This window comes from Citrobacter sp. Cpo037 (genome assembly GCF_030332945.1).
Lineage (GTDB): Bacteria > Pseudomonadota > Gammaproteobacteria > Enterobacterales > Enterobacteriaceae > Citrobacter > Citrobacter portucalensis.
This window is the reverse complement of the sequence record NZ_JAOWGW010000076.1, coordinates 1-57671: the sequence shown is the minus strand read 5'-3', so window position 1 is coordinate 57671 and position 57671 is coordinate 1. Positions and strand designations below refer to the sequence as shown.

Genomic DNA, 57671 nt, shown 5'->3' with positions numbered 1-57671 from the left:
TTGCGGGCGTGAATGATAAACATCTCACATTCGCCTTTGCCAGATACCGTGTTGATGAAATCGCAGAGGAATTCGTAGCTATCCTGGTCATCAATACCGATACGAGTTTTCACCGTTACCGGAATCGACACCACGTCGCGCATTGCTTTGACGCAATCGGCGACCAGTTGCGCATTCCCCATCAGGCAGGCGCCAAACATGCCATTCTGTACGCGGTCGGAAGGACAACCCACGTTGAGGTTAATTTCGTCGTAGCCCCGCTGTTCAGCGAGCTTTGCGCACTGCGCCAGCGCCGCAGGATCGCTCCCGCCCAGTTGTAATGCGACCGGATGTTCTTCTTCGCTATACGCCAGATAATCGCCTTTACCATGAATGATTGCGCCAGTGGTTACCATCTCCGTATAGAGCAGCGTCTGGCTGGACAGTAAACGTAAAAAGTAGCGGCAGTGTCTGTCCGTCCAGTCGAGCATCGGCGCGATAGAAAAACGATGAGCGGGAAAAGCGGTAGACTGAGATTCAGGCAGCATGGCGAATATTCAAGCATCCGGTTAAAAAAGGGGCGCTACTATAGCATAGACCGTTACGATAGTGAGCCACATCCTCGCGGCTCACTCCCCCTGACCCTAAACAAAAGCTATTTACACCCCGGTTTTCCGTCGTGAGATCCAAAAAACTGCGGCGGATGGTCGACCCAGCGATCCTCACGTGTAGCGGCATAGACCGGGTTAAGCGGATAATAAATGCGGTTGTATTTTTTGTTCGCCTCACCCACGACTAACAGGCGCACCTCTTCACTAGTGTTATTGATAAAGGTATGGCACACGCCTGTACCTGCAGGGAAACCGACGCTGTCGCCCGGTTCCAGCTTCCATAAATACCCGTTAATCCAGACCTCAGGATAACCTTCCAGCACGTAGATAAATTCTTCTTCATCGCTTTCAGCGTGCGGGTACGACGTGCGCCGACCCGGCGGCAGGCGTTCATGATGAATGCCGAGTCGTCCTAACCCCAACTTGCGGGCAAGCGGCGCGCCAATAGCAAATAGCTCATCGCTGTCAGGATAAGTGGAGTCATCAGCCCCCTCAACCTCACGCCAGTGGCGAATACAATCGGGTCTTTTCATGGTTATTTTCCAGTATTGCGATGCGTCAGGTATAGCACACCACGGTGGATCTCGGTGTTTTAAGCAGAACATGTTAAAGTAAGGGATTAACCTTCCACGCAAATCGAGGCGCCAAATGGACAAAACCACTACGCAAGAGTTATTGGCTCAAGCTGAAAAACTCTGCGCGCAACGCAACGTGCGGCTTACGCCACAACGCCTCGAAGTACTGCGCCTGATGAGCCTGCAGGAAGGTGCGATCAGCGCCTATGACCTGCTCGACCTGCTGCGGGAAACCGAGCCGCAGGCTAAACCACCTACCGTATATCGTGCGCTCGATTTTCTGCTGGAACAAGGTTTCGTGCACAAGGTGGAATCCACCAACAGCTATGTGCTTTGTCATCTGTTCGATCAGCCAACCCACAGTTCTGCAATGTTCATTTGCGACCGCTGCGGCGTGGTAAAAGAAGAGTGTGCGGAAGGCGTGGAAGACATTATGCATACGCTAGCGGCAAAAATGGGCTTTGCACTGCGGCATAACGTTATTGAAGCCCACGGGCTGTGTCCGGCCTGTGTGGAAGTTGAATCTTGCCGCCATCCTGGCGAGTGCCAGCATGACCATACGATTCAGGTGAAGAAGAAGGTTGGGCGCTAGGTAAGCGGGAGAGCGTACATCCTTGTACTCTCAGGAGGGAAGGGTTAATTACCAGCGGTAATCATTACGTTTTTCCCAATCGTTAACTTCTTTCTCCGCCTGATCTTTCGCGTAACCGTAACGCTCCTGGACTTTACCGACCAGTTGGTCACGTTTACCTTCAATGACCGTCATATCATCATCGGTCAGTTTGCCCCATTGCTCTTTCACTTTACCTTTAAACTGCTTCCAGTTGCCGCCGACTTCGTCTTTATTCATCATCAAGTCCTCATCGTTAGGTTGTGAATAGCGAGAGTGCCATGTCCAGACACATGCTGTTTTTGCTGGACGTGAGAATAAGTGTAGTCAGTGATTCTGGGTTTTATTTACTATTCGGAATTTTTAACCATTCCGCTCAGGCAAACCAGGTTCCATTACGCCAGTGGCGCCGCCAGATAAAGGCCAGTGAAAGCCCGCGCAACGCCAGGAAAACGGTTAACGCCAACCACAAACCATGGTTTCCCAGCCACGGCAAAGTCAGCAGCGTTAATGCGAATCCTGTGGCAGCAACGGCCATACTGTTGCGCATTTCTGCCGCGCGCGTCGCGCCAATAAACATTCCGTCGAGCAGATAACACCAGACACCCACCAGCGGTAACACCACCTGCCAGAAAAGATAGCGATCGGCCAGCAGTTGGATTTGCGGCAGCGAGGTCAGTAGCACAACAATCTGCTCGCCAAACAGGGCATAAACCAACGAGAACAAAATAGCCACAATACCGGACTGTCGGCAGGCCGCCCGCCAGACGTCCAGCAACTGGCTACCATCTCGCGCCCCATAGGCCTGGCCCGAATGCGCTTCCACGGCATAGGCAAATCCATCCAGCGCGTAGGCGGTAAAGGTTAGCAGGGTCATCAGAACGGCATTAACCGCAATGATATCGCCTCCCAGACGCGCACCCAGCACTGTGATAGCGCCAAAACAGAGCTGCAGCAGAAGCGAGCGCAACATGATGTCACGGTTAAGTGCCAACAAACGGCGGAAGTTGCCACGCCACGCCTGCTTCAGCATTGCCAGCGAAATTCCGCGCATATGCAGGACTTTGCGCACCATCATCAGGCCGATCAGCAAGGTGGCATATTCAGCAATCACCGTTGCCAGTGCCGCACCCTGCACGTTCATATGCAGGCCCATCACCAGCCATATATCAAGCACAATGTTGAGAATATTGCCGACAATCAACAAGATAACCGGCGCACGCGCATACTGAACGCCAAGCAGCCAGCCGAGCAGCACCAGATTCGCCAGCGAGGCGGGTGCGCTTAACCAGCGAATTTCAAGGAAACGTCGGGCCTGCTCCAGTACCGCTTCACTTCCGCCAACAATGTGCAGAGCCAGATCGATAATTGGCGTACGAAACAGTGCGATAAGCAACCCCGCTCCCAGCGCCAGCATGAGCGGCTGCACCAGTGCACGCGCCAGCGCCTGCGGATTTTTCGCACCAAATGCCTGTGCGGTCAGACCGGTGGTGCTCATGCGCAAAAAAAGCAGCAGCATAAAAAGAAAACTGGTTGCCGTGGCACCAACCGCAACACCGCCAAGATAGACCGGACTATCCAGATGACCAATCACCGCAGTATCCACCAGTCCCAGCAGGGGAACGGTGATATTGGAGAAGATCATCGGTAAGGCGAGGTGCCAGAGTGCTTTATCAGAAGAGGTAAAGAAAGGCATACAGGAGGGCCTGAGAAGAAGTTAGACGTACTGGACAATGTGATGCAGGCCCGGCAAGCGCAGCGCTACCGGGCACGTTGCCGGATGGCGACGTCATCGTCTTATCCGGCCTACAGGGATTCAACAGAAAATTACAGCCATTCACCGTTACGAATGACGCCTACTGCCAGCCCTTCAATAGTGAAGTTTTGTTCGCGCAGGTCGACAACGATAGGTTTAAATTCACTGTTTTCTGGCAAGAGTTCAACCTTGTTGCCCTGCTTTTTCAGACGCTTAACCGTAACTTCGTCATCAATACGGGCAACAACAACCTGGCCGTTACGCACGTCCTGGGTTTTATGCACAGCAAGTAAATCACCGTCCATAATCCCAATATCTTTCATCGACATACCGCTAACGCGCAGCAGAAAATCGGCGTTCGGTTTGAACAGTGAAGGATCGACCTGATAGTGGCCTTCAATGTGCTGCTGCGCCAAAAGTGGCTCACCGGCTGCCACGCGCCCCACAAGCGGTAACCCTTCTTCTTCTTCCTGCAACAGTCGAATACCGCGCGATGCGCCGGATACAATTTCCAGCACACCTTTACGCGCCAGCGCTTTCAGGTGTTCTTCAGCTGCGTTTGGGGAACGGAACCCCAAACGCTGCGCGATCTCCGCACGCGTCGGTGGCATACCTGTCTGGCTGATGTGATCTCTAATGAGATCAAACACCTCTTGTTGCCTGGCCGTTAACGCTTTCATTCCGCCCCCTGGGTGTATATACAGTTATGCTGTGAGTATATACAGCTAAAGGCGATTTTGGAACCGCAAACTGCACAAAAAACAGGAGATTTATGCAGTTGTGGAAGCCTTATCGCAAATGCGACCACAACAGAATGCCCCAGGTGATCAGCGCGACAAAAATAGACAGCAATACCGCAGCCGACCCCATATCTTTCGCCCGACCGGAAAGTTCGTGGTACTCAGAACCAATACGATCAACTACCGCTTCAATCGCACTGTTGAGGATTTCAACGATCATCACCAGCATCACAGAACCGATCAACAACACGCGGGTAATTGCATCAACATCCAGCCAGCAGGCGATGGCGACGCCCAGCAGGACGGCAACACTTTCCTGACGGAATGCCGCCTCATTAATCCATGCAGCGCGAAAACCTTTCCAGGAATAACCTGCTGCTTTGATAATTCGGGTGAATCCAGTGGTATTATTGGCCATCAAAAAGAACCTTTTTACATTATTAGCGTCAATGTCATTGTAACGTTACCCCGTTTGTTCAGGGTGTGGCAAAGCAGCGCGAAGTATGACCGGATACCACAGAAATTCACTAAACTTTCTGATATCCTTGCAGCGCATTTGCATTATTAACCAGAGGCTTTACATCGTTTATGTCCGGCTGGCCACGAATTTACTACAAATTACTGAATTTACCATTAAGCGTCCTGGTAAAAAGCAAGTCTATTCCAGCAGAACCTGCTCCGGAATTGGGACTCGATACTTCGCGTCCCATTATGTACGTCCTACCGTACAATTCGAAAGCAGACTTGCTGACGCTGCGTGCCCAATGTCTGGTGCACGACCTCCCCGATCCCCTGGAACCACTAGAGATAGACGGAACGCTGTTACCGCGCTACGTGTTTATTCACGGCGGTCCGCGTGTATTCACCTATTACACGCCGAAAGAAGAGTCTATCAAGCTGTTCCACAACTATCTCGACTTGCATCGCAGCAATCCAGATCTGGATGTGCAGATGGTGCCGGTTTCGGTGATGTTTGGCCGTGCGCCGGGGCGTGAAAAAGGCGAGGTCAATCCGCCGTTACGTATGCTAAACGGCGTACAGAAATTCTTTGCGGTGTCCTGGCTGGGTCGCGACAGTTTTGTCCGTTTCTCCCCGTCGGTCTCTCTGCGCCGTATGGCGGATGAACACGGTACGGATAAGATCATCGCCCAGAAGCTGGCACGCGTGGCGCGTATGCACTTTGCTCGCCAGCGCCTGGCCGCTGTCGGCCCGCGCCTCCCTGCCCGCCAGGATCTGTTTAATAAACTGTTAGCTTCAAAAGCGATCGCTCGTGCGGTAGAAGATGAAGCGCGCAGTAAAAAAATCTCCCACGAAAAAGCGCAGCAAAATGCCATTGCGCTGATGGAAGAGATTGCCGCCAACTTCTCCTACGAAATGATTCGTCTGACGGACCGTATTTTGGGCTTTACCTGGAATCGTCTGTATCAGGGGATTAACGTTCATAATGCTGAACGTGTACGCCAGTTGGCGCACGATGGGCATGAAATCGTGTACGTTCCGTGCCACCGCAGCCATATGGACTATATGCTGCTGTCGTACGTTCTGTACCATCAGGGTTTGGTGCCGCCGCACATCGCAGCCGGTATCAACCTGAACTTCTGGCCAGCGGGTCCGATTTTCCGCCGTCTGGGCGCGTTCTTTATTCGTCGTACCTTCAAGGGCAACAAGCTCTATTCCACCGTATTTCGCGAATACCTGGGCGAGCTGTTCAGCCGCGGCTACTCGGTTGAGTACTTTGTCGAAGGGGGCCGTTCACGTACCGGTCGTCTGCTCGACCCGAAAACCGGCACGCTGTCGATGACTATTCAGGCGATGCTGCGCGGCGGTACGCGCCCTATTACCCTCGTACCTATTTACATCGGCTATGAGCACGTAATGGAAGTGGGCACCTACGCGAAAGAGCTGCGTGGCGCGACGAAAGAGAAAGAAAGTCTGCCGCAAATGCTGCGTGGCTTAAGCAAGCTGCGTAACCTGGGTCAGGGCTACGTCAACTTTGGTGAACCAATGCCATTGATGACTTACCTCAACCAGCATGTGCCGGAGTGGCGTGAATCTATTGACCCTATCGAGTCGATCCGCCCGGCCTGGTTGACGCCGACGGTGAATAACATTGCCGCCGATTTGATGGTGCGCATTAACAACGCAGGCGCGGCCAACGCCATGAACCTGTGCTGTACCGCGTTACTGGCTTCCCGCCAGCGCTCTCTGACCCGTGAACAGCTGACCGAGCAGCTTGACTGCTACCTGAGCCTGCTGCGCAACGTGCCGTACGCGGCGGATGCTACTGTTCCTGCGCAGAGTGCCAGTGAACTTATCGACCACGCCTTGCAGATGAACAAGTTTGAGGTCGAGAAAGACACCATCGGTGACATCATTATTCTGCCGCGCGAGCAGGCGGTATTGATGACCTACTACCGCAATAATATTGCGCATATGCTGGTTCTGCCTTCGTTGATGGCAGCCATTGTGACTCAGCATCGTCGTATTTCACGCGCCGCATTGCAGCAGCATATTGATGCGCTGTACCCGATGCTGAAAGCGGAGCTGTTCTTACGCTGGGAGCGTGATGAGCTTGCCGGGGTAATTGACGAACTGGCCAGCGAAATGCAGCGCCAGGGACTCATCACCCTGACCGATGACGAACTGCATATCAATCCAGCCCGCTCCCGCACGCTACAGTTGCTGGCGGCAGGTGCTCGCGAGACGTTGCAGCGCTACGCCATTACCTTCTGGCTGCTGAGCGCGAACCCGTCCATCAACCGTGGCACGCTGGAAAAAGAGAGCCGCACCGTGGCGCAACGCCTCTCAGTGCTGCACGGCATTAACGCGCCGGAATTCTTCGATAAAGCCGTGTTCAGCTCTCTGGTGCTGACGCTGCGTGACGAGGGATTCATCAGCGATACCGGAGATGCCGAACCGGAAGAGACGATGAAGATCTATCAGATGCTGGCCGAACTGGTCACGTCAGATGTGCGTCTGACTATCGAGAGCGCCACTCAGGGCGAGTAAGCATAAAAAAACCGGTCGAAATGACCGGTTTTTTATTTTGCAGGCTAAGCCAAAATCAAAAATGCCAGTAGCTCATTGCCAGGCCTAAGAACAGCACCAGACCGACGTAGTTATTGTTCATAAACGCTTTAAAGCAGGCATCACGTTCACGGTTGACGATCAGTTTCTGCTGATAGACAAACAGCGCGCCCGCCACCAGCAGAGACCAGTAATAGCCCAGTCCCAACCCGTTTAACCAGCCCACCAGCGCCATCAGCACCAGCACGCCTACCTGCAAAATACCAATAATCAGCTTGTCGTTCTGACCGAACAGGATCGCGGTCGATTTAATGCCGATCTTCAGGTCATCATCCCGGTCAACCATGGCGTACTGCGTATCATAAGCCACCGCCCAGAGAATATTCGCAAGGAACATCAGCCAGCAGCTCAGCGGTACGGACTCACTCACGGCGGCGAACGCCATCGGGATCGACCAGCCAAACGCCGCCCCCAGCACCACCTGCGGCAGATGCGTATAGCGCTTCATAAACGGATAAACCCACGCTAATGCTAATGCCGCAACGGACAACAAAATAGTCATCGTGTTGAGGGTCAAAACCAGCAGGAAGGCCAGCAGCACCAGTACCACAAACAGCGTTCGGGCTTCTTTCTCGGTGACAGCCCCGCTCGGCAGCGGTCTATTCGCGGTGCGTTTGACGTGCCCGTCAAATTTCCTGTCGGCATAATCATTCACCACGCATCCGGCGGCGCGCATTAACCAAACGCCAGCGACAAAAACCGCCAGGATCCACAGTTGCGGCATACCTGGGGTCGCCACCCACAGTGCCCACAGCGTAGGCCAGAGCAGCAGTAAGGCGCCGATTGGCTTATCCGTACGCATCAAGCGGTGAAACGCCAGCAGCTTATTCTGCGTCAGACTCCACTCCATCTTTATCTTCCTCTCAGTACAACGGCGACGCAGGCAGAAAAAGCTCGGTAAGCATCAGTGGCTTACCGCTCAGCCGCAGGCGGGAACGACGCCCCCAAAGCGCTGCATCGCGGCCAATCTCAATAAAATCTCGGGTCAATGTCGATGACGTAAACAGGTAGCGTCCGAGCGGGGTTTTCCCAAGGTTCTGTAAGGCCAGTTCAGGGCCGCACAAGGTTGATTCAGGCACCACGGTCCGCCCGGCAAGCCAGGGTTCACCATCCGCGCATAACAGGATTTCACGTAACCAATAACGAGACTCTTTAGGCAGCAGCGTCAGTTCTTCAGCCACCTCATTTTGCCCAACGAATTCTTCGCGAATCAACGTTACGGTGACCTTTTTCCCCTGCTGCTCAAAACGTTTGGTCATGGAGTCTTCCAATAACAACCAGTCGAGCAGTTGGGCGTCCAACGCCGGGATCGCATCAAAATAACGCAGCGCACGCAGTTGCGTTAACGCAGGGTGTGGCATGCCTTACTCTCCGATTTATAACCTGAAGGCATTGTATCGCAGAAAAGGCATTACGGGGTGAGCAAACACGATTAAGTGATCGGTAGGGCAACATAAGTGTAACAATTAGCACCGAAGGATAAAAAAAGGTGCGCCAGGAGACGCACCAGTTGTTGCAAAATCAACAATGTGGGGAGATGTTTACCCCTTGCCTTTTACACTGCTGATAAAGGTGGATCGGGCAGATTTGGATCCCAGACGTTCCGCTTCATCAAGCAGCTTCAGCGCTTTATCAACATCGCCTTTTGCAACTGCATCCTTAATCGCCTGATTAAAATAGCTTTCCGTGTCGTTCAGCATTGGCTCGCTTTTCTTCACGGGTTGTGGTGCCGGAGCAGCAACGGCTGCCGCCGGAGCCGCGTAGGCCACTGCAGGCGCTGCGGTATTACCAACCGTAACAGGGTCAGGACCGGAAGAACCAAACAGCGGCCCGACCAGCACGCTGGAGGAGGAGCTGGTTTTAACTTTCAGATGCAGCAGACCGTCGGTGGTGTGGCGGGCAATCGGGTCCGGAATATCCGGAACAGCGTTACCTACCCCCTTGGCATAGGCTTTTGCCGGGTCAAGCAGGGTTGTGGTCTGCTGGAGATCTTTATCAGTAGTAAAGACCAGAACATACAGTTTTTGCTGTCCCAGCGCTGGCGTCAGGCGCATCACCCCTTCCAGACGATCGGCACTCATCACGCCGGGCTCCTGGTAGGTGAAATAGCTGCTGGGGAAGAACGCAGATGGTGTCATGTTCTGATCAAGAATTAAGACGTTTGGCGCAAATACGCTGGTTTGTTTGTTGACTTCACTGGACAGCGTCAGCGTCAACTCGCCAATATTCGCCGGTACGCTATAGGCCGCGACCGGGCCAGTAATACCAGCAACATCTAAACGCTGACCTGCATTGGCAAGTTGTGTGGACTGAGTTTTAGATTGATCAACTGGCGTCCAGGTTAACTGTTGCAGCACAGCAGTGGGAATAGCCGGGGCCGCGGTGGTGTTCTGCGGAACAATATTTACATCGGCCAGGCTGATGCCAGGCGCGCTGGAAAATAACCCTGCAGATAAACAAAGGGCAACGAGACTTTTCTTCATTTTCATTGTTATCACCTCAGATAGCATGGGTTCAGCGGTGGCCAGGCAATAGCGCGCTAAACCGTAATCAAGAGGGGCTTGCGCCCCTCTTTCGGTCTTTACGTCAGGTTAGTGCTGAATTACCACCAGATTTCCATCTGAGCACCGAAGGACCACTCATCGCTGTCGCCACGGCTGGTTGTGCTGATACCAGAGTTCGTTGCAGCTGCGTATTTAGATACGTTGTCACCATTTTTAACGTAGCCCCACTCTTCATCCCATTTTGCATAGGTTGCGAAGACACGGATTGCCGGGCGGGACCAGATGCTGTCGCCAGCCTGCCACTGTTGCGCGAGGGTGATTTTGTACTGGCTGTTGCGATCGCCAGTCTGCTGAGATTTGACGTTGTCGTAACCGACTTCCATCAGGGTGCTCATGATCGGCGTCCATTTGTACATCGGACGGATACCGACGGTGTACCATTCGGTCCCCAGGTCGTTATCCATATCGAGGTTTTGGTACATACCGACGTACATCAGGTCCCATTTGTCGCCAAGGGAAATTGCACCGTGGTCAAGCACGCGGAACAGGCTACCGTTGTTATTAATAAAGTTATGGGCGACTTTGTTACCGTTGTCATCAACACCGGTAGATGAGCCGTAAGACCCCTGGTTCAGGCCTTTGCCCTGAGTGGTCATGGAATCTGTCGCGTACTGAACCACAAACTTGTTGTAGCCCTTCAGCATGCTCTGGGTATGTTCAGCGGTGAACATCCAACCGTCTTTAGATGCGCCGTCTGCCAGGCTGTAGTCGTCGGTGGTGTTAGCACGACCGTAGTCGACGCCCAGCTCCAACATACCATCCGGGTTAGTAGCCATCTGCGCTAAACGTACGTCAAATACATCGTTCGCGGTGTCTTTGGTACGGTCATAGATATTCTGGCTGCTGAACGCGTATGAACCGCCCGCTTCCTGAGAACGGGTTGCTGCCAGAGACAGTTTACCGAAGCCCAGATCGATGTTTTCAATACCAGCACCAGGACCTGAAATATCCCAGTAGTAGAAGTCGATCATGTGGACGTCATGACGCTGATAGAAGCGCTTACCGGCCCAAATGGTGGAGCCTGGCAGCCATTCAATCAAGTTTTTACCCTGCACGTTGGCTTCACGGAAGGCCGGGTCAGTCCCTTCCCAGTCATTCTGCTGTGCAACGGAGTAGGCAACGTTGGTGTCGAAGTAGAAGCTCTTATCGCCCTCTTTCCACACTTCCTGACCTAATTTGATTTCCGCATAGGTTTCACATTCGTTACCAAGACGGTATTTACTTTGTGCACCTGTTGCCTGGAAACATTGTTGTTCGCCGCCGCTACCTGTCCAGCCAATGCCGGAACGAGCATAACCATGGAAATCCACAGCCATTGCCTGAACAGACATAATGCCTGCTGCTACAGCAACCGCCAGAGGGAGTTTGCGCAGAGTAATCATCGTTCTATCTCCTGAGATCATTGCTTTTCTTTAAACGCTGCCACCTTCTAAAACTGCGAATGGTTTTGCGTTTCGTTTTTTATGGGGACCTTAAACGCCCGGCTCTTTGTGCAACCGACGACATGCAGTGCCATCCTCACGGAACAGATGGCAACGCTCTGGCGGCAGGCCGATAGCGAATGTGACACCCTCTTCTACCAACACCACGTCGTTCTGGCGGTAAACCAGGTTTTGACGGATGGCGGGGATCTGGATATGAATTTGTGTTTCATGACCAAGCTGCTCGACCACCTGCACTTCACCTTCGAGGGTGACATCGGCGATATCGCTGGGCAGCAGATGTTCCGGGCGGATACCTAAAGACATGTTGGCGCCAACCTGTACCGCATGGCTGTCCACCGGGAGCCATATTTGCTGGCGGTTGGGCAGTTCAACCTGCACCTGATCAATCGCCGTTGCCGTGACTTTCACCGGCAGGAAGTTCATCTTCGGTGAACCAATGAAGCCCGCCACAAAGCGGTCAGCCGGGTAGTGATACAGTTCCAGAGGCTTACCAACCTGCGCTACGCGACCGGCATCCAGCACCACAATTTTGTCGGCCAGCGTCATCGCTTCGACCTGATCGTGGGTGACGTAAATCATCGTGCGGCCAAGACGTTTATGCAGGCGGGAGATTTCAATACGCATCTGCACGCGCAGAGCGGCGTCGAGGTTCGACAGTGGTTCGTCCAGCAGGAATACGCGCGGTTCGGCGACCAGCGTACGGCCAATCGCCACACGCTGACGTTGTCCACCGGAAAGCGCTTTCGGTTTACGCTCCAGCAGGTGTGCCAGTTGCAGAACTTCCGCAACCTGATTCACGCGCTGGTTCATCACCTCTTTTTTCGCTCCGGCCAGTTTGAGGCCGAACGACATGTTCTCCGCGACGGACAAATGGGGATACAACGCGTAGGACTGAAAGACCATGCCTACACCACGTTCGGCGGGCGGAATGTCGTTCATCCGGGTCTCCCCGATAAACAGGTCACCACTGGTGATGGTTTCAAGTCCGGCGATCATACGCAGCAAGGTCGACTTACCGCAGCCTGACGGTCCGACAAACACCACGAATTCCCCTTCGTGAATGTCGAGATTGATATCTTTCGATACCACCACGTCACCCCAGGCTTTCGTTACATTTCGTAGCTGTACGCTCGCCATGCCCTTCTCCCTTCGTTACAACCTGTCATCGACAGCAACATTCATGATGGGCTGACTATGCGCGATCCCTTGACTGCGTGAATCCTCCACCCCCCGGCTTTTTTATGGGGGAGGAGGCGGGAGGATGAGAGAGCAGCGTCTGAGACCCGGGCCACCAGCCTCAGAGGAATTTCGTGATGCAGCCTGCAAAAATCGGTGGGTTTTTATGTGCGCCAGTACGCAATACTCACATTTATGTAACACAGATCACATAAAGAGCGGGTGGGGCGTAGGGGTAAGGAGGATGGAAAGAGGTTGTCGTATAAAGAAACTAGTAACCGTTAAGCCACCTCTGCAAAATCACCAAACAGGATGGGAACTATGAAAATCAAAACTGGCGCACGCATCCTCGCATTGTCTGCATTAACGACGATGATGTTTTCCGCCTCGGCTCTCGCCAAGATTGAAGAAGGTAAGCTGGTTATCTGGATTAACGGCGACAAAGGCTATAACGGCCTCGCTGAAGTGGGCAAAAAATTCGAGAAAGACACCGGGATCAAAGTCACTATTGAGCACCCTGACAAACTGGAAGAGAAATTCCCGCAGGTTGCCGCGACCGGCGACGGTCCGGACATCATCTTCTGGGCACATGACCGTTTTGGCGGCTACGCTCAGTCTGGCCTGCTGGCTGAAATCACACCTGACAAAGCCTTCCAGGACAAGCTCTATCCGTTCACCTGGGATGCCGTACGCTATAACGGCAAACTGATTGCCTACCCGATCGCGGTTGAAGCGCTGTCGCTGATTTACAACAAAGACCTCGTTCCAAATCCACCGAAAACCTGGGAAGAAATTCCTGCACTGGATAAAGAGCTGAAGGCGAAAGGTAAATCCGCACTGATGTTTAACCTGCAAGAACCGTACTTCACCTGGCCGCTGATTGCCGCCGACGGTGGTTACGCGTTCAAGTTTGAGAACGGTAAGTACGATGTGAAAGACGTGGGCGTGGATAACGCTGGCGCGAAAGCGGGTCTGACCTTCCTGGTTGATCTGATCAAGAACAAACACATGAACGCGGATACCGATTACTCCATCGCCGAAGCGGCCTTTAACAAAGGCGATACCGCGATGACCATTAACGGTCCGTGGGCATGGTCCAACATCGACAAGAGCAAAATCAACTACGGCGTCACGCTGCTGCCAACCTTCAAAGGCAAAGCGTCTAAACCGTTTGTTGGCGTTCTGAGTGCCGGCATCAACGCCGCCAGCCCGAACAAAGAGCTGGCGAAAGAGTTCCTCGAAAACTACCTGCTGACCGATCAGGGTCTGGATGAAGTGAACAAGGACAAACCGCTGGGCGCCGTTGCGCTGAAATCCTTCCAGGATCAGTTAGCGAAAGACCCACGTATCGCCGCCACTATGGATAACGCCCAGAAAGGCGAAATCATGCCGAACATCCCACAGATGTCCGCATTCTGGTATGCCGTTCGTACCGCAGTGATCAATGCAGCCAGCGGCCGTCAGACCGTCGATGCCGCACTGAAAGACGCGCAGGGTCGTATCACCAAGTAGTGCTGTAGCACACGTGCCGGATGGCGGCATAAATGCCTTATCCGGCCTACAACTCACCGTAGGCCTGATAAGCGCAGCGCCATCAGGCACTTTTGCCGACAGATGTTCAATGTTGTAGAGGAAGATCCCCATGGATGTCATTAAAAAGAAACACTGGTGGCAAAGCGACACGCTGAAATGGTCAGTGATGGGTCTGCTTGGGCTGCTGGTCGGTTACCTTGTTGTTTTGATGTACGCTCAGGGGGAGTACCTGTTTGCCATCATGACGCTGATTTTAAGCTCTGCTGGCCTGTATATTTTCGCTAACCGTAAAGCCTATGCCTGGCGCTATGTTTACCCGGGCGTTGCCGGTATGGGGCTGTTTGTCCTGTTTCCGCTGATTTGTACGATCGCCATTGCCTTTACCAACTACAGCAGTACCAACCAGCTGACCTTTGAACGCGCTCAGGAAGTCCTGATGGATCGTTCGTATCAGGCTGGGAAAACCTACAACTTTGGCCTGTATCCGGCGGGTGATGAGTGGCAACTGGCCCTCACCGACGGTGAAACCGGCAAGAATTACCTTTCTGACGCTTTTAAATTTGGCGGCGAGCAGAAACTGCAACTGAAAGAAGCCGAGGCGCTGCCGGCAGGCGAACGTGCAACACTGCGTATCATCACGCAGAATCGCCAGGCGCTTACCCAATTGACCGCCATCCTGCCGGATGAAAGCAAAGTTACCATGAGTTCGCTGCGCCAGTTTTCCGGCACGCAGCCACTTTATACGCTCGCTGAAGACGGCACACTCACCAACAGCCAGAGCGGCGTAAAATACCGCGCCAACAACGATATTGGTTATTATCAGGCGATTAACGCTGACGGTAGCTGGGGTAGCGAAAAACTCAGCCCGGGCTACACCGTTGCCATCGGCTGGGATAACTTCACCCGCGTATTTACCGACGAGGGCATCCAGAAACCGTTCTTCGCCATCTTCGTCTGGACGGTGGTCTTCTCGGTACTGACCGTTATTTTGACCGTTGCCGTGGGCATGGTGCTGGCCTGTCTCGTACAGTGGGAGTCTCTCAAAGGCAAAGCGATTTACCGCGTCCTGCTGATTCTTCCGTATGCCGTACCGTCGTTTATCTCGATTCTGATTTTCAAGGGCTTATTCAACCAGAGCTTTGGTGAAATCAACATGATGCTGAGCGCGCTGTTTGGCATCAAACCGGCCTGGTTCAGCGACCCAACCACCGCGCGTTCGATGATTATTATCGTCAACACCTGGCTCGGTTATCCATACATGATGATCCTGTGCATGGGTCTGCTGAAAGCGATTCCTGACGACCTGTATGAAGCCTCGGCGATGGATGGCGCAGGTCCGTTCCAGAACTTCTTTAAGATAACGCTACCGCTGTTGATTAAGCCGCTGACGCCGCTGATGATCGCCAGCTTCGCCTTTAACTTTAACAACTTCGTGCTGATTCAGCTGTTGACCAACGGTGGTCCGGACCGTCTTGGTACCACCACACCAGCCGGTTATACCGACCTGCTCGTGAGCTACACCTACCGTATCGCCTTTGAAGGCGGCGGTGGTCAGGACTTCGGTCTGGCGGCGGCGATTGCCACGCTGATCTTCCTGCTGGTTGGTGCGCTGGCGATTGTGAACCTGAAAGCCACACGTATGAAGTTTGATTAGGGGAGATAACGACAATGGCTATGGTCCAACCGAAATCACAAAAGTTACGTTTATTCGCAACGCACTTAGGGCTGCTGATTTTTATCGCGGCGATCATGTTCCCGCTGCTGATGGTTATCGCTATCTCGCTGCGCGAAGGTAACTTTGCCACCGGCAGCCTGATCCCGGAAAACATCTCCTGGGAACACTGGAAACTGGCGCTGGGCTTTAGCGTTGAGCACGCGGATGGCCGCGTGACCCCGCCGCCGTTCCCGGTGCTGTTATGGCTGTGGAACTCGGTGAAAGTGGCCACCATTACTGCGATCGGTATCGTGACGCTTTCCACCACCTGCGCTTACGCCTTTGCCCGTATGCGATTCCCGGGCAAAGCAACCCTGCTGAAAGGGATGCTGATTTTCCAGATGTTCCCGGCGGTACTGTCTCTGGTCGCGTTGTATGCTTTGTTTGATCGCCTGGGCCAGTACATTCCGTTTATCGGCCTGAACACTCACGGCGGCGTGATCTTTGCTTATCTCGGCGGTATTGCGCTGCATGTGTGGACGATTAAGGGCTATTTCGAAACCATCGACGGTTCGCTGGAAGAAGCGGCCGCGCTGGATGGCGCCACGCCGTGGCAGGCTTTCCGCCTGGTGCTGTTACCGCTTTCCGTTCCGATTCTGGCGGTCGTGTTTATTCTGTCGTTCATTGCCGCCATTACCGAAGTACCGGTCGCGTCACTGCTGCTGCGTGATGTGAACAGCTACACCCTCGCGGTAGGTATGCAGCAGTACCTCAATCCACAGAACTACTTGTGGGGCGACTTTGCCGCCGCAGCTGTACTTTCAGCCATTCCGATCACTCTGGTATTCCTGCTGGCGCAGCGCTGGCTGGTTAACGGCCTGACGGCGGGTGGTGTGAAAGGTTAAGTTTTACCGAAGTAACCGCCCGGCAACGGGCAATGCCACTGCAACCCTCAACTTATGTTATCCCAACCTGTGACTGTTATTCGGCGCTCTACGGAGCGCCCTTTTTTTATGTAAATTCCATACGCTTAAGCGATGTAAAACGTTTACACTCACTGGATTATTTTTATTGACAGACAATTAACATCTTTGTGATAAGCATCACATATGCAAATTTTCATAATGACGAAAACAAAATACAGAATAACACTTCCACTCTCGAAATATTACATTACCCTAACGATAAAATCGGGCGAGTAACAAATATGAAAGTTTATAATTTTGATAAAGTTATTTCACGCGACGGAACCTATAGCGCTAAATATAATAACAAGGGGCGTGACATCATCCCTCTGTCTGTAGCTGATATGGATATCCCCGTAGCTGATTTTATAGTTTCTGAATTGTCAGCCGCAAATCAGAAAGGTATCTACGGTTATACATTATTAAGTGATGACTGGCAGCAAGTAACAGCACAGTGGTACCAACGCCATTACTCGTGGAAGGTCAACCCTGAACACATTGTTTTTTGCCCACGGGTGGTACAAGCCGTCTCATTATTTATCCAGAACTTTACCCAGCCGGGAGATGCTATTGTCAGCCTGGCCCCAGCCTATCATCCTATTAGCCATGCAGTTGAAGTCAACCATAGAGTATTGCTGGAAAGTACGTTACTTTATCGTGACCACCGCTATGAAATAGACTTTGCGGATCTCGAAGATAAGTTTAAAACGGCTTGTTGTTTTATTCTAATATCGCCGCATAATCCAACAGGAACAATCTGGTCAGAAGACAATCTGAGAAAAATAGCTTCATTAGCAGAGAAATATAATGTTTTTATTATTTCCGATGATGTTCATGCAGACTTCAATTTCACCCAAAAACAACATCAAATAATTTCTTCGATAAGTTCATACGTTGCACAAAACTCGTTTATTTGTACATCTCCAGCAAAAACATTCAATATGGCCGGACTTGAAATCGCCAATATTGTTATTGCTAATGATAAGTATCGTGAAAAGTTTAAATCAGCTCTTATTGCAGCAGGTATCCATAATCCTGGTTATTTCTCTGTTCCTGCATTTCTCTGTGCTTACCGCCATGGCGATTCTTGGTTAGCAGCATTAAAAGATTATTTGGCCGAAAACAGGCGCTGGGTTCAATCATTCTGCCAGGCTCATTTTCCAGACTGGGTTGTCGCCTCTGGTGGTGGAACTTACATGTTGTGGATCGACTACCGAGCGATGAACATCAGCGAAGAGCAACTACGCCATTGGTTTGTCTCCCTCGCTGGTGTTGAGATGAGTTGGGGATCAGATTTTGGCGATGAAGGACTTGGTTTTTTCCGCGTGAACATCGCCACGCCGAGAACCACTCTTACACAAGCATTTGAACGGATTTATCAGAGCATACCCTTCACTACAGGAGTTTCCCTCCATGAATAATAACAATACTCCAAGAACACCAACTCTGGTGGAATCATTGTTACCAATACTAGCGATGGTTCTATTGCTGGGAGTTGGCTATGCAGCTTTCGATCTGCCACCTGAGCCATTAATGGTTCTTTCAACCGTCATTGCTGCGCTGTTAGTTAAGCGGTTGGGGTACGGCTACAATGCAATCCTTGAATCAATATCGCAGAAAATCGCCAAAACAATGCCTGCTCTGCTAATTTTGATCAGCGTGGGCCTCCTGATTGGGACATGGATGATAGGCGGTACTATTCCGCTGATGATTTATTACGGCCTTAATCTGATAAATCCTTCAATGATCTATGTGACCGCACTGCTCGTTACTGCCGTCGTCTCTGTATGCACAGGGACATCCTGGGGATCGGCAGGCACCGTCGGTGTAGCATTTATGGGTGTGGCCATCGGAATGGAGGCTAATCTGGCAGCAACTGCTGGCGCTATTGTGGCGGGGGCTTATTTCGGGGACAAACTGTCACCCCTTTCTGGCGACACTAACCTGGCCGCGATGGCGGCCCAGATAGATCTCTATGAACACATCGCTCATTTACTTTACACAACCCTTCCCTCATTGATTCTGTCAGCGGTTGTTATGACCCTCTATGGAATGAATGGCGATCTCGGCGGCTCAACCGTGCCCGACAAAGTTCAGCTAATTACAGAGGGATTAAAGGGGATTTATCATTTTAATTTGTTGTTATTGCTCCCCATTGCCATTGTCCTGTACGGTTCGATTACCAAGAAACCAACTATTCCAATTATGCTTGTTTCGGCACTGGTAGCCATGATCAACGCCAGCGTCATTCAGGGTTTCGCACTACACGACATTGTAAAAAGCGCAGTAGACGGATTTAACGTTTCAATGCTTACCGATAAAGATGTTAATCCTCTATTAGGTAATTTGCTCAACCGCGGTGGCATGAACTCGATGATGAGTACGTTGCTTATTTGTTTCTGCGCCCTTTCATTCGCGGGAACATTGGCCTTGAGCGGCGCTTTAGAAGTCATCGTCCATAATCTGCTCAAATTAGTTCATTCCACAGGAACCATGATTCTTGCGACTATTGCCTGTGGCTTAACAATGATTAGCGTGACCTGTAATGGTCAGATCTCAATCCTGATCCCGATTGAAATGTTACGAAGTGCTTATATTGAGCGCGGGCTACATCCAAAAAATCTGGCGAGGACTGTAGAAGACTCTGCCACCATATTTGAACCGATTCTGCCCTGGACTGCCGCGGGTGCCTACATGGCAGGTACGCTTGGTGTTGCTACATTAAGCTATCTTCCGTGGGCTATTCTCTGCTGGAGTGGCATTTTCTTTGCGACGCTATGGGGTTTCACTGGCTTTGGCATCGCTCGCTTGTCCAAAGAAAAGCAGCAACAGCTCATGATGGAAACCGTAAATGAAAGCAAATAGAATCGGCCTGATTAAGATATTCGCCAGTCATTAACCACGTCTACACGCCGCAGCCCGATTGCGGCGTGTTGTCTGTTACTCTCGCTTCAGCCGTTTGGAATTGCACAACCACAGGGTGATCACCAGCAGCAGGATCGCCGCAGAATAGATCAGCACATCCATCGGCGCTTTATGATCGACAATGATCAACCGAACAATCGCGGTGATCCCGATATAGACAAAATAGCGCAGCGGAAAGTGAAACCCTGACTGAAAGTATTTCACAATCAAGGCGATAAATTCAAAGTAGAGGAAGTAAACCACCAGCCCTTCCACCAGCTCATACTTGCTGGTTTGTTCCGGCGCGAACAGCACATCTGCCAGATGCAGCGTTTCTTTCCCGAGGAATACAACCAGGATCAGGCCCAGACTCAGCAGCCCCAGATTCAACACAGTCTGTAAGATGGTGGAGATAAACTCCACGCGCGGACGAGATAGCGGCGTCATAACGGCCCCTCCTGTTCAGTGACGAGGTTTCTGTATAACGCAAAAATGTGACAGAGATCTACATTTTTTGTTTATGTTTTGTGCAGCTCAATAATAGTGCAACAATGCTTCTGACACTAACATCTTGAACGGAATAGAAATGCTTAAGATTGAAATGGCAACCGTCGACGATGCCAGCTTTCTAAGCGCAATGGGCTATATCAGCTATCGACATCACTTTGCGCCTTTGTGGAAAAACCCGAGCGAGCTCGACGCTTATCTTGAGCAGGAATATTCCTTACCAGCGATATCCAGCAGTTTGGCCGAGCCCGGAACCTTCTGGCTTATCGCCTTTGCCGACGCGCCGGTTGGCTTTGCCAAATACAGTCTCCGCCGCTCTATTGCTCCAGAAGGGCGTTCAGGGGCATTACTACATAAGATCTACCTGATGCCAGATGCAACGGGCAAGCAGTACGGTGAGCAGCTTTTTGCCGAAGTTATTCGCCAGGCCAAAGAGCAGGATGAAAAATGGCTCTGGCTTGAGGTACTGGCTGATAATCCTAAGGCACGGCAGTTCTATGAACGGCAAGGGATGACGCTTGTGAAGGAAACTGCTTTCACTACCGCCTCCCAGACCAGTATTTTGTACGTTATGGAAAAGCAGATTTAAGAGGATATAAATGATGAATATTCGTCAATCCGCTGTCCGCAACGTTACCTGCGGTGAGAACGTGGTGATTTATGAGCCCGCCAATCTCTACGACTGCACATTGGGTGACAACGTCTTTGTCGGACCATTTGTAGAAATCCAGGGCAATACGCAGATTGGCGCAGACAGCAAAATTCAGTCGCACACCTTCATCTGCGAATATGTCACCCTGGGCGCCCGCTGTTTTATCGGTCATGGCGTGATGTTCGCCAACGATATGTTTCGCGAAGGAAAACCCAACGCTGACCGCAACAGTTGGGGGAGAATTATCATTGGCGACGATGTTTCGATCGGCAGTGGAGCGACCATTCTGGCGGTCACTATCTGCGATGGCGCGGTCATCGGCGCGGGAAGCGTGGTGACTAAATCGATCACCGAGAAAGGCGTATATGCGGGAAACCCGGCAAAATTATTGCGTCGCATATAACTTGCCGGATAGCTCGATTAACGGAAATTCACGCTGCGATCGCTGGTCATGTCGTACAGACCAAACTTACGTCCAAGCTGTTGGCCGCCATCACGCGTTAACGGCGTCCAGCCAATCGCCGCACGGCTGCGGGTCGGGCCAGACGAGAACAGATCCAGCGGCACGGATACGTACACCCCTTTGGTAAAATCACCCTCTCCGTACTCATCCGGCGAGGCGTCGGTGATGGTCGCATAGCCGCCGACCACAACGCCGCTGTCAAAGCGCTTCGCCACTTCCAGCGTTCCGCCCTTATCTCCCGCCAGATACTGGCCCACGCTGGCTTTTACCAGTACATCCTGAGCGAATGACGGATTCCAGTACGCCGTCAAATGCCCGGTCTTCACGCTGTAGTCGGTGAATTTCATCATGTCCTGCGCGCTACGCCAGTCACGCTGTTTCACGTAGTTGGCATCAACACCAAACGCCCAGTTGCTGTCTAACGGACGATACAACACTTCTGCCCCCGCTCCGCCGTACATGGTTTCCAGATAGCCACCGTAAACCTGTCCGTAGAACCCGTTTCCGAGTGACTGGAAGTAGTTGGCCTGTAGGTTATTCACGTAGACATCGTTTTGCACATACTCGCGCACATGGGTACGCACTCGTGGCAAATGCGAATCCTGCGGCGGGTTGGTGTAGTTAAATTTGTCATAGTTATTGGCGAGGTTGGCGAACAAACTCCCGGTGGTCAGCAGGTGATCGGTAACCCACCAATCCGCCGTTCCCATCACGCCCAACTGATACATATAGAAGTTTTCCGGGCCGCCCACTGACTGGTTAAGCACCGGATCGATGTGGAAATCGAAGCGTGACTTATCGATATACCAGCCCTGCTCGGTCGTTTTCGGCACCACAGGCTCAACGCGTTTTTGCGCCAGCTGGGTTTCATGGCCCAACGGTTCGCCTTCCAGATGACGCTTGAGGCTGGAAACCTCCGTTTCGGTCGTCACCTGCGGTAAGTTAAGACGATTTTCCGTAATACGGATCGTGCGGATCCCGTCGGGAAGATCGTTCATCACGATCCGGTTGGCACGTTCGATCCCTTCGCGCGAATCACGATATTTCACCTGTTCACCGGTCACATACAGCGTATCGCCCTGAACCTGAATTTTAGGATCGGCCAGTCCGGCGTTATATTTCAGCAGCGTTAACTGATTCGCCACCACCGAGTGTTGCAGGATGGCATCCTGCGGCTGTGGCTGATATTTCGGGCGGGCGTTGTCGTTATAGTTTGGCCGCAGATCGTTGAAGTTAGTCCGCAGCGTGACCCCAAACATAAAGGTGTTCCCGCGCTCATAGCTGAGGTTAACGTCGGCCCAATCGGTGACGCGATAAATAGCGCCGACGTTAAACTTGCTCTTCTGATCCAGCTTGCCCGCAAAATCCTGCTGGTAATTGTTTCCCTCATACTCCAGTTTCAGACGCAACGGCTGCCAGGGTGTCTGATACTCGACGCCGCCAAACAGCGATGCCGGGCCGTGGAACATCTGGCTGCCGTCAATAGAACCGGCCTGCTTGTAGCTGTTATCGCGATAGCAGAATTTATCGCTGTATGAGCAAAACGGATTGCTGACGTTGCCGCTGGTCCCGAGATATCCCCAGCCCAGGCCAAGCGAGAAATCAAACGGCCCCCAGGCTTTATTCGCCACAATATACTCCGCATCGAACAGGCCAGTTCCGCCAATATCCCGCGCACCAACCGCCACCTGCGGCATCCAGTAGCTCTCTTCCCACAGCCGCAGTTTGAGATCAAAAGCTTTATCCTTGTAAGTCTGATCGCCAGAAAACGACTCCACGCTACTGTATTTTTTGGTACGCACATCGGTATAGCGCAGCGTGGTTTCCAGCCACGGGAAGAGCTGCACCGACGCAGAGTAGTAGCGGTACTGATCGTTATCGCGGTAATTGAGGCTCATTTCGCCCTCGCGCGCCATGCGTGCGGTTGGGGTTTGCAGCAGCCCCACGCCGCCAAAATCGGACTGGGAAGGTCCAATGGGCGCGGGCCAGGTTTCACCATGGCAGGCAACGCTTACGCCCAGCGCCAATACGCTGAGCAGGTAAGTTTTTCTCATTATTCGGGTATCCGCTGGGTCAGGGTGCGAAGAATGTCGGCATTAATTTCATCCGGGGTGCTGCTCCAGACAGCATCAGAGAGTCCGACATAAATGATGCTGCCGGGCATCGGCTCAACGTGACGTTTGTTCCAGTAAGCGACCGGTACTTTTTGCGTGCGCCCTTCGGGATAGATAACCCAGGCGAAGCTACGATCCGCGCCGCTGAGCCGACTTTGCCCATCGAGATAACTGGCAACATCACGCCCGGGCATAAACGGTTGTTTACCCGGATGGCTTAGCAGGCCAAACAGCGTGATATGCGTTGGCTGCGCTCCGACCCACAGCGTGTAATTGCCCTGCAACGGCGGGTTGCCTCGCTCGCTGACGCGCACAACATCCGGGTCAAGATTAATCATCTGCCTGCCGGTCACCTTCAACGCCTGAATTTGCTGGCGTAATGCGTTGATAGCGGCAGCATCGTCACCGCTTTCTTCAGCGACCAGCGTCGCCAGGCGAGCCAGTAATGCCTGCTGCTGACGTCCCGCCTCCGTCGTTGCCCGCTCTTCGCTAATAACCGCGCCTGGCCACCAGCTATTGCTCAACCGCAGCTGTCCGACCAGGTCGAGCAGATGTTCGGCCCCGGTCAGCGTTTTTGGCTCTTCGCTGGCGGAGGTAAAGACCTTAACGCTGCCCGCAGCAAAAACAGACGCTGCGCTCAGGCTCAACAGCAGCGCCATAACGGCTCGTTTGATCATGATTTTGCCGCCTTAATCAGCGTGGTTTTCACCGGGAAGTAATGCGCGCCTAGATACTGTTTCGACTGGCGAATCTGCCCTTCACTGTCTATCCAGTAGCGGTTATGCCAGCGCGTTTGATCGGTCGTTATCTCTTCATCGAGGATCCGTACTGGCGTGTCATCGCTGCCGACCTTGATGGTGTCTGCGCCATCCCATTTGAAAACCGATCGCGCGGTGGCATAGCGTACCTGCTGATGTTCAGTCCAGCCCATTGTGCGGGTCCACGTTGCGCCATCGACTATCTGATTGGGTTTGATGAGTGGGTCTGCCGCCAGATTATTCACCTCAATTAGGTTGTCCCCGCCGAGATGCGTTTTCACAATGCGCCCATGCTGCGTGACGAGAATAGCCCGATCCTGAGTCACCCATTTCTGCTGTCCGTTTTCCGCAAACGCGAGTACCACAAACAGTTGGGGACCGCCGTTTAGCTGCATATACTGGCTGGCGTAGGGCATATTCTGGATTTCATCGTCCGTCATCTGTACGCCGGGAGTACCAAACACGCTATCCCACAGCGAATGCCCCAACCCTTCGGTGGTGGCTGAGCACGCCTGCAGTAACAGGCAAACCATTATGAGCGCTGGTCGCTTCACGACGTTTCTCCGCATTATTGCCGGGTGGCGCGACGCTTATCCGGCCTACAAATCCCACATACTTTTGGCAATTCAAAATAACCACACCGAAGTGTGGTTAGAATTAAACGTACCTTTATTACTGGGTACTGGTGGTTGTAGTGGTTGTGGTTCCGGTATTAGAACCATCGCCGCCACCGGTCGCCGCCAGGGCGACCCCCACTGCAGAACTTACGGTGCTCACGCTGGTTGCGGAGGAACTTCCTGCCGAAACCGACGCGGCAGCCGACCCTGCTGCCTCACCCACCTGAACGGGGGCGGCATAGACAGAAGTCGCCGCAAGCGCAGATATAGCCCACAGGCCATACAGAACTTTTTTCATCACAAATTCCCTTCATTGTATGAATGGAGATTTACCCAAAAGAATTTCGGGCGAGATCGAGTATACACAAGCCAAAGTGTGCAAATTACGTCACACGGGAATTTAGGATAATTAGATAACGAAAGGAAAAATGATTAAAAAATACAACAAAAACAATTAAATCAATAAATTAAAATATAAAAATTAAAATGCAATATCCGGTAAATCCGAAAAAATAAGAATTTGAATAACATTAAGAAAATTATTTTAGGATTAAGCTCAATTAAGGTATGAAGTTAAAACGTAGATATCCTGGAGCATTCTTACAAAAAAGCCGATATTAATATCGGCTTTTTATTTCATTAATGCCGGATGCGGCTAAACGCCTTATCCGGCCTACAAGTGTGTGCTATCAGGCACGCCAGGACTTATAACGGTTAATCAAACCGTTGGTAGAACTGTCGTGGCTGCTCACTTCTGAACCATCTTTCAGCTCTGGCAGAATGCGGTTCGCCAGCTGTTTGCCCAGCTCAACGCCCCACTGGTCAAAGGTGAAGATATTCAGGATAGCGCCCTGAGTGAAGATTTTATGTTCGTACAGTGCAATCAGCGCACCCAGGCTGAACGGCGTGATTTCGCGCAGCAGGATGGAGTTCGTTGGGCGGTTACCTTCGAACACTTTGAACGGCACAACGTGGTCCAACGTTGCCGGATCTTTACCCTGGTCGCGGTATTCCTGCTCAACCACTTCACGAGATTTACCGAATGCCAGCGCTTCGGTTTGCGCGAAGAAGTTAGACAGCAGTTTCGGATGGTGATCCGACAGCGGGTTGTGGGTGATGGCCGGCGCGATGAAATCGCATGGAACCATTTTGGTGCCCTGGTGGATCAGCTGGTAGAACGCATGCTGGCCGTTAGTACCCGGCTCACCCCAGATGATTGGGCCAGTCTGGTAATCCACCGCATTGCCGTTACGGTCAACGTATTTACCGTTGGATTCCATGTTGCCCTGCTGGAAGTAAGCCGCGAAACGGTGCATATACTGGTCATACGGCAGAATCGCTTCGGTTTCGGCACCGAAGAAGTTGTTGTACCAGATACCGATCAGCGCCAGCAGCACCGGCAGGTTTTTCTCAGCCGGAGTGGTGGAGAAGTGTTTGTCCATCGCATGCGCGCCGGAGAGCAGCTCAACAAAGTTGTCGAAGCCTACGGACAGGATGATGGACAGACCGATTGCAGACCACAGGGAGTAACGACCGCCTACCCAGTCCCAGAACTCGAACATATTGGCAGTATCAATACCGAACTCGCCAACCGCTTTACCGTTAGTGGAGAGCGCAGCGAAGTGTTTGGCAACGTGCTTGTTGTCGCCTGCGGTCGCCAGGAACCAATCACGCGCGCTGTGGGCGTTGGTCATGGTTTCCTGGGTGGTGAAGGTTTTGGAAGCGACCAGGAACAGCGTGGTTTCCGGGTTCACTTTCTTCAGCACTTCGGCAATGTGCGTACCATCGACGTTAGACACAAAGTGCATGTTCAGGTGATTTTTGTACGGACGCAGCGCTTCGGTCACCATGAACGGGCCGAGGTCAGAACCGCCGATACCGATGTTTACTACATCAGTGATGGCTTTACCGGTATAGCCTTTCCAGCTTCCGGAGATGATCGCTTCAGAGAAGGATTTCATCTTCTCCAGCACAGCATTCACTTCCGGCATGACATCTTTGCCGTCAACGATGATAGGCGTATTGCTACGGTTGCGCAGCGCCACGTGCAGCACGGCACGGTCTTCAGTGCGGTTGATTTTCTCACCGGAGAACATGGACTTGATGGCGCCCGCCAAATCGGTTTCTTTCGCCAGATCCTGCAGTTTAGCCAGCGTCTCTTCAGTGATGCGGTTTTTGGAGAAATCCACCAGCATCAAATCGTCAAACGTCGCGGAAAACTTAGTGAAACGATCGCTATCTTTCGCGAAAAGATCCGCGATAGTAACGTCTTTCATTTCTTCAAAGTGTTTTTGTAGTGCCTGCCAGGCTGAGGTCTGCGTTGGATTGATGTTTTTCATTAGCAATACTCTTCTGATTTTGAGAATTGTGACTGAGATCGATTGTAACGCCAGTCACAGAAAAGTGTGATTGTTTTAATGCCATTGCCAGGGCATCCGCCAAACGTGGCTAAAAAGTATAGCGGTTATCAGCGTTGTTATTAGTACCGTTACTCAACGCAGTTGCAGCATGAAAAATCCGCATAATCCCAGCGTTGACAGTGCAAGCTACACATTTTATTTATAAATACGGTATTTGCATTTGCGCCTGCACCGGTTTCTGTTCTGCCTTATGTGCCATGGTCGCTCTATTCATTCCCTGACACGAGGTAGTTATGACTGATGTAGTTGTCTCCAAGTTTGGCGGTACCAGCGTGGCGGATTTTGATGCCATGAATCGCAGCGCTGATGTAGTGCTTTCTGATGCTAACGTCCGTGTAGTGGTACTTTCCGCTTCTGCGGGGATCACCAACCTGCTGGTCGCACTGGCTGAAGGGCTGGAGCCAACCGCGCGCTTCGAAAAACTCGATGCCATTCGTCAAATTCAGTTCAATATTCTGGAGCGCCTGCGTTATCCAAACGTGATCCGTGAAGAGATCGAACGTCTGCTGGAAAACATCACCACGCTGGCAGAAGCGGCGTCACTGGCGACCTCAACCGCGCTGACCGACGAACTGGTCAGCCACGGTGAACTGATGTCTACCCTGCTGTTCGTCGAGATCCTGCGTGAGCGCAACGTGCAGGCGCAGTGGTTTGACGTACGTAAAGTGATGCGCACCAACGATCGTTTTGGCCGCGCAGAGCCTGACGTCGCGGCGCTAGCCGAACTGGCAACGCTCCAGTTGGCCCCACGTCTGAGCGAAGGTCTGGTGATTACTCAGGGCTTTATCGGCAGTGAAGGCAAAGGCCGCACCACCACGTTGGGGCGCGGCGGGAGCGATTATACGGCTGCCCTGCTGGCCGAAGCGCTGCACGCCACGCGCGTCGATATCTGGACCGATGTTCCAGGCATTTACACGACCGATCCGCGCGTTGTTCCGGCGGCGCAGCGTATTGATGAAATCGCCTTTGAAGAGGCCGCAGAAATGGCGACCTTTGGCGCGAAAGTGCTGCACCCGGCAACGTTGTTGCCAGCCGTGCGTAGCGATATCCCGGTGTTTGTTGGCTCCAGTAAGGATCCAAAAGCAGGCGGTACGCTGGTATGCAATAAAACCGCGAATCCACCGCTGTTCCGGGCGCTGGCACTGCGCCGTAAGCAAACGCTGCTAACGCTGCATAGCCTGAATATGCTGCACTCTCGCGGCTTTTTAGCGGAAGTGTTCGGCATCCTGGCACGCCACAATATCTCGGTAGATTTGATTACCACATCCGAAGTCAGCGTGGCGCTGACACTGGATACTACAGGCTCCACCTCCACCGGCGATACACTGTTAACACAGTCTCTGCTGATGGAACTGTCTGCACTGTGTCGGGTTGAAGTGGAAGAAGGCCTGGCGCTGGTGGCACTGATTGGCAACGACCTGTCCAAAGCCTGTGGCGTGGGTAAAGAGGTGTTCGGCGTACTGGAACCGTTCAACATCCGCATGATTTGCTACGGCGCATCCAGCCATAACCTGTGCTTCCTGGTGCCCGGTACTGAAGCCGAACAAGTGGTACAGAAGCTGCACCATAATTTGTTTGAGTGAGTAGATGTCAACGCCCGATGGCTCTTGTACCATCGGGCAGTTTCACCGCAGCACCGTTTCATATAACAATCTGTCCAGCTCCCTGACATCGCCTTCCCGGCAATCCGGTAACGTCGGCGGAATCTCTCCTCTTTCCAGTTCGGCGCGGATAAACGCATGCAACAGTGGACGACGCGGGCCGTATTCCGCTTCACCCGCACACTGCTTGCGTTCCAGCAGTTCATCAATTTCCTGACGCAACGGCGCATCCAGTTCACTTCCCGCCAGCAGGTCGGCAAAACGCATCGGCGGCACGCCTTTCCCCGCTTCCACCCAACGCACCGCCAGCAGCGGCCGAATGACGTAAAAGTACTTTTTCAATCGCACGTCGTCACCTTGCAGATAGCCACGGAAGTTTTTTCGCGCCATCGAGTAGTAGTGCCAGCGGGCACGTAGCGGGGAAAACCATTTGGGCACCAACGCTTTCAGCGCCGACACGGTCACTTCATCCTGCCGATAGACCACTGGCGAGTCCAGCCACTCGATAAGCGTAGGGTTCGCGCCTTTCAGTAACCCCAGCGCCTTGCGCCATTCCCAGCCACACACGTCCAGCTCATCATCTATCGGCAACTCGATAACATCTCGTGGCGCTTCGACCCGCAGATACCACTCAGGCGGATGAACATAGAGAAATCGCACGTCGTAGTCGCTGTCCGGCGAGGCAAATCCCCAGCCACGGCTGCCGGATTCACAGGCATACAGCACCCTGACGTCATAGCGCTGCTCAACCTCTTTTAGCTGGCGCAATACCTTTTCGCGCATCGCGCCGTCCACTGTGTTGTAGCTCATTATTCTTATCCTTTTATGTTCACAAGGCCGTGCAGCACCTGGTCCAGGCCTCCGAACACCGAGATTTTATCGATACGTTCAGCGACTCTTTCAAGGGTTTCCAGCTCTTTTAAGCGCAGCGCCACCGGGTTGTTTTCCATCACTTTCGCGGTATTCAACAGCGATCGCGTCGCGGCAGTCTCTTCACGACGGCGGATCACGTTGGCCTGGGCGGATTTCTCAGCTTCAACCAGTTGGGACAGGATGGCCTTCATATCCCCCGGCAGGACAATATCTTTCACGCCGAGCGAAGCGACCTCTATACCAAACGGCGTCATTCGGGCTTTCACCTGTGCGCTCACCACCTCATCGATCACCTGCTTATCTTCCAGCAGCTCGTCCAGCGTGCGCGTTCCCACCGCTTCCCGCAGGGCAAACTGCAATTCGCGGTAAAGGTGATCCAGCGGTTTGGTTAGTTGGCCAAAAGCCAGCAACACATCGCCATAACGCCAGTTTGCGGCCAGATTTAAACGCAGGTTGACCTTATCCTTGGTCAGGATCTCTTGTCCACCGACCTCCAGTACCTGTAAACGAGTATCAACAACTTCGGCTTCAATCAGATGGTTTACCTTCCAGTATGCGGTCAACCCCGGCGGCAACAGCGTCTGGGTTTCGCCATCAATTTTCAGCACACCAACATGCCACGCAGGAACCTGTACCGTTAAGATAGCTTCACGACCTTTCACCGTACCGTTACGTCGTGGCTGTAACACTGCATTCATCACCTCAACCGGTACCGAAACCTGACGAGTATCCATACGCACCAGCTTCAGTGCTTCCTCTGCGCGCCAGTACAGACGGCGCGTTCCCGGTGGCAAAATTTCCTGCAAGACGCCGTTCACATACAGCGCACCCGCTTCGGTATCGGTTAAATCGGCCACCACACAGTACTGCTCCACCCATGTAGGCTGGAAGCGACGTAAATACTCCGCCAGTGCTTCCGGAATTTCGCTGCCATCGGTATTGATCACCAGAACATCCGGTGTGTTAAACCATGGCAAACGGTGTTCACCTGCATCCAGTACCTGATAGTAATCACCCTGTCGGGATAAAAGGCCAAGCTGGCCTTTACGAATAGTGATTTTTTTCTTCATTTTTTATTCCTTATTGTGAGTCAGGTGCGGGTGCAGGGGCGAAGCGACAGGGGAATTCCCTTTTGCCTGTCGCACGGCATCTTTACCGGCAGCCTGTTCTGGAGCGTGCCAACTGCACATTACTTCGCTTTATACCTTTGATTAACAACCAGTTTTCATTCGGAGGATGAAATTGGGAATCGAACCCACTGTGTGTCAGCGGCTGACGGAACACTCCCGGAAAACAGCCTGTGCCGTTCCTGATGTGCCGGCGGGGTTTAACCCCCTGCGTTTTCAGCGTGATTGACGTAAGAGTTATTGCCAGAAGCGTGCCAGAAATGAAAATCGTCAGAGTTTATTTTTAATTAATTGATTTATATAAATTTAATTGTTTACGCCAATATTGGCAGTTGTCTCACTCGGTTAATTTTTTTATCTTTTAATCTCTTAATTTATCTTTTTGGATAAACCATGAAAAAGCGGCGGGTTGTAATTGGCGTACTGGGTACGGTGCTGGACAAACGCGGTAAACGCGCCAATCGGTTTAAAAAGTGGCGCCCCACGGTTGGATTGTGCCAACAGCCTGATTTCCCTGTCGACAGACTGGAACTGCTCCACCAGCCACGCGATGAAGGCATGGCGCAAAGTTTGATTGAAGACGTCGCACTGCTCTCACCTGACACCGAAGTACGCCCGCATGCCGTGACTATTAACGACCCCTGGGATTTTGAAGAGGTCTACGCCGCCTTTCTCGACTTCGCCACACGCTACAGCTTTGATACGGAAAACGAAGAGTATCTGGTGCACATCACCACCGGGACGCACGTCGCGCAGATCTGCTGGTTTCTGCTAACGGAAGCCCGCTACCTGCCCGCCAGCCTGCTGCAAACCAGTCCGGCACCAGCCGGTTCATCGGATGAGGCCGTCGCCGCCGGCATTTGCTCGGTAATCGATCTTGATTTAAGCCGCTACGCCACGCTCACCAGTCGTTTTCAGCGCGAACAGCAGCAGTCGGTCTCTTTCCTGAAGGCCGGAATTGATACGCGCAACGCCACCTTCAATAAACTGATCGATCGCATTGAGCGTGTGGCTCTACGTTCGACCGACCCAATCCTGCTCACCGGCCCCACCGGCGCGGGTAAATCCTTTCTGGCGAAACGTATTTTTCAGCTACGCCAGTCGCGGCATCTGGTGGCGGGAAAACTGGTCGCCGTCAACTGCGCAACCCTGCGTGGCGACAACGCGATGTCTACGTTGTTCGGTCACGTGAAAGGAGCGTTTACTGGCGCACTCACGGCGCGCAGCGGACTGCTGCGAGAAGCGGATGGCGGCGTGCTGTTTCTCGATGAGATAGCCGAACTGGGGTTAGACGAGCAAGCTATGCTGCTAAAAGCGATTGAAGAAAAAACCTTTTTCCCGTTTGGATCGGACAAAGAAGTACAGAGCGATTTTCAACTGATTGCCGGAACCCATCGTGATATGCAGCAATGGGTCGCCGAGGGCCGTTTTCGCGAAGATCTCTACGCGCGTATCAATATGTGGAACTTCGCCCTGCCCGGTCTGGCGCAGCGGCGGGAAGATATCGCTCCGAACGTCGAGTATGAGCTACACCGTTTTTCCAGCAGTAAACAGATGCAGACCCGTTTCGACAAAGAGGCACGTGCTTGTTATCTGGCATTTGCCTGCTCCCCACAGGCGCAGTGGCGCGGCAATTTTCGCGAGCTAAGTTCATCCATCGCGCGAATGGCGACGCTTGCCGAACAGGGACGCATCACCTTATCCCTTGTCGAAGAAGAAATTGCGCTGTTAAAAGAGAGTTGGCAGATTAACGATACGCAACCGGAACTGAACATGGACATTGACCTTTTCGATCGCCGCCAGTTAGAAACTGTTCTGGAAGTGTGCCGCCGCAGCGCGTCGCTATCGGAAGCCGGACGCGAACTGTTTGCCGTCTCACGGCAGAAAAAAGCCAATCCTAACGATGCAGACCGCTTGCGAAAATATCTCACCCGCTTCGGGCTGAGCTGGGAGAGCGTTCGCAGCGATCAGATACAATAAACAATATCTAACATTACCCAATCTGAAATGTTACTGGTTTTCCTAACTTCACCAGCATCATGACCAGCGCATCAAGGGTAAATTTGTTGGTTTTCTGATTAACAACATCTGAAACACGGGGCCGGGAAATATTCAGTTTCACAGCAGCTTCCGCTTGTTTCAGATGGTTTTCATCAATCCATCCGGAAATCTCTTGCATCAACTGCTGCTTCAGGCGGATGAGTTGTTCGACCTCGCATTCAGCATCATGCTTTAGGCTCTTCGCTTCCGCTTCTGCAAACCCCAGTTCGGCAAAAATATTGACATCCGGAGAGGTTACATGGCGAACCTTATTATCAACGGTATTGTTCATTTCTGATTCCTGTCTTCTTGCAAAGCGGTTCGATATCTAACTTTAGCAATGTGTTTATCGTGCTCAGAAGTACGTTTCGTCTTTTTATTGAAGCAATGCAGTACATAGACCGCGTTAGCATAGCGAGCAATGTAGATGATTCGGTATGCACCAGATTCATACCTGAGCCTTACCTCCTCAACACCTCGACCTATCTCTGGCATCGGCTTCCAGTCAGCAGCTTCTAATCCAGCCTGTAAACGATGTAGCTGAAAGCCAGCGGTTTTACGTATATCTTCAGGAAAGCTTCGTAAATCATCAAATGAACTGCCAATCCAGACAATGGGCTTTAAGGCCCGCTTTATTGAAAGCATAACACATCCTTGTATAAAATTTTATACAAACAATAAAATGTGTAACCCACACGTTTTCCTGTCATTACGCTAAATCAGAATAGAAATTCCGTCACTTCAACAAGCTATATTTTGCGAGGCTCTTTCAGGATTAGTTTTATTCTGCACGAATTACCGTACACTGAGGATATCGGCTAACAGAGGGCACCCTTATGGCACTCCCCCGCATTACCCAAAAAGAGATGACCGAGCGCGAACAGCGTGAACTGAAAACGCTGCTCGATCGCGCGCGCATTGCGCATGGTCGTCTGCTGACCAACGCAGAGACCAACAGCATCAAGAAAGAGTACATCGATAAACTGATGGCCTTGCGCGAAGCAGAAGCTAAAAAAGCCCGCCAGTTGAAGAAAAAGCAGGCCTATAAACCGGATGCGGAAGCATCGTTTTCCTGGTCAGCAAATACGCCGACGCGCGGCAGACGTTAGCGTCCCTTCTTCTTACGCCCCGGAGAGGTAAAACGCTTACCGTTTGCCGCCGGGCGCGATTTTTCTTTCTCCGCTGATTTTTCGATTTTCACCACCGGACGCTTAATGCCTGCGGTTTTTGGCTTCGCTTTCGCCTTCGGTTTGGCTTCTGAGGACGAGTTCTCAATCAGCTTGAACAGATCGATCAGTTCGTCATCTGTCAGGTCGCGCCATTCACCAAGCGGCAGACCAGACAAACCAACGTTCATGATTCGCGTACGCTCAAGCTTGGTAACTTCATAGCCAAAGTGTTCGCACATACGACGGATCTGACGGTTAAGTCCCTGAATCAGCGTAATGCGAAACACAAACGGCGCTTCTTTCTTCACCTTACATTTTTTGGTGACGGTACCGAGAATGGGCACACCGGCCCCCATCCCACGGATAAAGTCATCAGTGACCGGCTTATCGACCGTCACCAGATACTCTTTTTCGTGATCGTTACCGGCACGCAGGATTTTATTCACCAGGTCGCCGTGGTTGGTCAGAAAGATAAGTCCCTGGGAATCTTTGTCCAGACGGCCAATTGGAAACACGCGCTTGCTGTGATTCACGAAATCAACAATGTTGTCGCGTTCGCTGTCTTCGGTGGTGCTGACAATCCCTACCGGCTTGTTCAGCGCGATAAAAACCAGATCTTCCGCTTCACGCGGCTCAATCAACCGACCATTTACTTTTACGACGTCGCCAGGCATCACCTGATCGCCGATGGTGGCGCGTTTACCATTCAGGAAGACATTCCCTTGTTCGATAAAGCGATCCGCCTCGCGACGCGAGCAGATTCCGCTTTCACTGATGTATTTATTTAATCGGATAGATGAGTCGGGCAGCATAGTTTCTCCTGTATACACTTCACCCTTCAAGCTGTCTCTGCGTTGGCTACCCTCACTCACCCAGGTCACATAGCAATCTATGCTCCCGGGGGTTCGCTCCCTTGCCGCCTTGATACAACTTGAATGACTTTGTGTATTAAAAGCGAAATATACCCTACCTTGCGAACGATAAAAAATAATCGTGTTCGACTGTCCACACGCTATTTGTGATCCGTCACACCTTTTGACACAAAAGTGTCAGCGATCCATCCCTGCAATTTTGTTGAGTGAAAACAAGCAGAATCAATACATTAGAGAGGTATGCACATCTGTGCCGACAACGCACCATCACCACATCAAATGTGCAACACAATCGGTCATTTCAGGACGATGAAATAAGTGAAAATAGCTTTGAGATGGAGAACAGATGGGGTTATATCAGATCAAGAAGGCAATTTCGTGATTTGCACAAATGTGCAGGAGTCCAAAAATGGCGACGGAAAACAGCGATGATATCCGCCTGATCGTAAAAATAGCGCAGCTGTATTACGAACAGGATATGACACAAGCGCAAATAGCTCGCGAGCTGGGTATTTATCGCACCACGATCAGCCGGTTACTAAAACGTGGACGCGAGCAGGGTATCGTCACCATCGCCATTAATTACGACTACAACGAAAATCTGTGGCTGGAACAGCAGCTAAAACAGAAATTTGGCCTGAAAGAGGTGGTCGTAGTCTCCTGCGATAGCGAGCAGGAAGATGAACAACTTAATATGATGGGCGCACATGGCGCACAGTTGCTGGAACGCTTACTAGAACCTGGGGACATTATCGGGTTCTCATGGGGCCGCGCGGTACGGGGACTGGTGGAAGGATTATCTCCTGCCAGCCAGTCGCGCCAGCTGATCTGTGTGCCGATTATCGGCGGACCATCCGGCAAGCTTGAAAGCCGCTACCACGTCAATACGCTGACCTACGGCGCTGCGGCAAAGCTCAAAGGGGAATCACACCTGGCAGATTTCCCGGCACTGCTGGAAAACCCGCTGATCCGTAACGGGATCATGCAGTCACGACATTTTAAATCGATTTCTGCGTACTGGGATAATCTGGACATCGCGCTGGTCGGGATTGGATCTCCGGCGATACGTGATGGTGCCAACTGGCACGCTTTTTACGGCAGTGAAGAGAGTGATGACCTGCATGCCCGCCAGGTCGCCGGAGACATTTGCTCGCGCTTTTACGATATCAACGGTGTAACCGTAGAGACCAATATGAGTGAAAAGACGCTCTCCATCGAAACCAATAAATTAAAACAGGCGCGTTACTCCATTGGCATTGCAATGGGTGAAGAAAAATACAGTGGGATATTAGGTGCATTACGTGGAAATTATATTAACTGTTTAGTCACCAACAGCAATACCGCTGAGTTATTGTTGAAGTAAATAAATTCTAATTGGTCCTACCATAATTAAATTTATGTGGGATCCCCTTATCTGAAATCGGGAGTTAATTATGCAAACGTGGTTAAACTTGCAGGGCAAAGTCATTATTGTTACCGGTGGTGCATCCGGAATTGGTCTGGCAATTGTCGAGGAGTTATTAGCGCAAGGCGCTAATGTGCAAATGGCAGATATTCATGGCGGAGAAGGTAAATACGATAACCATGACGGGTATCATTTCTGGCCAACGGATATTTCCAGTGCCAAAGAGGTTAATCATACTGTCGCTGAAATTATCCAACGCTACGGACGTATTGATGGGCTGGTAAATAATGCTGGCGTTAATTTTCCGCGTCTGCTGGTCGATGAAAAAGCACCCGCCGGGCAATACGAACTCAACGAAGCTGCTTTTGAAAAAATGGTTAATATCAACCAGAAAGGTGTGTTCTTAATGTCGCAGGCAGCGGCACGCCAAATGGTAAAACAGCGTAACGGCGTGATTGTGAATGTCTCTTCTGAAAGCGGACTGGAAGGTTCTGAAGGTCAAAGCTGTTACGCCGCGACCAAAGCCGCATTGAATAGCTTTACCCGCTCCTGGTCGAAAGAGTTGGGCAAACACGGCATCCGCGTGGTTGGTATTGCTCCTGGCATTCTGGAAAAAACCGGACTGCGGACCCCCGAGTATGAAGAAGCGCTGGCCTGGACCCGCAACATCACCGTCGAACAGCTGCGCGAGGGCTACACCAAGAACGCGATCCCGATTGGTCGATCAGGGCGCTTAAGCGAAGTCGCTGATTTTGTTTGTTATCTTTTATCTGAGCGCGCCAGTTATATTACCGGAGTAACCACTAACATTGCGGGCGGAAAAACGCGCGGCTAAGGAGGTTTTATGGTCAATGCAATCTTCTGTGCTCACGGCAAACTGGCCTGCGCCATGCTGGAATCGGTACAGATGGTCTACGGTGATGCCAACGTTGAAGCCGTGGCATTTGTCCCCGGAGAGAACGCCAGCGACATTGTGGAAAAGCTAAAAAAGTTAGTAAGTATTCACACTGGCGATGAATGGCTGATTGCCGTCGATTTGCAGTGTGGCAGTCCCTGGAATGCCGCCGCGACGCTGGCGATGCACAATCCGGCGATACGGGTCATTAGCGGGTTATCACTGCCGTTGGCGCTGGAACTGGTAGACAACCAAAGCAATATGAATGTGGATGAACTGTGCGAACACCTGACGACCATTGCTCAACAAACCTGTGTCGTCTGGAAGCATCTGGAAACGGCCGAAGAGGATTTCTGATGAACATTACCCTTGCTCGTATTGATGACCGCCTGATCCACGGTCAGGTCACCACCGTCTGGTCGAAGGTGGCGAATGCCCAACGGATTATTATCTGTAATGACGACGTTTATAACGATGAAGTACGTCGCACATTATTACGTCAGGCCGCCCCACCGGGAATAAAAGTGAACGTCGTTAATATCGAAAAGGCGGTCGCGGTTTACCATAATCCGCAATACCAGAACGAAACCGCTTTTTATCTGTTTACCCGCCCACAGGATGCATTAGCAATGGTCAAGCAAGGCGTGAAAATCGCCACGTTAAATATTGGCGGCATGGCCTGGCGACCGGGTAAAAAACAATTAACTAAAGCCGTTTCTTTAGACAGTGACGACATTAATGCGTTTCGAGAATTAGCTAAACTGGGTGTCACGCTGGATTTACGCGTCGTCGCATCCGATCCATCTATTAATATTCTCGAAAAAATAGAAGAACAATCGTTCGCTGAATAAATAAAAATGCCTGTGTTCTTATGCTTTAACAGGCAGGGATGATCACATTCACAAGGTGACATATTATGGAAATAAGTACCCTACAAATTATCGCCATATTCCTATTTTCCTGTATTGCCGGAATGGGCAGCGTGCTGGATGAGTTCCAGACCCACCGTCCGCTAATTGCTTGTACCGTTATCGGCCTGATCCTTGGTGATTTAAAAACCGGGATTATGCTCGGCGGCACGCTGGAGTTAATCGCTCTTGGTTGGATGAACGTCGGCGCAGCGCAGTCTCCCGATTCGGCGCTCGCCAGTATTATCTCCGCCATTCTGGTTATCGTCGGTCAGCAAAGCATTGCTACCGGTATCGCCATCGCCCTGCCAGTCGCGGCGGCAGGTCAGGTACTAACTGTCTTTGCCCGTACCATCACCGTGGTGTTCCAGCACGCGGCGGATAAAGCAGCCGAAGACGCCCGCTTTCGCACCATCGACATGCTGCACGTTTCCGCTCTCGGCGTACAGGCGCTGCGCGTTGCCATTCCTGCATTAATCGTCTCGCTGTTTGTCAGCGCCGATATGGTCAGCAATATGCTCAACGCCATTCCGGAATTCGTCACCCGCGGATTGCAGATTGCCGGTGGCTTTATCGTGGTGGTCGGCTACGCCATGGTGCTGCGCATGATGGGCGTGAAGTACCTGATGCCCTTCTTCTTCCTCGGGTTTATCGCTGGGGGGTATCTCGATTTGAGCCTGCTGGCTTTCGGTGGGGTTGGCGTGATTATCGCGCTGGTCTACATCCAGTTGAACCCACAGTGGCGTAAAGCCGAACCGCAGGCGCAACCCGCCTCTTCTCAAGCTCTCGATCAGCTTGATGACTAATGGAGCCAGCCATGGAACAGAAAAAACTAACCAAATCCGACCTGTTTAGCATGTTTGTTCGCTCCAACCTACAACAGGCGTCATTCAACTTTGAACGCATTCATGGACTGGGCTTTTGCTACAACATGATCCCTGCCATCAAGCGCCTGTATCCGCTGAAAGAGGACCAGGTTGCAGCACTCAAACGCCACCTGGTGTTTTTCAACACCACGCCTGCCGTGTGCGGCCCGGTGATTGGCGTGACTGCCGCGATGGAAGAAGCTCGCGCCAATGGTGCGGAAATTGACGACGGTGCTATCAACGGCATCAAAGTTGGGCTGATGGGCCCGCTGGCCGGTGTTGGCGACCCGTTGGTCTGGGGAACATTGCGCCCGATTACCGCCGCGCTCGGCGCATCGCTGGCGCTGTCCGGAAACATTCTCGGCCCACTATTATTCTTCTTTATTTTCAATGCAGTACGTCTTGCCATGAAGTGGTACGGCTTACAGCTTGGCTTTCGTAAAGGGGTCAATATCGTCAGCGACATGGGCGGCAACCTGCTGCAGAAACTGACCGAAGGCGCATCGATTCTTGGCCTGTTTGTCATGGGGGTGTTGGTCACCAAATGGACCAGCATCAACGTGCCGCTGGTGGTATCGCAAACGCCTGGCGCAGACGGCACCACCGTCACCATGACCGTGCAGAACATTCTCGACCAACTCTGCCCCGGCCTGCTGGCGCTGGGTCTGACGCTGCTGATGGTGCGTCTGCTTAACAAGAAAATTAATCCGGTATGGCTGATCTTCGCCCTGTTTGCGCTGGGGATTATCGGTAACGCGCTGGGCTTCCTGTCCTGATTTTTTCGCTCCGGCAATGCCGGGGCAACTTCAACAAATAGTCCTCGAAAGAGGAAGAGGTGGTAACAATGCAAACAACAACAGCTTTACGCCTTTATGGTAAACGCGATCTGCGCCTGGAAACCTTCGATCTTCCTGAAATGCAGGACGATGAAATTCTGGCCTCAGTCGTAACCGACAGCCTGTGCCTTTCCTCCTGGAAAGAGGCTAACCAGGGCGAGAACCACAAAAAGGTGCCGGACGATGTGGCCACCAACCCGATCATCATCGGTCACGAGTTTTGCGGCGATATTATTGCCGTGGGGAAAAAATGGCAGCATAAGTTTCAGCCCGGCCAGCGCTATGTCATTCAGGCTAACCTGCAACTGCCGGATCGCCCGGACTGCCCCGGCTACTCCTTCCCGTGGGTAGGCGGTGAAGCCACGCACGTTATCATTCCTGATGAAGTCATGGAGCAGGACTGCCTGTTGGCCTACGAAGGTGAAACCTATTTTGAAGGCTCGCTGGTTGAGCCGCTGTCCTGCGTGATTGGCGCATTCAACGCCAACTATCACCTACAGGAAGGTACTTATAACCACAAGATGGGCATTCGTCCGCAGGGGCGTACACTGATACTCGGCGGCACCGGGCCGATGGGACTACTGGCGATCGACTACGCGCTGCATGGTCCGGTTAACCCAGCGCTGCTGGTGGTGACCGACACCAATAACGACAAGCTGAGCTACGCCCGCAAGCACTATCCATCAGAACCACAAACGTTGATCCATTATCTCCACGCGCAGGATGCGAGTTATGACAGCTTGATGGCGCTGAGCGGCGGGCACGGGTTTGATGACATCTTTGTGTTTGTGCCCAATGAACAACTGGTCACGCTGGCCTCTTCTTTGCTGGCTGCGGATGGTTGCATGAACTTCTTTGCCGGTCCGCAGGATAAGCAGTTTAGCGCGCCGATTAACTTCTACGACGTGCACTATGCCTTCACCCATTATGTTGGGACATCTGGCGGCAATACCGACGACATGCGCGCGGCGGTAAAACTGATCGAAGAGAAGAAAGTTCAGGCGGCAAAAGTGGTGACGCACATTCTGGGATTGAATGCGGCAGGTGAAACAACGCTGGAACTGCCGCAAGTCGGTGGGGGTAAAAAACTGGTTTACACCGGAAAAGCATTGCCGTTAACTGCGCTCACCCAGATTGACGATCCGGCCTTGCGCGATATCCTGGAGCGTCATCAGGGGATCTGGTCGCAGGAAGCCGAACAGTACATATTGTCTCACGCCGAGGAGATTTAACATGATTAACCGCGACACCCAGTTGTGCATGTCGCTTGCCGGTCGCCCCGGCAACTTTGGCACACGCTTTCATAACTATCTGTATGAAAAGTTAGGGTTAAATTTTATCTACAAAGCCTTTACTACGCAGGATATTGAGGCCGCAGTGAAAGGCGTTCGCGCACTCGGGATTCGCGGCTGTGCGGTCTCTATGCCGTTTAAAGAGAGTTGCATGCCGTTTCTGGATGCCATCGATCCTTCCGCAAAAGTCATTGATTCCGTCAACACCATTGTCAATGACAACGGTACGCTGACAGGATTTAACACCGACTACATTGCGGTAAAAAGCCTGATTACCAGCCACCAGCTTGATAACCACGCACGCGTCATGATCCGCGGCAGCGGTGGAATGGGTAAAGCTGTCATTGCTGCATTTCGCGATGCCGGTTTTCGCGATGTGATCGTCGCCGCCCGTAACCGGGAGAGCGGTCCGGCGCTGGCAAAACAGTACGGTTTCCAGTGGCAACCGCAGCCGGAAGGGATTACCTGCGATATTCTGGTCAACGTGACGCCCGTCGGCATGGCTGGCGGTAAAGAGAGCGATGAACTGGCCTACAGCGAAGCGATAGTCGCTGCCGCCAGCGTGGTGTTTGACGTCGTCGCCCTGCCGCCGGAAACACCGGTAATCAAACTGGCACAGCAATTAGGTAAAAAGACCATCAGCGGTGCAGAGGTGATTGCCTTACAGGCCGTAGAGCAGTTCGCCATGTACACCGGCGTACGCCCGGATGACGAGCTAATCGCCGAAGCGGCAGAATTTGCGCGGGCGGGGTAAAGAAGCAGGAAGAGAGCGCCAGGGATGGGCGCTCTGTCTATTTTAGGTACTATGCAACAGCGAACAGTTGCTGGTCAGCTTTCGCTTCCAACTGCGCCAGCGCGGGAATCAATTGGCTGATGTTGACCAGACTGTGTCCTAACTGGCATATGCTCTCATACGCAAAATGTTCCTGACCTTCACCCCCCATGGTCAGCAGGCTTTCGCCCATAAAATTCAGCGTCTGGTACAACCCTGCCAGCGCCTCTTCACAGCCAAACGATAGCGCCAGATTTTCTTCGGTAGTGAGATGGCTACAATCAAGATGGTGGAACGCCTCGGCGAGTGGAAAATAAAGTAGATCGGCCTGTGAAATGAGAGAATAGCGGACATTCAAATGGGGATAAAACGTAGTTAGTCATGCCATCAGCAGGTAATATGACGATACGCAAAAAGTACGCCATCAATTGCTAAATCATCGCGTCTAAGAAGGTTTGGGAGAGTTCAATGTCTTCAGCTTTTCAGCATCGATTCATTCTGACTGGTGGCCCAGGGTCAGGCAAAAGCACGATAATTGATACGATTATAAAACGAGGGTTTTGGTGTTCTAAAGAAGCTGGAAGAGGTGTGATACAAGACCAGGTTAACATCGGCGGCGATGCATTACCGTGGGCCAACCAGACTGCATTTGCAGAGCTGATGCTATCCTGGGAAATGCGTTCGTGGCATGAAGCGGAAGGGCACACACAACCCTGCTTCTTTGATCGTGGTGTTCCTGATGTTGTAGGTTATTTACGTCTTTCTGAACTTACCATACCGAGGCATCTGGAGAACGCCATCGAGAAATTTCGCTATAACCGAATCGTATTTATTGCACCACCCTGGCGTGAAATATATGTACAGGACACAGAGCGCAAACAATCTTTCGATGTTGCCATCGCGACATATCACGCAATGGTAAAAACATACCGTATGTATGACTATCAGTTGATTGAATTACCATGTGCTTCTGTAGAAGAGCGAGTGGATTTTATTCTTTCCAGGATAAAACCCTGCTAAAACGGCAACTACGTGTAGTGGTGAATCACCATGCATGAATCTGTCATATTCTAGTGGACATATAGCTTCCGCGCCTGGCACAAAGCCCCCCTATCCCATGTTATCGTTTCTCGTATCAACCGCAGCATCCTGAAAAACTACGTATTATTGCGAGGCGCTTTCCTGTTTCCTCCTGCCAGCATTTCCCCTTGCTCCCCCGTTTTTCGTTTGGCGAATGGTTTAGCTGGTGATGTTAAACCTGTTGAAGAATGCTCGCACGTTCACTGGATTATCAGGAGGTCTTCCGCCATGAATAAACTGACTCAGTACGATCCCGCGACTGCGCTGGTTGATGATGAAGGTACTCGGCATTGAATTGACACTTAAAAAATAGCCTCAGCTTCTATCTCCCCCTTCCAACATCGTGAGCCATATCAGTAAGGCGTTAGCCTGATAGTGGTAGCATTAGCGCGGTTTGTAATTTTCTGATTACATGGAGAAATGATGGAACTGCTTTTATTGAGTAACTCGACGCTGCCGGGCAAAGGCTGGATGGAACATGCGCTGCCGCTGATTGCTGAACAACTGAATGGTCGCCGTACGGCGGTGTTTATTCCGTTCGCTGGCGTGACGCAAACCTGGGATGAGTACACGGCGAAAACGGCAGCCATCTTTGCGCCAATGGGCGTCAACGTTACGGGTATTCATACCGTTGCCGACCCGATTGCCGCTATTGAAAACGCAGAGCTGGTGATTGTCGGCGGGGGTAATACCTTCCAGTTACTGAAAGAAAGCCGCGAACGCGGACTGCTGGCGCCGATTGTGGATGTCGTCAAACGCGGTGCGCTGTACATTGGCTGGAGCGCAGGTTCCAACCTCGCCTGCCAGACCATCCGCACCACCAACGACATGCCGATTGTTGATCCAAAAGGCTTTGATGCGCTCGGTCTGTTCCCGCTGCAAATTAACCCACACTTCACCAACGCGCTGCCGGAAGGCCACAAAGGCGAAACGCGTGAACAGCGTATCCGCGAGCTGCTGGTTGTGGCACCAGAGCTGACGGTGATTGGCTTGCCGGAAGGTAACTGGATCAAAGTGAGTAACGGTCAATCCGTGCTTGGCGGCCCGAACACCACGTATATCTTCAAAGCGGGTGAAGAGGCGGCTGCCGTTGAAGCAGGCCACTGCTTTTAGTTGATTTATTGTCTGATGCCGGATGCGGCTTCGCTTTATCCGGGCTACAACTGTAGGCCTGATAAGCGCAGCGCCATCAGGCAGTTCAGCGCACATTGCCGGATGCGGCTTCGCCTTATCCGGCCTACAAAGTAAACGACAACATTGCCGGATGGCGGCATAAATGCCTTATCCGGCCTACCGCTTCACCTCACTCAAAAATCATCCCGCCCATCGTCTTCATCCGGCTGTTCCAGCACGCTGTAAGCCACGGAGCAAAACAGCGAGTTCAGACGCTGCATATCGCCCAACAGCGCCAGGTGCAATGAGCTGGTCTCGATGCTCTGCACGTTCTGTTGATGCAGACGGTCAACGTGCGCATGCGAATAACGACGATTGAGAATACGGAAGCGGTGCTTGCTGCGGCGCAGACGACGGGCACTAGTCACATCTCCTGAGAAGAACACCGACATCGCCAGCTGCAGATTGCTGAGCAACTGATCGTAGAGCGCATCCAGTTCTTTCAGCCCTTCGACAGAGAATGCCCGGCGGGCGGCCAGCGACTTATCGGCTATCTCGCTGCCCATACGTTCGACAATATCGGAAGCCTGCTCAAGGTTGAGCGACATTTCGATAATCTCCGCCCAACGGCGCGATTCCTCTTCCGCCAGCTCATCCTTTGGCATCCGCGCCAGATAGAGCTTAATTGCCGTGTACAGCACGTTAATGTCGTCCGCCATCCTGCGCAGCTCTTTTTCTTCACGCGGCTCGCCATGCATCACCTTCTTCAGCCCGTCCATCATCTGCTCCATCGCGTCGCCGATACGCAGGGCTTCACGGGCGGCATTGGCCAGAGCGAGCGTCGGCGTATCCAGCGCGCTGACGTCCAGATGTTTGGGTTTAAGATGTGCATCCAGCTCCGGCTCATCGCGGATGATGCGCTTACAAAAACGCGCCATCGGTTCGGCGAACGGCACCATCGCCACGCAGCGCACCAGGTTGTAGAAGACGTGGAAGTAGATAACCAGTTCAGATTTCGGCAGCGGCAGTTCATCCATCAGATTGGCCAGCGGATGAACAAACGGCAGGATAATCAGGCTCCCCACCAGCTTAAACAGCAGGCTACCGAGCGCCACACGACGTGCTGCAGCGTTAGCGGCGCTGTTATTCAACATCGCCAGCAGGCCGGACCCGAGGTTGGCACCAATCACCAGACACAACGCCACCGGGAACGAGATAATACCTGCCGCGGTCAGCGTGGCCGTCAGCAGCACCGCCGCCAGGCTGGAGTAACTGATAATCGCAAACATGGCGCCAATCAGCGCATCGAGCATAATATCGCCGGTGAGCGAGGCAAAAATAACCTGTACCCCATTCGCCTGGGTGATCGGCGTTACCGCCTGCACAATCAGCTCCAGCGCCAGCAAAATCAACCCCAGTCCAATACCAACCCGCCCCAGTTGCCCCACGCGGGACTGCTTACGACCGAGAAAGAAGATCACGCCGATAAAAATCAGCAGTGGCGACAGCCAGGAGAGATCGAAGGTCAGGATACGCGCCATCAGCGCGGTCCCCACGTCGGCGCCGAGCACTATGACCAGCGCAGGGGTGAGCGCCACGAGATCTTGTGCAACAAACGAGGTCACCAGCATGGTGGTGGCGTTGCTACTTTGCACCAGCGCCGTTACGCCGATACCTGCACAAAAGGCGAGCGGCTTCTTTTCAACGCTACGGCTGAGCACGGTACGCAAGCGGGCGCCAAAGACGCGCATCACGCCGGTACGCACAATATGCGTACCCCAAACCAGCATCGCGACGGCAGAAAGCAGGTGTAACAGAGTTAACACGGAATCAGGTTCTCCTTATTTTTATGGTTTTTTGAGGCTCATTTGCCTGATGGCGCTGCGCTTATCAGGCCTACAAATCATCCCTATGTAGGCCGGATAAGGCGTTTACGCCGCCATCCGGCAACGGCCCCCTTTCAGTATAAGGGTTTAAACGTAATAAAGAGACAGGGCACTCATTGAGCGCCCTGTTTGTTGTAAAGAAAGATGACAGTTTTGTGAATCAGTCGGCGTCATAGCCGAGGTTCGGCGCTAACCAGCGCTCCACTTCTGCCACGCTCATGCCTTTACGGAAGGCATAATCTTCAACCTGATCGCGCTGGATTTGCGCCACGGCGTAGTACTTGCTGTCCGGATGACTGAAATACCAGCCGGAGACCGACGCGCCTGGCCACATGGCGAAAGATTCGGTGAGTTTCATCCCGGTGTGCGCTTCCACATCCAGCAGCTCCCAGATGGTGGCTTTTTCGGTGTGTTCCGGACACGCCGGATAACCCGGTGCCGGGCGAATCCCCTGGTAGTTTTCGCGGATTAGCTCCTCGTTACTGAGATTCTCATTCGCCGCATAGCCCCAGTAGACTTTACGCACGCGCTCATGCAGATATTCTGCGAACGCTTCCGCCAGACGGTCAGCGATCGCTTTCACCATGATCTTGTTGTAGTCGTCATGCTGGGCTTCGAAGGCATCCGCCAGCGCATCTTCCTCCAGACCACCGGTCACCGCGAAAGCACCGATGTAATCCGCTTTGCCGCTCAGTTTCGGCGCAACAAAGTCAGACAGGCAGTAGTTGGCGAAACCGACTTTTTCCGTCTGCTGGCGTAGGTGATGACTCACGTTGATAACGTGCGTACGCGTCTCGTCACGGTAAATCTCGATGTCGTCACCCACGCGGTTGGCCGGGAATAACCCCACCACGCCGCGCGGATTCAGGGTCTTCTCAGCGCTGAGTTTATCCAGCATGTCGTTAGCGTCTTTGAACAGGCGCTTCGCCTCTTCTCCTACCACCTCATCTTCAAGAATGCGCGGGTATTTCCCGGCCAGCGACCAGGTCATAAAGAACGGCGTCCAGTCGATGTAATTGCGCAGGGTTTCGATGCTGGCTTCCACTTCCTGCACGCCCAGACGGTGCGCCACCGGCGGGGTGTAGTTTTCCCAGTCGAAGGCCAGATCATTGTCGCGGGCAGCCTGTAACGTTACTGGCGGGGTACGCGGTTTCTTACGCGCATGCTGGATACGCACGGTTTCGTACTCTTTACGCGTACGGGCGACAAAGTCATCGCGCTGGGTGTCAGAGAGCAGCGCAGCCACCACGCCAACGGTACGCGAGGCGTTCTGCACGTACACCGTCGGGCCGCTGTAGTTCTGCTCAATTTTCACCGCCGTGTGCGCTTTTGAGGTGGTCGCACCACCAATCAGCAGCGGAATAGTGAATCCCTGACGCTCCATCTCTTTCGCCACGTTGACCATTTCGTCCAGCGACGGGGTAATCAGCCCGGAAAGGCCTATCAAGTCGGCATTCACTTCACGCGCCGTTCTGAGGATTTTCTCCGCTGGCACCATCACGCCAAGATCGACGATTTCGTAGTTGTTACATTGCAGCACCACGCCAACAATGTTTTTGCCGATATCGTGCACATCGCCCTTCACGGTCGCGATGACCATTTTACCGTTGCTGGAGCCTTTCTCTTTGCTGGCCTCAATGTACGGTTCGAGGTACGCCACCGCCTGCTTCATCACGCGGGCGGATTTCACCACCTGCGGCAGGAACATTTTGCCTTCGCCGAACAGATCGCCAACGACGTTCATGCCGTCCATCAGCGGTCCTTCAATAACTTCTATCGGACGCGCTGCCTGCTGGCGCGCTTCCTCGGTATCCAGCTCAATAAACTCGGTAATGCCTTTCACCAGCGAGTATTCGAGGCGCTTTTTCACGTCCCAGGTGCGCCATTCCGCCATCTGGGCATTCGCCGTGTCGTCAGTTTTGCTGCCGCGATATTTCTCTGCCAGCTCCAGCAGTCGTTCGGTGCCATCGTCACGACGGTTGAGGATCACATCTTCAACCGCATCGCGCAGCTCGGCGGGCAGGTCGTCATAAATTGCCAGCTGTCCGGCGTTGACGATCCCCATGTCCATGCCGTTGCGAATGGCGTAGTAGAGGAATACCGCGTGAATGGCTTCACGTACCGGGTCGTTGCCACGGAACGAGAATGAAACGTTAGAAACGCCGCCGGAGATCAGCGCGTGCGGCAGTTCGCGTTTGATGTCTTCACACGCGCCGATAAAGTCCTGCGCGTAGTTGTTGTGCTCATCAATACCGGTCGCGACAGCAAAGATGTTCGGGTCGAAGATGATGTCTTCCGGCGGGAAGCCCACCTCTTCGGTAAGAATTTTGTACGCCCGACGGCAGATTTCGATTTTACGTGCGCGGGTGTCGGCCTGCCCTTGCTCGTCAAAGGCCATCACCACCACCGCGGCACCGTAGCGACGCAGCAGCTTCGCATGATGGATAAAGGTCTCAACCCCCTCTTTCATCGAGATGGAGTTAACGATGCCTTTACCCTGAATGCACTTCAGGCCTTTCTCGATGACGTCCCATTTCGAGGAGTCGATCATAATCGGCACGCGGGCGATATCCGGCTCACCGGCGATCAGGTTGAGGAAACGCACCATTGCCGCTTCGGCATCGAGCATCCCCTCATCCATGTTGATATCGATGATCTGCGCGCCGCTTTCCACCTGCTGACGGGCGACGTCCAGCGCTTCGCTGTATTTCTCTTCTTTGATCAGGCGTTTAAACTTCGCCGAACCGGTGACGTTGGTACGCTCGCCGACGTTCACAAACAGGCTGTCGTCGCCGATGTTCAGCGGCTCAAGGCCGGAAAGGCGGCAGGCAACCGGGATTTCCGGCAAGCGGCGCGGCGGTAAGCCATCCACCGCGCGGCTCATGGCGGCGATATGTTCCGGCGTGGTGCCGCAGCAGCCGCCGACGATATTCAGGAAACCGGCCTCAGCCCACTCGCGAATCTGCGTCGCCATGGTATCGGCGTCGAGATCGTATTCACCAAAGGCGTTCGGCAGACCGGCGTTCGGGTGCGCAGTCACGTAGCATTCGGCAATGCGTGACAGTTCCTGCACGTACTGGCGCAGCTCGTCCGGACCTAACGCGCAGTTCAGACCGAAGGTCAGCGCATCGGCGTGGCGCAGGGAGTTGTAGAATGCTTCGGTAGTCTGGCCGGAAAGCGTACGGCCGGAAGCGTCGGTGATGGTGCCGGAGAGCATAATCGGCAGCTCAACGCCCAGCGCTTCGAATTCAGTTTTAACCGCGAAAATAGCGGCTTTGGCGTTCAGAGTATCGAAGACGGTTTCAATCAGGATCAGGTCACTGCCGCCTTCCACCAGCGCTTTGGTGGATTCACGGTAGGCGGCCACCAGCTGATCAAAGGTAATGTTGCGGTAAGCCGGGTCGTTAACATCAGGCGAGATAGACGCCGTACGGTTCGTTGGGCCGAGCACGCCCGCGACGTAGCGCGGTTTTTCCGGCGTGCGCGCCGTCCATTCGTCAGCCGCCGCACGCGCCAGTTTGGCTGCCGCAAAGTTGATTTCCGCCGACAGGGATTCCATCTGGTAATCCGCCATGGCGATAGTCGTCGAGTTAAAGGTGTTGGTTTCGATGATATCCGCGCCCGCCTCAAAGTAGGCGTTATGGATGGCGGCAATCACCTCCGGTTTGCTGAGCACCAACAGGTCGTTGTTACCTTTCAGATCGCACGGCCAGTCGGCAAAGCGTTCGCCGCGGAAATCCTCTTCGCTCAGACGATATCCCTGGATCATGGTGCCCATACCGCCGTCCAGCACCAGAATACGTTCATTTAACTGCTGACGTAATTGTTCTACTTTGCTGCTCACACTCGCTCCCGACAACGCTCAACCAGACCGAAAAAAACTCAACAGGCCATACTGGCACAAACCTGAGAGGCGGAAAAGAGAACAACGGCCAACATGAGACATGTTCAGCTTCACTCATCCGATCAGTACAGGAATTCTTGCATTATAATTGAATAAAACGAAAATGATTTCCACGATACAGAAAAGGAGTCTGCCATGGTAGCCACTGTCCCCGCGAAACGCGGTAGAAAACCCGCCGCCGCTACTGCACCTGCAACCGGGCAGGTTCAGTCTCTGACCCGCGGCCTGAAGCTGCTGGAGTGGATTGCGGAATCCAACGGCAGCGTGGCGCTGACCGAGCTGGCGCAGCAGGCTGGCCTGCCAAACTCCACGACTCACCGTTTGCTGACCACCATGCAGCAGCAGGGTTTTGTCCGGCAGGTGGGTGAATTAGGCCACTGGGCCGTAGGTGCGCATGCGTTCATCGTCGGCAGCAGCTTTTTGCAAAGCCGTAATCTGCTGGCGATTGTGCATCCGATCCTGCGCAAGCTGATGGAAGATTCCGGTGAGACGGTAAACCTGGCCGTGCTGGATCAAAGCGATCATCAGGCCATTATTATCGACCAGGTGCAGTGCACCCAACTGATGCGCATGTCCGCGCCTATCGGCGGCAAGCTGCCGATGCACGCCTCCGGTGCGGGTAAGGCGTTTTTATCCCAACTGAGCGAAGAACAAGTGACTGGCCTGCTGCACCGCAAAGGCCTGCATGCTTATACACACGCCACGCTGGTGTCGCCAGTGCATCTGAAAGAGGATTTGGCCCAGACGCGCAAGCGCGGCTATTCCTTTGATGATGAGGAACATGCGCTGGGTCTACGCTGCGTGGCGTCGTGCATTTATGACGAGCACCGCGAGCCATTCGCCGCGATTTCCATCTCCGGACCCATTTCGCGTATTACCGACGATCGCGTGACCGAGTTTGGCGCCATGGCGATCAAAGCGGCGAAAGAAGTGACGCTGGCGTACGGTGGATTTCGCTAAGATGGGGTTGCCGGGTGGCGGCTACGCCTAACCCAGCCTACTGTCCAGGGTTAGGGCAGATTTGTAGGCCTGATAAGCGTAGCGCATCAGGCACGGCGCACATTGCCGGATGGCGGCGCAAGCGCCTTATCCGGCCTACGGTCGGTTTCATAACGTACGCTGAACCGTTGCCGACGCCGGTAGGCGTAAACATCTTCCACGTGACCGTTTTTGATGCGCGTCTGTAGGCCGCGCCAGTAGTCAGCGCTGAACAGGTCAGCGTGCATCTCTTCAAATAGCGGCCCTATACGCGGGTCGGCACATAGCCAGTGACGAAACTCTTCCGGGAAGACATCTCCCGGCGATACGCTGTACCACGGCTCAGCGCTCATCTCATCTTCCGGGTAGCGTGGCGGCGGGATATGGCGGAAATTCACCTCCGTCATGTAGCAGATTTCATCGTAGTCGTAGAACACCACGCGCCCGTGACGGGTCACGCCGAAGTTCTTAAACAGCATATCGCCGGGGAAAATATTGGCGGCGGCCAACTGACGAATGGCGTTGCCGTACTCTTCAATGGCATCGCGCAGTTGCTGACCTTCGACCTGCTCCAGCCAGATATTCAGCGGCACCATCCGTCGTTCAATATACAGATGGCGAATGACGATCTGATCGCCGAGATCGGTAATTTTTTCCGGGGCTTCCTGCAATAACAGCGCCATCAGCGCCGGATCGATTTGCCGTTTCTCCAGCACAAAATTCTCGAATTCCTGGGTGTCAGCCATCCGCCCAACACGATCGTGTTCTTTGACCAGTTGATAGCAGGCGCGGACGTGGGCGGCAGACATCTCTTTTTGCGGGGCAAATTTGTCTTTGATGATTTTAAACACCCGGTCAAAACCCGGCAGCGTAAACACCAACATCACCATGCCGCGGATCCCAGGCGCTTCAATAAACTGCTCATCGCAATGGGCAAGATAGAGCAGATATTCGCGGTAACTTTCGGTCTTCGCGTGTTTCTGACAGCCAATCGCCATGTACAGTTCGGCGGTGGTTTTACCGGGCAGGATCTCGCGCAGCCACTCCACCAGCGCCGCGGGCAAAGGGGCGTAAACCATAAAATAGGAGCGGGCGAAGCCAAACACAATACTCGCCTCCGCCGTCGTGGTCAGACAGGTATCGACAAACAATTCGCCTTCATCAGTCCGGTGGATTGGCAGTAAAAACGGTAGCGTCCCCGAAGGAGTAATCAACTTACCGACCAGCCAGGCAGCCTTATTGCGATAAAACAGTTCGTTCGCCACCTGTAAATGGCAACCCGACAACACATCCGCTCCCAGGGTTTCGGTCAGGTGTTCGATGATGTAGTGGATATCACGATGTTTGTTCTGCCACGGCAGACGCAGGGGCAGATCGCTAAGGACGCGTGTCAGCAGCCACTCCCAGCCGGTATCCGGAAAAAAGTCTTTCGCCAGCGGACGTGGGATCGTGCGAAAACGGCGCTCTGGCTGAGAACTGAAAATAAACAGCCGCTCGGGAGTCAGCGAGCGGTGGTCAAATAACCGACAGTAAACGGAGTTAAAGAAACTCTCCGCAATCTCGAAGCGCGGGTAATCCGGCAGTAGCCGGGTGTAATGCTCTTTCACGCGAAGTAAAAAATCCGCGTCGGTACTTTTGCCGTCAGTAATGCAGCGCAACTGCTCCACCACCAGACCCACGTGATGATCGTAAAGGTGAATACGGCTTTTCATCGCCTGTTGAACCGCATGCCAGTCAGCATGTTCAAAACGCTGCTGCGCGCCGGAGGTGACTTCCAGAAAACGCCCGTACTGGGCGTCGAAACCTTGCAAGATAGTCTGAGCAATCAGTAATTCCAGGCCACGCGTCATCAATGTCTCCCATCCGGCACAACGTCATGCCGGATGGCGCGTTCGCTTATCCGGCCTACATCCCTTCGTAGGCCCGGTAAGCGCAGCGCCACCGGGCATTAATCAAAACTGCGATTCTTCGGTCGAGCCGGTCAGCGCGGTCACCGAGGAAGCTCCGCCCTGAATGATGGTGGTGACTTTATCGAAGTAACCTGTGCCCACTTCCTGCTGATGGGAGACGAAGGTGTAACCGTCTTTAGCTGCCGCAAATTCTGGCTGCTGAACCTTCTCAACATAGTGGCGCATGCCTTCACCCTGCGCATAGGAGTGCGCGAGGTCGAACATGTTGAACCACATGCTGTGGATACCCGCCAGGGTAATGAACTGGTATTTGTAACCCATATCCGACAGCTGCTGCTGGAAGCTGGCGATGGTTTTGTCATCCAGGTTTTTCTGCCAGTTAAACGACGGCGAACAGTTGTAAGCCAGCAGTTTGCCAGGGTATTTCGCATGGATCGCATCGGCAAATCGCTTCGCCAGCTCAAGGTCCGGCGTGGAGGTTTCACACCACACCAGATCCGCATACGGTGCGTAGGCCAGGCCACGACTGATCGCCTGCTCAATACCCGCATGCGTACGGTAGAACCCTTCGCTGGTACGTTCGCCAGTGATGAACTCGCTGTCGTATGGGTCGCAATCAGACGTAATCAGATCGGCTGCGTCAGCATCGGTACGTGCAATCACCAGCGTCGGCACACCCATGACGTCGGCTGCCAGACGGGCGGCCACCAGTTTCTGGATAGCTTCCTGAGTCGGAACCAGCACTTTGCCGCCCATGTGACCACATTTTTTCACCGATGCGAGCTGATCTTCGAAGTGAACGGCCGCTGCACCAGCCTCAATCATCGATTTCATCAGTTCAAACGCGTTCAGTACGCCGCCAAACCCTGCTTCCGCATCGGCAACGATCGGCAGGAAGTAATCGACATAGCGAGGATCGTTCGGCTCAATACCGGTTGACCATTGGATCTGATCGGCGCGACGGAATGTGTTGTTGATCCGATCCACCACCGCCGGGACGGAGTTCGCCGGATACAGCGATTGGTCCGGGTACATGCTGGATGCCAGGTTGGCATCTGCCGCCACCTGCCAGCCTGAAAGGTAGACCGCTTCAATACCGGCTTTCGCCTGCTGCAGCGCCTGACCGCCGGTCAGCGCGCCGAGGCTGTTGATATAACCTTTCTTCGATTCGCCGTGCAGCAGACGCCACATTTTCGCCGCGCCAAGCTGCGCCAGCGTGCATTCCGGGTTGACCGAGCCACGTAATTTCACCACTTCCTCCGCGCTATATGGACGGGTGATGCCTTCCCAGCGCGGTTGAGTCCATTCTTTCTGTAATTCTTCGATTTGTTGAGTACGGGTTTTCATGTGCAGATGCTCCATATTGTTATGTGGTGAATTACGCCAGCAGGCGGTAGCCTGGCAGGGTCAAGAAATCGATCAGTTCATCAGAGGTAGTGATTTGCTCCATCAAGCGCGCGGCATCGTCAAAACGCCCGCTGCTGTAGCGGTGTTCGCCCAGCTCGTCCTGAATCACCAGCATCTCTTCGGCCAGCATCTGACGGAACAGCGGTTTGGTAACCGGCTTGCCGTTGCTGAGCGTCTTCTCGTGGTGGATCCACTGCCAGATGGAGGTACGGGAGATTTCGGCGGTGGCCGCGTCTTCCATCAGACCGTAAATCGGTACGCAGCCGTTACCGGAGATCCACGCTTCGATGTACTGCACCGCGACACGGATATTGGCGCGCATGCCTTCTTCAGTACGCTCACCTTCACAAGGTGCCAGCAGTTGCTCTGCGGTAATCGGGGCATCTTCTTCACGGGTCACGAACAGCTGATTTTTGTTTTCACCGAGTACGTCGTTGAACACCGCCATAGCGGTATCGGCCAGTCCCGGATGGGCAATCCATGTGCCGTCATGACCGTTATTCGCTTCCAGTGCTTTGTCCGCTTTTACCTTGGTCAAAACCTGGTTGTTACGTTCCGCATCTTTGCTGGGAATGAACGCTGCCATGCCGCCCATCGCGAATGCGCCACGTTTATGACAGGTTTTAATCAGCAGACGCGAATAGGCGCTGAGGAATGGTTTATCCATCGTCACCACCTGACGGTCCGGCAGCACGCGATCCGGGTGGTTCTTCAGTGTTTTGATATAGCTAAAAATGTAGTCCCAACGACCGCAGTTCAGACCCACAATGTGGTCACGCAGGGCGTGCAGAATTTCGTCCATCTGGAAGACGGCAGGCAGCGTTTCAATCAGCAGGGTCGCTTTAATGGTGCCGCGCGGCAGGTTAAAGCGGTCCTCTGCATAGCTGAACACTTCGCTCCACCATGCCGCTTCTTGCCAGGCCTGCGTTTTTGGCAGATAGAAATAAGGGCCGCTGCCTTTCGCCAGCAACGTTTTGTAGTTGTGGAAGAAATAGAGGGCAAAGTCGAACAGGCTGCCCGGGATAGATTCGCCACGCCAGGTGACGTGTTTTTCCGGCAGATGCAGACCACGAACGCGACATACCAACAGAGCCGGATTAGGCTTGAGCTGATAAATTTTACCCGCTTCGTTGGTGTAGCTAATGGTGCCATTGACCGCATCGCGCAGGTTGATCTGCCCGTCGATAACTTTGCTCCACTCAGGAGCCAGTGAATCTTCGAAGTCAGCCATAAAGACTTTGACGTTCGCGTTCAGCGCGTTGATGACCATCTTGCGCTCAACGGGTCCGGTGATCTCTACGCGGCGATCCAGTAAATCATCAGGAATTCCGCGAATTTTCCAGTTACCTTCACGAATGGAAGCTGTTTCCGAAATAAAATCAGGCAACTTACCGTCATCAATATCCTGCTGCTGCTGGATACGTGCAGCCAGAAGTTTATTCCGTTTTGGCGTAAATCTTGTCACCAGTTCAGTCAGAAACTCCACAGCTTCAGCGGTCAGAATTTGCTGTTCCTGTTCGCCACGCGGCCTGGTAAAGACCAGTTCATCGGTTGTCGTTGCCTGTTGATTCATTGCATAGTTCCTCGTCATTGATCCAAACATATCCCCAATGCGAACGAAGGATCGTTGTGCGCTTTTCGTTCAGCACAACTAAGACTACTCATTTAAATTTCAAAATCAAAAACAATTTCCATTTTTAATTTAATTATCAATTAACCTATTGATAACAATATAAATAAAATTTAATTACACATTGAGGTGCGTTTCGGAAATAAAAAAGGCACCCGAGGGTGCCTGATTCAATATGCTGAAACGCTTAAGGATCGTCTGCTACAGAAGATTAATCCAGCGTTGGATTCATGTGACGCAGATCATATGGCGTGATCTGGTAGACGTAATAGTTGAGCCAGTTGGTAAACAACAGATTACCGTGGCTACGCCAGGTTGCCCGCGGTTTGTTTTGCGGGTCATCTTTCGGGAAATAGTTATAGGGTACTTCCGGCGATAAACCCGCTTCGACGTCACGAAAATATTCGCTGCCGAGTGTATGGTCGTCATACTCAGGATGACCCGTCACGAAGGCGATACGTTTGTCTTTGCTGGCAAACAGGTAGGCATCTCCCTCTTCGGTTTCAGCAAAGATCTCGAGATCGGTGTAGTCGCGAATAAGCGCTGCAGGGAAATCAGCATAGCGGGAATGCGGGGCCAGGAACGCATCATCGAATCCACGCGTCAGAAGCGCATGAGGGTGCAGAATATGGTGCTCATAGACGCCTGAGAGTTTGTCCGTGCGGGTTTGCTTGGGAATTCCGTACAGGATATTCAACGCGGCCTGCACCGCCCAACAGACAAATAGCGTCGAGGTAACGTGATCTTTGGCCCATTCAAGCACTTGCTTAATCTGCGGCCAGTAAGCCACATCATTAAATTCAACCAGGCCCAACGGCGCGCCGGTCACGATCAATCCGTCAAAGTTCTGATCGCAGATATCCTCGAAATTACAGTAGAAGTTATTCAGATGCTCCGTTGGGGTGTTGCGTGACTCGCGGGCATCGATGCGCAATAGCTGAACATCAACCTGCAGCGGTGAGTTAGACAGTAAGCGCAGGAACTGGTTTTCCGTTTCAATCTTCTTGGGCATCAGGTTGAGGATGAGCACCTTCAGTGGACGAATTTCCTGACCGGAAGCGCGGGATGTCGTCATCACGAAGACGTTTTCCTCACGCAAAAAATTGACGGCGGGTAGCTCGTCCTGCACGCGAATTGGCATAACCTGATAACCTCACAACATACGTTTAAACGTTTAGACATCCAGATAGCTGAAGATACCCAGGAATCATGCGAATGTCGAGCCTGCATCCTCAAGTTGAGAAAGTTTCACGGCTCCTTGCTGTAGAATAGTGCAGTAAAGAAAAAAGGAGAATGCTATGAACCTTACCATTCGTCGTTCGCGTCAGGACGAAGGAGATAAGTTAGTTTCTATTTGGTGTCGCTCAGTAGATGCCACGCACCATTTCCTCTCTGCGGATTATCGGATTGAGCTGGAGGAGCTGGTACGTTCATTTTTACCAGAAGCCCCTCTGTGGGTTGCAGTGACAGAACAGGATGAGCCCGTCGCCTTTATGCTCCTGACCGACCAGCATATCGATGCTTTGTTTGTCGATCCGGATGTGCGTGGTAGTGGCGTTGGTAAACTGCTGATTGAACATGCTTTATCAATGAGTTCAACGCTAACAACCAATGTTAACGAGCAGAATGAGCAGGCGGTTGGATTCTATAAGAAGATGGGATTTAGCGTGACGGGACGTACAGAGGTGGACGATCTCGGACGACCGTACCCGTTACTCAACCTCGTACGAGGGTAGCAGGACTAGCTTTTGTAGGCCGGATAAGGCGATACGCCGCATCCGGCAGTGTGCAGACGTGTTGCCTGATGCGCTGCGCTTATCAGGCCTACAAAATACGTTCAGCCCAGCCCCTGCAGGCCGGATAAGGCGGCACGCCGCATCCGGCGGTTTTCATCCCACACAGACGCAAAAAAGCCCATCCGGCAGGATGGGCTTCTTCACTTTAATTAATGCCTGGCAGTTTATGGCGGGCGTCCTG

53 protein-coding genes and 1 pseudogene (1 of these 54 running past the window's edge) are annotated in these 57671 nt (G+C 52.8%); 24 read left to right on the top strand and 30 right to left on the bottom strand.

Annotated elements, in window-relative coordinates; translation table 11 throughout:
- Together dusA and OGX94_RS20130 are read right to left on the bottom strand one after the other, a co-directional pair.
- Nucleotides 1–527, bottom strand: the 5' portion of a protein-coding gene (gene dusA, locus OGX94_RS20135) for a tRNA dihydrouridine(20/20a) synthase DusA (RefSeq protein WP_020996089.1). Its footprint begins 472 nt before the window's first position; 527 of the gene's 999 nt are visible here — the first part of the coding sequence; it begins with the start codon at nt 525–527; its stop codon lies off the left edge, out of view.
- Between the two features lie 107 nt (nt 528–634).
- On the bottom strand, nt 635–1123 hold the full coding sequence (locus OGX94_RS20130; RefSeq protein WP_126957373.1) for a cupin domain-containing protein: 489 nt from the start codon (nt 1121–1123) through the stop codon (nt 635–637).
- Between the two features lie 115 nt (nt 1124–1238).
- Here OGX94_RS20130 and zur point away from each other — a divergent pair, with 115 nt between their 5' ends.
- Nucleotides 1239–1757, top strand: a complete 519-nt coding sequence (gene zur, locus OGX94_RS20125; protein WP_003031709.1) for a zinc uptake transcriptional repressor Zur — start codon at nt 1239–1241, stop codon at nt 1755–1757.
- 48 nt (nt 1758–1805) lie between these two features.
- Here zur and OGX94_RS20120 read toward each other — a convergent pair whose 3' ends face one another.
- The 4 genes from OGX94_RS20120 to OGX94_RS20105 all read right to left on the bottom strand — a co-directional run bounded on the left by OGX94_RS20120 (nt 1806) and on the right by OGX94_RS20105 (nt 4689).
- A complete protein-coding gene (locus OGX94_RS20120) occupies nt 1806–2015 on the bottom strand; it encodes a CsbD family protein (RefSeq protein WP_003031706.1) in 210 nt (69 codons plus the stop codon).
- Nucleotides 2016–2151: 136 nt separating this feature from the next.
- The gene (gene dinF, locus OGX94_RS20115) at nt 2152–3471 is read right to left on the bottom strand and encodes an MATE family efflux transporter DinF (RefSeq protein WP_257662329.1); all 1320 of its coding nucleotides are present in this window, start codon (nt 3469–3471) and stop codon (nt 2152–2154) included.
- A gap of 131 nt (nt 3472–3602) precedes the next feature.
- On the bottom strand, nt 3603–4211 hold the full coding sequence (lexA, locus tag OGX94_RS20110) for a transcriptional repressor LexA (RefSeq protein WP_003826596.1): 609 nt from the start codon (nt 4209–4211) through the stop codon (nt 3603–3605).
- A gap of 109 nt (nt 4212–4320) precedes the next feature.
- Nucleotides 4321–4689, bottom strand: coding sequence for a diacylglycerol kinase (locus OGX94_RS20105; RefSeq protein ID WP_003826594.1), 369 nt, complete (start codon nt 4687–4689; stop codon nt 4321–4323).
- 170 nt (nt 4690–4859) lie between these two features.
- Between OGX94_RS20105 and plsB the strand changes: the two genes are divergently transcribed.
- Nucleotides 4860–7280 (top strand): glycerol-3-phosphate 1-O-acyltransferase PlsB, encoded by a 2421-nt coding sequence (plsB, locus tag OGX94_RS20100; RefSeq protein WP_003826592.1) that lies wholly within the window; start codon nt 4860–4862, stop codon nt 7278–7280.
- A 55-nt stretch (nt 7281–7335) separates the two neighbouring features.
- Here plsB and ubiA read toward each other — a convergent pair whose 3' ends face one another.
- The 5 genes from ubiA to malK form a co-directional block, all read right to left on the bottom strand.
- Nucleotides 7336–8208 (bottom strand): 4-hydroxybenzoate octaprenyltransferase, encoded by an 873-nt coding sequence (gene ubiA, locus OGX94_RS20095; RefSeq protein ID WP_003826589.1) that lies wholly within the window; start codon nt 8206–8208, stop codon nt 7336–7338.
- Between the two features lie 13 nt (nt 8209–8221).
- Nucleotides 8222–8719 (bottom strand): chorismate lyase, encoded by a 498-nt coding sequence (ubiC, locus tag OGX94_RS20090; RefSeq protein WP_003826587.1) that lies wholly within the window; start codon nt 8717–8719, stop codon nt 8222–8224.
- Between the two features lie 180 nt (nt 8720–8899).
- Nucleotides 8900–9847, bottom strand: coding sequence for a maltose operon protein MalM (malM, locus tag OGX94_RS20085; RefSeq protein ID WP_257662331.1), 948 nt, complete (start codon nt 9845–9847; stop codon nt 8900–8902).
- Between the two features lie 113 nt (nt 9848–9960).
- Complete coding sequence (locus OGX94_RS20080; RefSeq protein WP_257662332.1) at nt 9961–11304, bottom strand: maltoporin; 1344 nt, start codon at nt 11302–11304, stop codon at nt 9961–9963.
- Nucleotides 11305–11394: 90 nt separating this feature from the next.
- Nucleotides 11395–12504, bottom strand: coding sequence for a maltose/maltodextrin ABC transporter ATP-binding protein MalK (malK, locus tag OGX94_RS20075; RefSeq protein WP_257662333.1), 1110 nt, complete (start codon nt 12502–12504; stop codon nt 11395–11397).
- Nucleotides 12505–12864: 360 nt separating this feature from the next.
- Between malK and malE the strand changes: the two genes are divergently transcribed.
- The gene (malE, locus tag OGX94_RS20070) at nt 12865–14055 is read left to right on the top strand and encodes a maltose/maltodextrin ABC transporter substrate-binding protein MalE (protein WP_003031680.1); all 1191 of its coding nucleotides are present in this window, start codon (nt 12865–12867) and stop codon (nt 14053–14055) included.
- Nucleotides 14056–14070: 15 nt separating this feature from the next.
- Here the strand turns inward: malE and OGX94_RS25025 are convergent.
- A pseudogene (locus tag OGX94_RS25025) lies at nt 14071–14145 on the bottom strand (hypothetical protein); the annotation flags it as partial.
- 40 nt (nt 14146–14185) lie between these two features.
- Between OGX94_RS25025 and malF the strand changes: the two are divergent.
- The 4 genes from malF to nhaC all read left to right on the top strand — a co-directional run bounded on the left by malF (nt 14186) and on the right by nhaC (nt 19560).
- Nucleotides 14186–15730: a maltose ABC transporter permease MalF gene (malF, locus tag OGX94_RS20065; protein WP_003826577.1), complete on the top strand. Its 1545-nt coding sequence runs from the start codon at nt 14186–14188 to the stop codon at nt 15728–15730.
- Nucleotides 15731–15744: 14 nt separating this feature from the next.
- Nucleotides 15745–16635 carry a maltose ABC transporter permease MalG gene (malG, locus tag OGX94_RS20060; RefSeq protein WP_043018069.1) on the top strand — a complete coding sequence of 297 codons (891 nt, stop codon included), beginning with the start codon at nt 15745–15747 and terminating at the stop codon, nt 16633–16635.
- A 302-nt stretch (nt 16636–16937) separates the two neighbouring features.
- On the top strand, nt 16938–18116 hold the full coding sequence (locus tag OGX94_RS20055; RefSeq protein ID WP_257662334.1) for a MalY/PatB family protein: 1179 nt from the start codon (nt 16938–16940) through the stop codon (nt 18114–18116).
- Nucleotides 18109–19560 (top strand): Na+/H+ antiporter NhaC, encoded by a 1452-nt coding sequence (gene nhaC / locus OGX94_RS20050; protein ID WP_043018068.1) that lies wholly within the window; start codon nt 18109–18111, stop codon nt 19558–19560. The genes OGX94_RS20055 and nhaC overlap by 8 nt, the downstream gene beginning before the upstream one ends.
- Before the next feature lie 75 nt (nt 19561–19635).
- Here nhaC and psiE read toward each other — a convergent pair whose 3' ends face one another.
- Entirely contained in the window at nt 19636–20046 is a 411-nt protein-coding gene (psiE, locus tag OGX94_RS20045; RefSeq protein ID WP_181634158.1) for a phosphate-starvation-inducible protein PsiE, read from the bottom strand.
- A gap of 139 nt (nt 20047–20185) precedes the next feature.
- Between psiE and OGX94_RS20040 the strand changes: the two genes are divergently transcribed.
- A complete protein-coding gene (locus OGX94_RS20040) occupies nt 20186–20695 on the top strand; it encodes a GNAT family N-acetyltransferase (RefSeq protein WP_257662335.1) in 510 nt (169 codons plus the stop codon).
- A gap of 13 nt (nt 20696–20708) precedes the next feature.
- A complete protein-coding gene (locus OGX94_RS20035; protein WP_075145358.1) occupies nt 20709–21161 on the top strand; it encodes an acyltransferase in 453 nt (150 codons plus the stop codon).
- A gap of 17 nt (nt 21162–21178) precedes the next feature.
- Here OGX94_RS20035 and OGX94_RS20030 read toward each other — a convergent pair whose 3' ends face one another.
- From OGX94_RS20030 to pgi, 5 genes are all read right to left on the bottom strand, one after another.
- Nucleotides 21179–23275, bottom strand: a complete 2097-nt coding sequence (locus OGX94_RS20030; protein WP_257662336.1) for a YjbH domain-containing protein — start codon at nt 23273–23275, stop codon at nt 21179–21181.
- The gene (locus OGX94_RS20025) at nt 23275–24012 is read right to left on the bottom strand and encodes a capsule biosynthesis GfcC family protein (protein ID WP_286569838.1); all 738 of its coding nucleotides are present in this window, start codon (nt 24010–24012) and stop codon (nt 23275–23277) included. The genes OGX94_RS20030 and OGX94_RS20025 overlap by 1 nt, the downstream gene beginning before the upstream one ends.
- A complete protein-coding gene (locus OGX94_RS20020; RefSeq protein ID WP_257662338.1) occupies nt 24009–24647 on the bottom strand; it encodes a YjbF family lipoprotein in 639 nt (212 codons plus the stop codon). The genes OGX94_RS20025 and OGX94_RS20020 overlap by 4 nt, the downstream gene beginning before the upstream one ends.
- A 118-nt stretch (nt 24648–24765) precedes the next feature.
- Complete coding sequence (yjbE, locus tag OGX94_RS20015) at nt 24766–25008, bottom strand: exopolysaccharide production protein YjbE (RefSeq protein WP_003826562.1); 243 nt, start codon at nt 25006–25008, stop codon at nt 24766–24768.
- A 391-nt stretch (nt 25009–25399) separates the two neighbouring features.
- On the bottom strand, nt 25400–27049 hold the full coding sequence (pgi, locus tag OGX94_RS20010; RefSeq protein WP_003826559.1) for a glucose-6-phosphate isomerase: 1650 nt from the start codon (nt 27047–27049) through the stop codon (nt 25400–25402).
- A gap of 314 nt (nt 27050–27363) precedes the next feature.
- Between pgi and lysC the strand changes: the two genes are divergently transcribed.
- Nucleotides 27364–28713, top strand: a complete 1350-nt coding sequence (gene lysC / locus OGX94_RS20005) for a lysine-sensitive aspartokinase 3 (RefSeq protein WP_003826556.1) — start codon at nt 27364–27366, stop codon at nt 28711–28713.
- Between the two features lie 42 nt (nt 28714–28755).
- Here the strand turns inward: lysC and OGX94_RS20000 are convergent, their stop codons facing one another.
- Together OGX94_RS20000 and OGX94_RS19995 are read right to left on the bottom strand one after the other, a co-directional pair.
- The gene (locus OGX94_RS20000) at nt 28756–29541 is read right to left on the bottom strand and encodes a nucleotidyltransferase domain-containing protein (protein WP_063941218.1); all 786 of its coding nucleotides are present in this window, start codon (nt 29539–29541) and stop codon (nt 28756–28758) included.
- Between the two features lie 5 nt (nt 29542–29546).
- Nucleotides 29547–30674 carry a slipin family protein gene (locus tag OGX94_RS19995; RefSeq protein WP_063941217.1) on the bottom strand — a complete coding sequence of 376 codons (1128 nt, stop codon included), beginning with the start codon at nt 30672–30674 and terminating at the stop codon, nt 29547–29549.
- Between the two features lie 450 nt (nt 30675–31124).
- Between OGX94_RS19995 and rtcR the strand changes: the two genes are divergently transcribed.
- Nucleotides 31125–32711, top strand: coding sequence for an RNA repair transcriptional activator RtcR (gene rtcR / locus OGX94_RS19990; RefSeq protein ID WP_257662339.1), 1587 nt, complete (start codon nt 31125–31127; stop codon nt 32709–32711).
- A 13-nt stretch (nt 32712–32724) separates the two neighbouring features.
- On the opposite strand, the gene OGX94_RS19985 is transcribed toward rtcR, so the two are convergent.
- Both OGX94_RS19985 and OGX94_RS19980 read right to left on the bottom strand, forming a co-directional pair.
- Nucleotides 32725–33063, bottom strand: a complete 339-nt coding sequence (locus OGX94_RS19985) for a helix-turn-helix domain-containing protein (protein WP_063941216.1) — start codon at nt 33061–33063, stop codon at nt 32725–32727.
- A complete protein-coding gene (locus OGX94_RS19980; protein WP_008786902.1) occupies nt 33060–33416 on the bottom strand; it encodes a type II toxin-antitoxin system RelE/ParE family toxin in 357 nt (118 codons plus the stop codon). Before OGX94_RS19980 ends, OGX94_RS19985 begins: the two co-directional genes overlap by 4 nt.
- A gap of 191 nt (nt 33417–33607) precedes the next feature.
- Between OGX94_RS19980 and OGX94_RS19975 the strand changes: the two genes are divergently transcribed.
- The gene (locus OGX94_RS19975; protein ID WP_003826541.1) at nt 33608–33880 is read left to right on the top strand and encodes a YjbD family protein; all 273 of its coding nucleotides are present in this window, start codon (nt 33608–33610) and stop codon (nt 33878–33880) included.
- Here OGX94_RS19975 and rluF read toward each other — a convergent pair.
- Entirely contained in the window at nt 33877–34752 is an 876-nt protein-coding gene (gene rluF / locus OGX94_RS19970; protein WP_008786901.1) for a 23S rRNA pseudouridine(2604) synthase RluF, read from the bottom strand. The two genes, OGX94_RS19975 and rluF, sit on opposite strands and share 4 nt — an antisense overlap.
- A gap of 469 nt (nt 34753–35221) precedes the next feature.
- Between rluF and OGX94_RS19965 the strand changes: the two genes are divergently transcribed.
- The 8 genes from OGX94_RS19965 to OGX94_RS19930 all read left to right on the top strand — a co-directional run bounded on the left by OGX94_RS19965 (nt 35222) and on the right by OGX94_RS19930 (nt 41768).
- Nucleotides 35222–36175 (top strand): sugar-binding transcriptional regulator, encoded by a 954-nt coding sequence (locus OGX94_RS19965; protein ID WP_257662340.1) that lies wholly within the window; start codon nt 35222–35224, stop codon nt 36173–36175.
- Between the two features lie 70 nt (nt 36176–36245).
- Nucleotides 36246–37052: an SDR family oxidoreductase gene (locus OGX94_RS19960; protein WP_003826533.1), complete on the top strand. Its 807-nt coding sequence runs from the start codon at nt 36246–36248 to the stop codon at nt 37050–37052.
- A 9-nt stretch (nt 37053–37061) separates the two neighbouring features.
- A complete protein-coding gene (locus OGX94_RS19955; protein ID WP_063941214.1) occupies nt 37062–37469 on the top strand; it encodes a mannose/fructose/sorbose PTS transporter subunit IIA in 408 nt (135 codons plus the stop codon).
- Nucleotides 37469–37963, top strand: a complete 495-nt coding sequence (locus OGX94_RS19950) for a PTS sugar transporter subunit IIB (RefSeq protein ID WP_257662341.1) — start codon at nt 37469–37471, stop codon at nt 37961–37963. The genes OGX94_RS19955 and OGX94_RS19950 overlap by 1 nt, the downstream gene beginning before the upstream one ends.
- Before the next feature lie 65 nt (nt 37964–38028).
- Nucleotides 38029–38826 carry a PTS mannose/fructose/sorbose transporter subunit IIC gene (locus tag OGX94_RS19945; protein WP_003826527.1) on the top strand — a complete coding sequence of 266 codons (798 nt, stop codon included), beginning with the start codon at nt 38029–38031 and terminating at the stop codon, nt 38824–38826.
- A gap of 11 nt (nt 38827–38837) precedes the next feature.
- Nucleotides 38838–39662: a PTS system mannose/fructose/sorbose family transporter subunit IID gene (locus OGX94_RS19940; protein ID WP_257662342.1), complete on the top strand. Its 825-nt coding sequence runs from the start codon at nt 38838–38840 to the stop codon at nt 39660–39662.
- Nucleotides 39663–39730: 68 nt separating this feature from the next.
- The gene (gene sorE, locus OGX94_RS19935) at nt 39731–40954 is read left to right on the top strand and encodes an L-sorbose 1-phosphate reductase (RefSeq protein ID WP_003826522.1); all 1224 of its coding nucleotides are present in this window, start codon (nt 39731–39733) and stop codon (nt 40952–40954) included.
- A gap of 1 nt (nt 40955) precedes the next feature.
- Nucleotides 40956–41768, top strand: coding sequence for a shikimate 5-dehydrogenase (locus tag OGX94_RS19930; RefSeq protein ID WP_191221946.1), 813 nt, complete (start codon nt 40956–40958; stop codon nt 41766–41768).
- 49 nt (nt 41769–41817) lie between these two features.
- Here OGX94_RS19930 and OGX94_RS19925 read toward each other — a convergent pair whose 3' ends face one another.
- Nucleotides 41818–42144, bottom strand: a complete 327-nt coding sequence (locus tag OGX94_RS19925) for a hypothetical protein (RefSeq protein WP_063941211.1) — start codon at nt 42142–42144, stop codon at nt 41818–41820.
- 110 nt (nt 42145–42254) lie between these two features.
- On the opposite strand from OGX94_RS19925, the gene OGX94_RS19920 reads away from it, so the two are divergent.
- Nucleotides 42255–42806 carry an AAA family ATPase gene (locus OGX94_RS19920; protein WP_149335851.1) on the top strand — a complete coding sequence of 184 codons (552 nt, stop codon included), beginning with the start codon at nt 42255–42257 and terminating at the stop codon, nt 42804–42806.
- A gap of 483 nt (nt 42807–43289) precedes the next feature.
- Complete coding sequence (gene pepE / locus OGX94_RS19915) at nt 43290–43979, top strand: dipeptidase PepE (protein ID WP_191222628.1); 690 nt, start codon at nt 43290–43292, stop codon at nt 43977–43979.
- A 194-nt stretch (nt 43980–44173) separates the two neighbouring features.
- Here the strand turns inward: pepE and OGX94_RS19910 are convergent, their stop codons facing one another.
- Both OGX94_RS19910 and metH read right to left on the bottom strand, forming a co-directional pair.
- Nucleotides 44174–45805, bottom strand: coding sequence for a Na/Pi cotransporter family protein (locus tag OGX94_RS19910; RefSeq protein WP_003826514.1), 1632 nt, complete (start codon nt 45803–45805; stop codon nt 44174–44176).
- Between the two features lie 220 nt (nt 45806–46025).
- Complete coding sequence (gene metH, locus OGX94_RS19905; RefSeq protein WP_003826511.1) at nt 46026–49709, bottom strand: methionine synthase; 3684 nt, start codon at nt 49707–49709, stop codon at nt 46026–46028.
- 195 nt (nt 49710–49904) lie between these two features.
- Here metH and iclR point away from each other — a divergent pair, with 195 nt between their 5' ends.
- Nucleotides 49905–50729: a glyoxylate bypass operon transcriptional repressor IclR gene (iclR, locus tag OGX94_RS19900; RefSeq protein WP_003826510.1), complete on the top strand. Its 825-nt coding sequence runs from the start codon at nt 49905–49907 to the stop codon at nt 50727–50729.
- A gap of 86 nt (nt 50730–50815) precedes the next feature.
- Here the strand turns inward: iclR and aceK are convergent, their stop codons facing one another.
- From aceK to metA, 4 genes are all read right to left on the bottom strand, one after another.
- Nucleotides 50816–52597, bottom strand: coding sequence for a bifunctional isocitrate dehydrogenase kinase/phosphatase (gene aceK / locus OGX94_RS19895; RefSeq protein ID WP_003826508.1), 1782 nt, complete (start codon nt 52595–52597; stop codon nt 50816–50818).
- Nucleotides 52598–52699: 102 nt separating this feature from the next.
- Nucleotides 52700–54004 (bottom strand): isocitrate lyase, encoded by a 1305-nt coding sequence (gene aceA, locus OGX94_RS19890; RefSeq protein WP_003826506.1) that lies wholly within the window; start codon nt 54002–54004, stop codon nt 52700–52702.
- 31 nt (nt 54005–54035) lie between these two features.
- Nucleotides 54036–55637, bottom strand: coding sequence for a malate synthase A (gene aceB, locus OGX94_RS19885; protein WP_032942053.1), 1602 nt, complete (start codon nt 55635–55637; stop codon nt 54036–54038).
- Nucleotides 55638–55905: 268 nt separating this feature from the next.
- The gene (gene metA / locus OGX94_RS19880; RefSeq protein WP_003826503.1) at nt 55906–56835 is read right to left on the bottom strand and encodes a homoserine O-acetyltransferase MetA; all 930 of its coding nucleotides are present in this window, start codon (nt 56833–56835) and stop codon (nt 55906–55908) included.
- A 157-nt stretch (nt 56836–56992) separates the two neighbouring features.
- Here metA and OGX94_RS19875 point away from each other — a divergent pair, with 157 nt between their 5' ends.
- Nucleotides 56993–57430, top strand: coding sequence for an acetyltransferase (locus OGX94_RS19875; protein ID WP_003826501.1), 438 nt, complete (start codon nt 56993–56995; stop codon nt 57428–57430).
- The last annotated feature ends 241 nt before the right edge of the window (nt 57431–57671 follow it).

What these genes read in the sequence shown, in the direction of transcription:
- OGX94_RS19955 (WP_063941214.1), top strand. Translation starts at nt 37,062, where the DNA reads ATGGTCAATGCAATCTTCTGTGCTCACGGCAAACTGGCCTGCGCCATG.
- aceK (WP_003826508.1), bottom strand. Translation starts at nt 52,597, where the DNA reads ATGACGCGTGGCCTGGAATTACTGATTGCTCAGACTATCTTGCAAGGT.
- OGX94_RS20035 (WP_075145358.1), top strand. Translation starts at nt 20,709, where the DNA reads ATGAATATTCGTCAATCCGCTGTCCGCAACGTTACCTGCGGTGAGAAC.
- malF (WP_003826577.1), top strand. Translation starts at nt 14,186, where the DNA reads ATGGATGTCATTAAAAAGAAACACTGGTGGCAAAGCGACACGCTGAAA.
- OGX94_RS19965 (WP_257662340.1), top strand. Translation starts at nt 35,222, where the DNA reads ATGGCGACGGAAAACAGCGATGATATCCGCCTGATCGTAAAAATAGCG.
- malG (WP_043018069.1), top strand. Translation starts at nt 15,745, where the DNA reads ATGGCTATGGTCCAACCGAAATCACAAAAGTTACGTTTATTCGCAACG.
- pgi (WP_003826559.1), bottom strand. Translation starts at nt 27,049, where the DNA reads ATGAAAAACATCAATCCAACGCAGACCTCAGCCTGGCAGGCACTACAA.
- OGX94_RS19945 (WP_003826527.1), top strand. Translation starts at nt 38,029, where the DNA reads ATGGAAATAAGTACCCTACAAATTATCGCCATATTCCTATTTTCCTGT.
- yjbE (WP_003826562.1), bottom strand. Translation starts at nt 25,008, where the DNA reads ATGAAAAAAGTTCTGTATGGCCTGTGGGCTATATCTGCGCTTGCGGCG.
- pepE (WP_191222628.1), top strand. Translation starts at nt 43,290, where the DNA reads ATGGAACTGCTTTTATTGAGTAACTCGACGCTGCCGGGCAAAGGCTGG.
- OGX94_RS19920 (WP_149335851.1), top strand. Translation starts at nt 42,255, where the DNA reads ATGTCTTCAGCTTTTCAGCATCGATTCATTCTGACTGGTGGCCCAGGG.
- OGX94_RS20000 (WP_063941218.1), bottom strand. Translation starts at nt 29,541, where the DNA reads ATGAGCTACAACACAGTGGACGGCGCGATGCGCGAAAAGGTATTGCGC.
- ubiA (WP_003826589.1), bottom strand. Translation starts at nt 8,208, where the DNA reads ATGGAGTGGAGTCTGACGCAGAATAAGCTGCTGGCGTTTCACCGCTTG.
- OGX94_RS19875 (WP_003826501.1), top strand. Translation starts at nt 56,993, where the DNA reads ATGAACCTTACCATTCGTCGTTCGCGTCAGGACGAAGGAGATAAGTTA.
- zur (WP_003031709.1), top strand. Translation starts at nt 1,239, where the DNA reads ATGGACAAAACCACTACGCAAGAGTTATTGGCTCAAGCTGAAAAACTC.
- OGX94_RS19940 (WP_257662342.1), top strand. Translation starts at nt 38,838, where the DNA reads ATGGAACAGAAAAAACTAACCAAATCCGACCTGTTTAGCATGTTTGTT.
- OGX94_RS19980 (WP_008786902.1), bottom strand. Translation starts at nt 33,416, where the DNA reads ATGCTTTCAATAAAGCGGGCCTTAAAGCCCATTGTCTGGATTGGCAGT.
- OGX94_RS19995 (WP_063941217.1), bottom strand. Translation starts at nt 30,674, where the DNA reads ATGAAGAAAAAAATCACTATTCGTAAAGGCCAGCTTGGCCTTTTATCC.
- OGX94_RS20105 (WP_003826594.1), bottom strand. Translation starts at nt 4,689, where the DNA reads ATGGCCAATAATACCACTGGATTCACCCGAATTATCAAAGCAGCAGGT.
- rluF (WP_008786901.1), bottom strand. Translation starts at nt 34,752, where the DNA reads ATGCTGCCCGACTCATCTATCCGATTAAATAAATACATCAGTGAAAGC.
- iclR (WP_003826510.1), top strand. Translation starts at nt 49,905, where the DNA reads ATGGTAGCCACTGTCCCCGCGAAACGCGGTAGAAAACCCGCCGCCGCT.
- lexA (WP_003826596.1), bottom strand. Translation starts at nt 4,211, where the DNA reads ATGAAAGCGTTAACGGCCAGGCAACAAGAGGTGTTTGATCTCATTAGA.
- malM (WP_257662331.1), bottom strand. Translation starts at nt 9,847, where the DNA reads ATGAAAATGAAGAAAAGTCTCGTTGCCCTTTGTTTATCTGCAGGGTTA.
- malK (WP_257662333.1), bottom strand. Translation starts at nt 12,504, where the DNA reads ATGGCGAGCGTACAGCTACGAAATGTAACGAAAGCCTGGGGTGACGTG.
- nhaC (WP_043018068.1), top strand. Translation starts at nt 18,109, where the DNA reads ATGAATAATAACAATACTCCAAGAACACCAACTCTGGTGGAATCATTG.
- OGX94_RS20080 (WP_257662332.1), bottom strand. Translation starts at nt 11,304, where the DNA reads ATGATTACTCTGCGCAAACTCCCTCTGGCGGTTGCTGTAGCAGCAGGC.
- OGX94_RS19930 (WP_191221946.1), top strand. Translation starts at nt 40,956, where the DNA reads ATGATTAACCGCGACACCCAGTTGTGCATGTCGCTTGCCGGTCGCCCC.
- OGX94_RS20130 (WP_126957373.1), bottom strand. Translation starts at nt 1,123, where the DNA reads ATGAAAAGACCCGATTGTATTCGCCACTGGCGTGAGGTTGAGGGGGCT.
- aceB (WP_032942053.1), bottom strand. Translation starts at nt 55,637, where the DNA reads ATGAATCAACAGGCAACGACAACCGATGAACTGGTCTTTACCAGGCCG.
- OGX94_RS20025 (WP_286569838.1), bottom strand. Translation starts at nt 24,012, where the DNA reads ATGATCAAACGAGCCGTTATGGCGCTGCTGTTGAGCCTGAGCGCAGCG.
- OGX94_RS19975 (WP_003826541.1), top strand. Translation starts at nt 33,608, where the DNA reads ATGGCACTCCCCCGCATTACCCAAAAAGAGATGACCGAGCGCGAACAG.
- plsB (WP_003826592.1), top strand. Translation starts at nt 4,860, where the DNA reads ATGTCCGGCTGGCCACGAATTTACTACAAATTACTGAATTTACCATTA.
- OGX94_RS20120 (WP_003031706.1), bottom strand. Translation starts at nt 2,015, where the DNA reads ATGAATAAAGACGAAGTCGGCGGCAACTGGAAGCAGTTTAAAGGTAAA.
- OGX94_RS20030 (WP_257662336.1), bottom strand. Translation starts at nt 23,275, where the DNA reads ATGAGAAAAACTTACCTGCTCAGCGTATTGGCGCTGGGCGTAAGCGTT.
- metA (WP_003826503.1), bottom strand. Translation starts at nt 56,835, where the DNA reads ATGCCAATTCGCGTGCAGGACGAGCTACCCGCCGTCAATTTTTTGCGT.
- lysC (WP_003826556.1), top strand. Translation starts at nt 27,364, where the DNA reads ATGACTGATGTAGTTGTCTCCAAGTTTGGCGGTACCAGCGTGGCGGAT.
- OGX94_RS20055 (WP_257662334.1), top strand. Translation starts at nt 16,938, where the DNA reads ATGAAAGTTTATAATTTTGATAAAGTTATTTCACGCGACGGAACCTAT.
- malE (WP_003031680.1), top strand. Translation starts at nt 12,865, where the DNA reads ATGAAAATCAAAACTGGCGCACGCATCCTCGCATTGTCTGCATTAACG.
- sorE (WP_003826522.1), top strand. Translation starts at nt 39,731, where the DNA reads ATGCAAACAACAACAGCTTTACGCCTTTATGGTAAACGCGATCTGCGC.
- OGX94_RS19960 (WP_003826533.1), top strand. Translation starts at nt 36,246, where the DNA reads ATGCAAACGTGGTTAAACTTGCAGGGCAAAGTCATTATTGTTACCGGT.
- OGX94_RS19950 (WP_257662341.1), top strand. Translation starts at nt 37,469, where the DNA reads ATGAACATTACCCTTGCTCGTATTGATGACCGCCTGATCCACGGTCAG.
- aceA (WP_003826506.1), bottom strand. Translation starts at nt 54,004, where the DNA reads ATGAAAACCCGTACTCAACAAATCGAAGAATTACAGAAAGAATGGACT.
- ubiC (WP_003826587.1), bottom strand. Translation starts at nt 8,719, where the DNA reads ATGCCACACCCTGCGTTAACGCAACTGCGTGCGCTGCGTTATTTTGAT.
- OGX94_RS20040 (WP_257662335.1), top strand. Translation starts at nt 20,186, where the DNA reads ATGCTTAAGATTGAAATGGCAACCGTCGACGATGCCAGCTTTCTAAGC.
- dinF (WP_257662329.1), bottom strand. Translation starts at nt 3,471, where the DNA reads ATGCCTTTCTTTACCTCTTCTGATAAAGCACTCTGGCACCTCGCCTTA.
- psiE (WP_181634158.1), bottom strand. Translation starts at nt 20,046, where the DNA reads ATGACGCCGCTATCTCGTCCGCGCGTGGAGTTTATCTCCACCATCTTA.
- rtcR (WP_257662339.1), top strand. Translation starts at nt 31,125, where the DNA reads ATGAAAAAGCGGCGGGTTGTAATTGGCGTACTGGGTACGGTGCTGGAC.
- OGX94_RS19985 (WP_063941216.1), bottom strand. Translation starts at nt 33,063, where the DNA reads ATGAACAATACCGTTGATAATAAGGTTCGCCATGTAACCTCTCCGGAT.